General features: G+C 61.6%; 72 protein-coding genes (1 of these 72 running past the window's edge). 14 read left to right on the top strand and 58 right to left on the bottom strand.

All coding sequences use genetic code 11. The annotated features are described in order from the left end of the window. Positions 1-233: 3-keto-5-aminohexanoate cleavage protein (locus tag BW39_RS18890; protein WP_043823655.1), on the bottom strand; the 233-nt coding region annotated here is incomplete at its 3' end. 29 nt (positions 234-262) lie between these two features. Then, entirely contained in the window at positions 263-1,111 is an 849-nt protein-coding gene (locus BW39_RS18895; RefSeq protein WP_016454322.1) for a TauD/TfdA dioxygenase family protein, read from the bottom strand. Between the two features lie 162 nt (positions 1,112-1,273). Here BW39_RS18895 and BW39_RS18900 point away from each other — a divergent pair, with 162 nt between their 5' ends. From BW39_RS18900 to BW39_RS18925, 6 genes are all read left to right on the top strand, one after another. Then, entirely contained in the window at positions 1,274-2,281 is a 1,008-nt protein-coding gene (locus BW39_RS18900) for an AraC family transcriptional regulator (RefSeq protein ID WP_043823656.1), read from the top strand. Between the two features lie 233 nt (positions 2,282-2,514). Continuing rightward, positions 2,515-5,031, top strand: coding sequence for a nitrite reductase large subunit NirB (gene nirB / locus BW39_RS18905; protein WP_043823742.1), 2,517 nt, complete (start codon positions 2,515-2,517; stop codon positions 5,029-5,031). A gap of 37 nt (positions 5,032-5,068) precedes the next feature. Then, entirely contained in the window at positions 5,069-5,410 is a 342-nt protein-coding gene (nirD, locus tag BW39_RS18910; RefSeq protein ID WP_043823657.1) for a nitrite reductase small subunit NirD, read from the top strand. 129 nt (positions 5,411-5,539) lie between these two features. Further along, positions 5,540-7,144 carry a hypothetical protein gene (locus BW39_RS18915; RefSeq protein WP_052155376.1) on the top strand — a complete coding sequence of 535 codons (1,605 nt, stop codon included), beginning with the start codon at positions 5,540-5,542 and terminating at the stop codon, positions 7,142-7,144. 90 nt (positions 7,145-7,234) lie between these two features. Further along, positions 7,235-7,645 (top strand): GNAT family N-acetyltransferase, encoded by a 411-nt coding sequence (locus tag BW39_RS18920; RefSeq protein ID WP_043823658.1) that lies wholly within the window; start codon positions 7,235-7,237, stop codon positions 7,643-7,645. A 25-nt stretch (positions 7,646-7,670) separates the two neighbouring features. Then, on the top strand, positions 7,671-7,994 hold the full coding sequence (locus BW39_RS18925) for a hypothetical protein (RefSeq protein WP_043823659.1): 324 nt from the start codon (positions 7,671-7,673) through the stop codon (positions 7,992-7,994). 121 nt (positions 7,995-8,115) lie between these two features. Here BW39_RS18925 and BW39_RS18930 read toward each other — a convergent pair whose 3' ends face one another. From BW39_RS18930 to BW39_RS31540, 44 genes are all read right to left on the bottom strand, one after another. After that, the gene (locus BW39_RS18930) at positions 8,116-8,469 is read right to left on the bottom strand and encodes a hypothetical protein (protein WP_235264239.1); all 354 of its coding nucleotides are present in this window, start codon (positions 8,467-8,469) and stop codon (positions 8,116-8,118) included. A gap of 282 nt (positions 8,470-8,751) precedes the next feature. Continuing rightward, the gene (locus BW39_RS18935; RefSeq protein WP_043823745.1) at positions 8,752-9,261 is read right to left on the bottom strand and encodes a hypothetical protein; all 510 of its coding nucleotides are present in this window, start codon (positions 9,259-9,261) and stop codon (positions 8,752-8,754) included. After that, entirely contained in the window at positions 9,258-9,890 is a 633-nt protein-coding gene (locus tag BW39_RS18940) for a lysozyme (protein ID WP_043823662.1), read from the bottom strand. The genes BW39_RS18935 and BW39_RS18940 overlap by 4 nt, the downstream gene beginning before the upstream one ends. Continuing rightward, positions 9,887-10,216, bottom strand: coding sequence for a hypothetical protein (locus BW39_RS18945; RefSeq protein WP_043823664.1), 330 nt, complete (start codon positions 10,214-10,216; stop codon positions 9,887-9,889). Before BW39_RS18945 ends, BW39_RS18940 begins: the two co-directional genes overlap by 4 nt. A 72-nt stretch (positions 10,217-10,288) precedes the next feature. Continuing rightward, positions 10,289-11,116: a hypothetical protein gene (locus BW39_RS18950; protein WP_152547268.1), complete on the bottom strand. Its 828-nt coding sequence runs from the start codon at positions 11,114-11,116 to the stop codon at positions 10,289-10,291. Then, positions 11,113-11,763, bottom strand: a complete 651-nt coding sequence (locus BW39_RS29830) for a DUF2793 domain-containing protein (protein ID WP_052155377.1) — start codon at positions 11,761-11,763, stop codon at positions 11,113-11,115. The genes BW39_RS18950 and BW39_RS29830 overlap by 4 nt, the downstream gene beginning before the upstream one ends. After that, positions 11,760-14,918, bottom strand: a complete 3,159-nt coding sequence (locus BW39_RS18960) for a phage tail protein (RefSeq protein WP_043823668.1) — start codon at positions 14,916-14,918, stop codon at positions 11,760-11,762. Before BW39_RS18960 ends, BW39_RS29830 begins: the two co-directional genes overlap by 4 nt. Next, entirely contained in the window at positions 14,918-15,328 is a 411-nt protein-coding gene (locus BW39_RS18965; protein ID WP_043823669.1) for a C40 family peptidase, read from the bottom strand. The genes BW39_RS18960 and BW39_RS18965 overlap by 1 nt, the downstream gene beginning before the upstream one ends. Further along, the gene (locus BW39_RS29835) at positions 15,325-16,272 is read right to left on the bottom strand and encodes a DUF2163 domain-containing protein (protein ID WP_052155378.1); all 948 of its coding nucleotides are present in this window, start codon (positions 16,270-16,272) and stop codon (positions 15,325-15,327) included. Before BW39_RS29835 ends, BW39_RS18965 begins: the two co-directional genes overlap by 4 nt. Further along, positions 16,272-16,892: a DUF2460 domain-containing protein gene (locus BW39_RS29840; protein ID WP_081816247.1), complete on the bottom strand. Its 621-nt coding sequence runs from the start codon at positions 16,890-16,892 to the stop codon at positions 16,272-16,274. Before BW39_RS29840 ends, BW39_RS29835 begins: the two co-directional genes overlap by 1 nt. Then, complete coding sequence (locus BW39_RS18980) at positions 16,892-19,504, bottom strand: phage tail length tape measure family protein (RefSeq protein WP_043823671.1); 2,613 nt, start codon at positions 19,502-19,504, stop codon at positions 16,892-16,894. Before BW39_RS18980 ends, BW39_RS29840 begins: the two co-directional genes overlap by 1 nt. Before the next feature lie 39 nt (positions 19,505-19,543). Beyond that, positions 19,544-19,756, bottom strand: coding sequence for a hypothetical protein (locus tag BW39_RS18985; RefSeq protein WP_152547269.1), 213 nt, complete (start codon positions 19,754-19,756; stop codon positions 19,544-19,546). Positions 19,757-19,842: 86 nt separating this feature from the next. Then, a complete protein-coding gene (locus tag BW39_RS18990; protein WP_043823674.1) occupies positions 19,843-20,265 on the bottom strand; it encodes a phage tail assembly chaperone family protein, TAC in 423 nt (140 codons plus the stop codon). 3 nt (positions 20,266-20,268) lie between these two features. After that, a complete protein-coding gene (locus BW39_RS18995; protein WP_043823676.1) occupies positions 20,269-20,763 on the bottom strand; it encodes a phage tail tube protein in 495 nt (164 codons plus the stop codon). A gap of 94 nt (positions 20,764-20,857) precedes the next feature. Further along, positions 20,858-21,196, bottom strand: a complete 339-nt coding sequence (locus BW39_RS31165; protein ID WP_152547270.1) for a hypothetical protein — start codon at positions 21,194-21,196, stop codon at positions 20,858-20,860. A 381-nt stretch (positions 21,197-21,577) separates the two neighbouring features. Continuing rightward, a complete protein-coding gene (locus BW39_RS30475) occupies positions 21,578-21,955 on the bottom strand; it encodes a DUF3168 domain-containing protein (RefSeq protein ID WP_081816248.1) in 378 nt (125 codons plus the stop codon). Continuing rightward, the gene (locus BW39_RS19005; protein WP_043823677.1) at positions 21,952-22,428 is read right to left on the bottom strand and encodes an HK97-gp10 family putative phage morphogenesis protein; all 477 of its coding nucleotides are present in this window, start codon (positions 22,426-22,428) and stop codon (positions 21,952-21,954) included. Before BW39_RS19005 ends, BW39_RS30475 begins: the two co-directional genes overlap by 4 nt. After that, a complete protein-coding gene (locus BW39_RS19010; RefSeq protein ID WP_043823678.1) occupies positions 22,418-23,092 on the bottom strand; it encodes a hypothetical protein in 675 nt (224 codons plus the stop codon). Before BW39_RS19010 ends, BW39_RS19005 begins: the two co-directional genes overlap by 11 nt. Then, positions 23,089-23,616: a class I SAM-dependent methyltransferase gene (locus BW39_RS29845; RefSeq protein WP_081816249.1), complete on the bottom strand. Its 528-nt coding sequence runs from the start codon at positions 23,614-23,616 to the stop codon at positions 23,089-23,091. The genes BW39_RS19010 and BW39_RS29845 overlap by 4 nt, the downstream gene beginning before the upstream one ends. Continuing rightward, on the bottom strand, positions 23,586-24,350 hold the full coding sequence (locus tag BW39_RS19020; RefSeq protein WP_043823679.1) for a hypothetical protein: 765 nt from the start codon (positions 24,348-24,350) through the stop codon (positions 23,586-23,588). The genes BW39_RS29845 and BW39_RS19020 overlap by 31 nt, the downstream gene beginning before the upstream one ends. After that, the gene (locus tag BW39_RS19025; protein ID WP_161786999.1) at positions 24,332-25,171 is read right to left on the bottom strand and encodes a hypothetical protein; all 840 of its coding nucleotides are present in this window, start codon (positions 25,169-25,171) and stop codon (positions 24,332-24,334) included. The genes BW39_RS19020 and BW39_RS19025 overlap by 19 nt, the downstream gene beginning before the upstream one ends. Beyond that, on the bottom strand, positions 25,168-25,872 hold the full coding sequence (locus BW39_RS19030) for a hypothetical protein (protein WP_152547271.1): 705 nt from the start codon (positions 25,870-25,872) through the stop codon (positions 25,168-25,170). The genes BW39_RS19025 and BW39_RS19030 overlap by 4 nt, the downstream gene beginning before the upstream one ends. Next, complete coding sequence (locus BW39_RS19035; RefSeq protein ID WP_043823683.1) at positions 25,832-26,371, bottom strand: hypothetical protein; 540 nt, start codon at positions 26,369-26,371, stop codon at positions 25,832-25,834. Before BW39_RS19035 ends, BW39_RS19030 begins: the two co-directional genes overlap by 41 nt. Beyond that, a complete protein-coding gene (locus BW39_RS19040; protein WP_043823684.1) occupies positions 26,368-26,748 on the bottom strand; it encodes a phage head closure protein in 381 nt (126 codons plus the stop codon). The genes BW39_RS19035 and BW39_RS19040 overlap by 4 nt, the downstream gene beginning before the upstream one ends. After that, positions 26,748-27,110: a head-tail connector protein gene (locus BW39_RS19045; RefSeq protein ID WP_043823685.1), complete on the bottom strand. Its 363-nt coding sequence runs from the start codon at positions 27,108-27,110 to the stop codon at positions 26,748-26,750. Before BW39_RS19045 ends, BW39_RS19040 begins: the two co-directional genes overlap by 1 nt. Next, entirely contained in the window at positions 27,107-28,099 is a 993-nt protein-coding gene (locus BW39_RS30480) for a hypothetical protein (RefSeq protein ID WP_081816250.1), read from the bottom strand. The genes BW39_RS19045 and BW39_RS30480 overlap by 4 nt, the downstream gene beginning before the upstream one ends. Further along, positions 28,096-28,647, bottom strand: coding sequence for a hypothetical protein (locus tag BW39_RS19055; protein WP_043823686.1), 552 nt, complete (start codon positions 28,645-28,647; stop codon positions 28,096-28,098). Before BW39_RS19055 ends, BW39_RS30480 begins: the two co-directional genes overlap by 4 nt. Beyond that, positions 28,644-29,543, bottom strand: coding sequence for a hypothetical protein (locus BW39_RS31725; RefSeq protein WP_235264245.1), 900 nt, complete (start codon positions 29,541-29,543; stop codon positions 28,644-28,646). Before BW39_RS31725 ends, BW39_RS19055 begins: the two co-directional genes overlap by 4 nt. Positions 29,544-30,551: 1,008 nt before the next feature. Then, entirely contained in the window at positions 30,552-31,940 is a 1,389-nt protein-coding gene (locus tag BW39_RS19070; RefSeq protein WP_043823687.1) for a phage portal protein, read from the bottom strand. Beyond that, the gene (locus BW39_RS31730; RefSeq protein WP_043823688.1) at positions 31,933-32,151 is read right to left on the bottom strand and encodes a hypothetical protein; all 219 of its coding nucleotides are present in this window, start codon (positions 32,149-32,151) and stop codon (positions 31,933-31,935) included. The genes BW39_RS19070 and BW39_RS31730 overlap by 8 nt, the downstream gene beginning before the upstream one ends. After that, positions 32,148-32,462, bottom strand: coding sequence for a hypothetical protein (locus BW39_RS19080; RefSeq protein ID WP_043823689.1), 315 nt, complete (start codon positions 32,460-32,462; stop codon positions 32,148-32,150). The genes BW39_RS31730 and BW39_RS19080 overlap by 4 nt, the downstream gene beginning before the upstream one ends. Positions 32,463-32,525: 63 nt before the next feature. Next, positions 32,526-34,574 (bottom strand): phage major capsid protein, encoded by a 2,049-nt coding sequence (locus BW39_RS19085; protein ID WP_043823690.1) that lies wholly within the window; start codon positions 34,572-34,574, stop codon positions 32,526-32,528. A 7-nt stretch (positions 34,575-34,581) separates the two neighbouring features. Further along, the gene (locus BW39_RS19090) at positions 34,582-35,115 is read right to left on the bottom strand and encodes a hypothetical protein (RefSeq protein ID WP_043823691.1); all 534 of its coding nucleotides are present in this window, start codon (positions 35,113-35,115) and stop codon (positions 34,582-34,584) included. Between the two features lie 55 nt (positions 35,116-35,170). Next, the gene (locus BW39_RS19095; RefSeq protein ID WP_081816252.1) at positions 35,171-37,009 is read right to left on the bottom strand and encodes a terminase large subunit; all 1,839 of its coding nucleotides are present in this window, start codon (positions 37,007-37,009) and stop codon (positions 35,171-35,173) included. Continuing rightward, a complete protein-coding gene (locus BW39_RS30495; RefSeq protein ID WP_235264240.1) occupies positions 36,954-37,214 on the bottom strand; it encodes a hypothetical protein in 261 nt (86 codons plus the stop codon). Before BW39_RS30495 ends, BW39_RS19095 begins: the two co-directional genes overlap by 56 nt. A gap of 297 nt (positions 37,215-37,511) precedes the next feature. Further along, positions 37,512-37,802: an HNH endonuclease gene (locus BW39_RS30500; protein ID WP_043823692.1), complete on the bottom strand. Its 291-nt coding sequence runs from the start codon at positions 37,800-37,802 to the stop codon at positions 37,512-37,514. A gap of 312 nt (positions 37,803-38,114) precedes the next feature. Continuing rightward, positions 38,115-38,360, bottom strand: coding sequence for a hypothetical protein (locus BW39_RS19105; protein WP_043823693.1), 246 nt, complete (start codon positions 38,358-38,360; stop codon positions 38,115-38,117). 57 nt (positions 38,361-38,417) lie between these two features. After that, on the bottom strand, positions 38,418-38,609 hold the full coding sequence (locus BW39_RS19110) for a hypothetical protein (RefSeq protein WP_043823694.1): 192 nt from the start codon (positions 38,607-38,609) through the stop codon (positions 38,418-38,420). Further along, positions 38,606-38,899: a hypothetical protein gene (locus BW39_RS19115; RefSeq protein ID WP_043823695.1), complete on the bottom strand. Its 294-nt coding sequence runs from the start codon at positions 38,897-38,899 to the stop codon at positions 38,606-38,608. The genes BW39_RS19110 and BW39_RS19115 overlap by 4 nt, the downstream gene beginning before the upstream one ends. After that, positions 38,896-39,105, bottom strand: a complete 210-nt coding sequence (locus BW39_RS31535; protein WP_161787000.1) for a hypothetical protein — start codon at positions 39,103-39,105, stop codon at positions 38,896-38,898. The genes BW39_RS19115 and BW39_RS31535 overlap by 4 nt, the downstream gene beginning before the upstream one ends. Continuing rightward, entirely contained in the window at positions 39,102-39,299 is a 198-nt protein-coding gene (locus tag BW39_RS19120; RefSeq protein WP_043823696.1) for a hypothetical protein, read from the bottom strand. Before BW39_RS19120 ends, BW39_RS31535 begins: the two co-directional genes overlap by 4 nt. 469 nt (positions 39,300-39,768) lie before the next feature. After that, on the bottom strand, positions 39,769-40,416 hold the full coding sequence (locus BW39_RS19125) for a hypothetical protein (RefSeq protein ID WP_043823697.1): 648 nt from the start codon (positions 40,414-40,416) through the stop codon (positions 39,769-39,771). Positions 40,417-40,432: 16 nt separating this feature from the next. Further along, positions 40,433-41,017, bottom strand: a complete 585-nt coding sequence (locus BW39_RS19130) for a recombination protein NinG (protein WP_043823698.1) — start codon at positions 41,015-41,017, stop codon at positions 40,433-40,435. Positions 41,018-41,281: 264 nt separating this feature from the next. Next, positions 41,282-41,419 (bottom strand): hypothetical protein, encoded by a 138-nt coding sequence (locus BW39_RS31540; RefSeq protein WP_161787001.1) that lies wholly within the window; start codon positions 41,417-41,419, stop codon positions 41,282-41,284. 110 nt (positions 41,420-41,529) lie between these two features. Here BW39_RS31540 and BW39_RS19135 point away from each other — a divergent pair, with 110 nt between their 5' ends. Together BW39_RS19135 and BW39_RS19140 are read left to right on the top strand one after the other, a co-directional pair. Beyond that, the gene (locus BW39_RS19135; protein ID WP_043823699.1) at positions 41,530-41,847 is read left to right on the top strand and encodes a hypothetical protein; all 318 of its coding nucleotides are present in this window, start codon (positions 41,530-41,532) and stop codon (positions 41,845-41,847) included. 3 nt (positions 41,848-41,850) lie between these two features. Beyond that, positions 41,851-42,090 carry a hypothetical protein gene (locus BW39_RS19140; protein WP_043823700.1) on the top strand — a complete coding sequence of 80 codons (240 nt, stop codon included), beginning with the start codon at positions 41,851-41,853 and terminating at the stop codon, positions 42,088-42,090. A gap of 152 nt (positions 42,091-42,242) precedes the next feature. Here BW39_RS19140 and BW39_RS29870 read toward each other — a convergent pair whose 3' ends face one another. The 11 genes from BW39_RS29870 to BW39_RS19190 all read right to left on the bottom strand — a co-directional run bounded on the left by BW39_RS29870 (position 42,243) and on the right by BW39_RS19190 (position 47,718). Beyond that, a complete protein-coding gene (locus BW39_RS29870; RefSeq protein WP_052155385.1) occupies positions 42,243-42,746 on the bottom strand; it encodes an HAD domain-containing protein in 504 nt (167 codons plus the stop codon). After that, positions 42,746-43,159 (bottom strand): recombination protein NinB, encoded by a 414-nt coding sequence (locus tag BW39_RS19150; protein ID WP_052155386.1) that lies wholly within the window; start codon positions 43,157-43,159, stop codon positions 42,746-42,748. Before BW39_RS19150 ends, BW39_RS29870 begins: the two co-directional genes overlap by 1 nt. Beyond that, complete coding sequence (locus BW39_RS19155) at positions 43,156-43,419, bottom strand: DUF3310 domain-containing protein (RefSeq protein ID WP_043823701.1); 264 nt, start codon at positions 43,417-43,419, stop codon at positions 43,156-43,158. The genes BW39_RS19150 and BW39_RS19155 overlap by 4 nt, the downstream gene beginning before the upstream one ends. Continuing rightward, complete coding sequence (locus BW39_RS32030) at positions 43,416-43,625, bottom strand: hypothetical protein (RefSeq protein ID WP_235264241.1); 210 nt, start codon at positions 43,623-43,625, stop codon at positions 43,416-43,418. The genes BW39_RS19155 and BW39_RS32030 overlap by 4 nt, the downstream gene beginning before the upstream one ends. Before the next feature lie 185 nt (positions 43,626-43,810). After that, complete coding sequence (locus tag BW39_RS19165) at positions 43,811-44,218, bottom strand: hypothetical protein (protein WP_043823703.1); 408 nt, start codon at positions 44,216-44,218, stop codon at positions 43,811-43,813. Beyond that, complete coding sequence (locus tag BW39_RS19170; RefSeq protein WP_043823704.1) at positions 44,215-44,418, bottom strand: hypothetical protein; 204 nt, start codon at positions 44,416-44,418, stop codon at positions 44,215-44,217. The genes BW39_RS19165 and BW39_RS19170 overlap by 4 nt, the downstream gene beginning before the upstream one ends. Then, a complete protein-coding gene (locus BW39_RS19175; protein WP_043823705.1) occupies positions 44,415-44,663 on the bottom strand; it encodes a hypothetical protein in 249 nt (82 codons plus the stop codon). Before BW39_RS19175 ends, BW39_RS19170 begins: the two co-directional genes overlap by 4 nt. A gap of 8 nt (positions 44,664-44,671) precedes the next feature. Further along, entirely contained in the window at positions 44,672-46,036 is a 1,365-nt protein-coding gene (locus BW39_RS19180) for a replicative DNA helicase (RefSeq protein ID WP_043823706.1), read from the bottom strand. Beyond that, positions 46,029-46,919 (bottom strand): YdaU family protein, encoded by an 891-nt coding sequence (locus BW39_RS30505; RefSeq protein WP_081816254.1) that lies wholly within the window; start codon positions 46,917-46,919, stop codon positions 46,029-46,031. The genes BW39_RS19180 and BW39_RS30505 overlap by 8 nt, the downstream gene beginning before the upstream one ends. 170 nt (positions 46,920-47,089) lie before the next feature. Then, complete coding sequence (locus BW39_RS31545; protein WP_161787002.1) at positions 47,090-47,254, bottom strand: hypothetical protein; 165 nt, start codon at positions 47,252-47,254, stop codon at positions 47,090-47,092. A 5-nt stretch (positions 47,255-47,259) separates the two neighbouring features. Then, a complete protein-coding gene (locus BW39_RS19190; RefSeq protein ID WP_043823708.1) occupies positions 47,260-47,718 on the bottom strand; it encodes a phage regulatory CII family protein in 459 nt (152 codons plus the stop codon). A 62-nt stretch (positions 47,719-47,780) separates the two neighbouring features. On the opposite strand from BW39_RS19190, the gene BW39_RS31175 reads away from it, so the two are divergent. Further along, entirely contained in the window at positions 47,781-48,218 is a 438-nt protein-coding gene (locus BW39_RS31175) for a hypothetical protein (RefSeq protein ID WP_152547273.1), read from the top strand. 8 nt (positions 48,219-48,226) lie between these two features. Here BW39_RS31175 and BW39_RS19195 read toward each other — a convergent pair whose 3' ends face one another. After that, positions 48,227-48,490, bottom strand: a complete 264-nt coding sequence (locus BW39_RS19195; protein ID WP_052155388.1) for a transcriptional regulator — start codon at positions 48,488-48,490, stop codon at positions 48,227-48,229. 82 nt (positions 48,491-48,572) lie between these two features. On the opposite strand from BW39_RS19195, the gene BW39_RS19200 reads away from it, so the two are divergent. The 5 genes from BW39_RS19200 to BW39_RS31550 all read left to right on the top strand — a co-directional run. Then, complete coding sequence (locus BW39_RS19200; protein ID WP_235264242.1) at positions 48,573-49,223, top strand: LexA family protein; 651 nt, start codon at positions 48,573-48,575, stop codon at positions 49,221-49,223. Between the two features lie 22 nt (positions 49,224-49,245). Next, the gene (locus BW39_RS31180; protein WP_152547274.1) at positions 49,246-50,055 is read left to right on the top strand and encodes a hypothetical protein; all 810 of its coding nucleotides are present in this window, start codon (positions 49,246-49,248) and stop codon (positions 50,053-50,055) included. Positions 50,056-50,707: 652 nt separating this feature from the next. Then, the gene (locus BW39_RS19205) at positions 50,708-50,998 is read left to right on the top strand and encodes a hypothetical protein (RefSeq protein WP_043823709.1); all 291 of its coding nucleotides are present in this window, start codon (positions 50,708-50,710) and stop codon (positions 50,996-50,998) included. Between the two features lie 82 nt (positions 50,999-51,080). Beyond that, positions 51,081-51,374: a DUF7736 domain-containing protein gene (locus BW39_RS19210; protein WP_043823710.1), complete on the top strand. Its 294-nt coding sequence runs from the start codon at positions 51,081-51,083 to the stop codon at positions 51,372-51,374. Between the two features lie 45 nt (positions 51,375-51,419). Continuing rightward, on the top strand, positions 51,420-51,455 hold the start of the coding sequence (locus tag BW39_RS31550; protein WP_161787003.1) for a hypothetical protein. 168 nt of this gene lie beyond the right edge of the window; only the first 36 of its 204 coding nucleotides appear in the window; it begins with the start codon at positions 51,420-51,422; its stop codon lies off the right edge, out of view.

Below are 51,455 nucleotides of genomic sequence, written 5' to 3' on the forward strand. Positions count from 1 at the left end.
TCGTTGAACTTCGACAAACGCTTGCTGCCTTTGCCATCCAGCTCGCGCACATGCAGGTGCAGCACGGTGGCGCCGGCGTTGTAGCAGTCCACGGCCTTCTGGATCTGCTCGTCCATGGTCACGGCGATCTCGCCGGGAAAGTCCGAGGGCAGCCACGAGGGCGCATAGGGCGCGGCCGTGATGATCAGGGGCTGCTGGTTTTCGGGGAACAGGTGGCCGTCGAGAAAGTTCATGGCATGTCTCCTTGTGTCGTGATCGTGGTTCAGAAGGTCGGCGTGCCGACGATGCCCGCGCGCTCCATCTTCCGGTGGCTGGGCGGGTAGTCCATGGCCGCGTAGTGCTGGGTGGCGCGGTTGTCCCAGATCGCCACGCTGCCCGCCCGCCAGCGCCAGCGCACCTGGTACTCGGGAATGGCAGCCTGGCCGATCAGGTACTGCAGCAGGCCGGAGGCGCCCTGCGTGAAGTCCTGGCCCACGCGCACATTGGCGGGCGTATGGAAATTGGTGAAATGCGTGGTGAAGCCGTTCACGAACAGCACCTTCTCGCCGGTCTCGGGATGGGTGCGGACCACGGGATGCTCGGCATCGGGGTACTGGGCCTTGAGCGCCAGCCGCCTTTCGATGGGCATGGCCGCACCGAACGTGCATTCGATGCTGTGGCGCGCGCGCAGCGGCGCGATCAGCGCCTTGACGGCATCCGGCAGGCGTTCGTAGGCCAGCGCCATGTTGGCCCACAGGGTGTCGCCGCCCACGGGCGGGCATTCCACGCAGTGCAGCACGCAGCCCATGGGCGGCGCCTCGCGCCAGGTGGCGTCGCAGTGCCAGGAATTCTCGTAGCGGTCGTTGGGCTGCTCGGGCGTCCTGTAGATGCGTACCAGGCCCGGATGCTCGGGGTCGCTGCCGGCCACCGGATGGTCCTCCAGCTCGCCAAAGCGCCGCGCAAAGGCCACGTGCTCGGCGCGCGCCAGGCCCTGGTCACGCAGGAACAGCACCTTGTGGCGCAGCAGCGCCGCCCGGATCTCCGAGAAAAGCGCGTCGTCGCGCACCGCGTCGGCCAGCCGCACGCCGAGCAATTCGGCGCCGATGGCGCATGTCATGGGCTCTATGCGCATGCCTGTCTCCTGTCATTGTTGTGAAGGCCCGTGGCGGCACGGTCCGCCCGGCGTGGGGCCGGTCTCTGCAATGTAGGAAAACCCGGTTCCGCGGACTATGCAAGCCATGCCATCCTCTTTGCATTTCGTGCCACCAGGCCACGGACTGACAGGAGGGCAAGCATGGTCACCATGGTGCGCGCGGCGGCCTTGACCCATTTTTCGGACGTCATGCGCGAACTGGGCGGCGACCCCGACAAGGCACTGCGCCAGGCCGGCCTGCGGCCCGCGCTGCTGCGCGAGCAGGACCAGCTGATCGACGTGGCCATCGTCGCGCGCCTGCTGGAAAACGCGGCCCAGTCCACGGGCTGCGAGTCCCTGGGCCTGCGCATGGCCCGGCACCGCCAGCTGTCGAGCTTCGGCGCTGTGAGCCTGCTGCTGTTGCACCAGCCCACGCTGCGCCATGCGCTGGACACGCTGGTCGCGCACATGCACTTGGTCAACGAATCGCTGCTGATCCACCTGGAGGATGCAGGGGACATCGTCATCCTGCGCGAGGACTTCGTCCTGCACGGCGCCATGCGCCAGTCCGTGGAACTGGCCATGGGCGTGCTGTGGCGCATGTGCGAGGCATTGCTGCGCGAGCGCTGGCGGCCGCAGGGCGTCAGCTTCAGCCACGCGCCACCGGCCGACCTGTCCGAGCACCGCCGCATGTTCCGCTGCCGCATCACGTTCGGCGCCGAGTTCAACGGCATCGCCTGCCGCGCCGCCGACCTGGACGAGCCCAACCCGCTGGCGGACCCCGCGCTGGCGCGCTATGCGCTGCGGCTGGTGGAGGCCATGCCGGCCCACCGTGCCGCCTCCGTGGGCCATCAGGCGCGCAGGGTCATCTACCTGCTGCTGCCCTCGGGCAACGCCACCTGCGCAGGCGTGGCGCAGGGCATGGGGCGCAGCCTGCGCACGCTGCAGCGCGAACTGGACCGCGAAGGTCTGAGCTTCAGCGAGCTGCTGACCGAAGTGCGCCACGAACTGGCCCTGCGCTACCTGGACCATCCCCACTACAGCGTGGGCCAGATCGCGTCCATGCTCGGCTATGCCAGCCACAGCGCCTTCACGCGCTGGTTCGCTGCGCAATTCGGTTGCGCGCCCGAGGCCTGGCGCAGCCGCGCGCAGGGACTGCCTCGCGCCTGACGCACCGGGCGTTCCTGGCGCACTTGATCGCATTTGACGCACCACCACGGCGCACCCCGCCCCTGCACGGTGCAGCGGGCGCATTGCGGTGCACGCTGTCTGCGCACCAGACAGCGTGCACCACGGGCAGGCACCGCGCCGCGGTGCTGGCACGGCACTTGCATTGGCTGCCCTGACCCGCTGGCCCTGGCCTGCGGCCCGCAAAACACTGGATGCGCAACGCAGGACGCCAGATGAACATCGTTGTGATCGGCCACGGCATGGTGGGCCACAAATTTCTCGAGCAGCTGCATGCCCTGGGCGTGGCAGACGCGAACGTCACCGTGCTGTGCGAGGAGCCGCGCGCCGCCTACGACCGTGTTCACCTGTCGGAATTCTTCTCCGGCAAAAGCGCCGAGGACCTGAGCCTGGTGGAGCCCGGCTTCTTCGAGGCCAGCGGCTTCACGCTGCGCCTGGCGGCCAGGGCGGCAGCCGTGGAGCGGCGCGAGCGCACCGTGACCACGGCCGATGGCGAAGTCATCCCCTACGACAGGCTGGTGCTGGCCACAGGCTCGGCGCCCTTCGTGCCGCCCGTGCCGGGGCGCGACCGGCCGCACTGCTTTGTCTACCGCACCATCGAGGATCTGGAAGCCATGCAGGCATCGGCCGCGCGCTCCAGAACCGGCGTGGTGGTGGGCGGCGGCCTGCTGGGCCTGGAATGCGCCAAGGCCCTGCGCGACCTGGGCCTGGAGACCCATGTGGTCGAGTTCGCCCCGCGCCTGATGGCCGTGCAGGTGGACGACGGCGGCGGCCGCGTGCTGCGCAGCAAGATCGAGGACCTGGGCGTGCAGGTGCACACGGGCCGCAATACGCTGGAGATCACCGACGGCGCCACGGCACGCCACCGCATGGTGTTTGCCGACGGCACGCACCTGGAAACCGACATGATCGTCTTCTCCGCCGGCATCCGCCCGCGCGACGAGATCGCCCGCCAGTGCGCCCTGGCCATAGGCCCGCGCGGCGGCGTGGCCGTGGACGACCATTGCCGCACCAGCGACCGCAGCGTCTACGCCATTGGCGAATGCGCCTCCTGGCGCGAGCAGACCTTCGGCCTGGTGGCACCCGGCTACGACATGGCGCGCGTGGCGGCCCGCCACATTGCGGGCGAGGCCGAGGCCGCCTTCGGCGGGGCCGATCTCAGCACCAAGCTCAAGCTCATGGGCGTGGATGTGGCCAGCATCGGTGACGCCCAGGGCAAGACGCCGCGCAGCCGCAACTACCAGTTCATCGACGAGCGCAAGCAGGTCTACAAGAAGATCGTGGTCAGCGAGGACGGCCGCCAGCTGCTGGGCGCCGTGCTGGTGGGCAATGCCGATGAGTACGGCACGCTGCTGCAGATGACGCTCAACAGCATCGCCCTGCCCGAGGAGCCGGAGTTCCTCATCCTGCCTTCCAGCGACGGCAAGGCCAAGCCCGGCCTGGGCGTGGACGCCCTGCCCGACACGGCGCAAATCTGCTCGTGCAACAACGTCACCAAGGCGCAGATCTGCGCGGCCGTGGGCGAAGGCGCCTGCACCATGGCCGAGCTCAAGTCCTGCACCCAGGCCGGCGCCACCTGCGGCGGCTGCGTGCCCTTGGCCACCCAGGTCATGAAGGCCGAGATGGCCAGGCGCGGCATGGCCGTCAACAACCATGTCTGCGAGCATTTCCCGCACTCGCGCCAGGAGCTGTACCACCTGGTGCGCGTGGGCGGCATCAAGACCTTCGACGAGCTGCTGCACCGACACGGCAAGGGCCTGGGCTGCGATGTCTGCAAGCCGCTGGCGGCCAGCATCCTGGCCTCGTGCTGGAACGAGTTCGTGCTGCAGCCGCAGCTGGCCAGCCTGCAGGACAGCAACGACTACTACCTGGGCAACATCCAGAAGGACGGCAGCTACTCCGTGGTGCCGCGCATGCCCGGCGGCGAGGTCACGCCGGACGGCCTGATCGCCGTCGGCCAGGTGGCCAAGAAATACGGCCTGTACACCAAGCTCACGGGCGGCGCCCGCGTGGACCTGTTCGGCGCCCGCGTGGAGCAGCTGCCGCTGATCTGGGAGGAGCTGATCGCGGCCGGCTTCGAGTCCGGCCATGCCTACGGCAAGTCGCTGCGCACCGTCAAAAGCTGCGTGGGCTCCACCTGGTGCCGCTACGGCGTGGACGACAGCGTGGGCCTGGCCGTGCAGCTGGAAAACCGCTACAAGGGCCTGCGCGCGCCGCACAAGATCAAGTTCGGCGTCTCGGGCTGCACGCGCGAATGCGCCGAGGCCCAGGGCAAGGACGTGGGCGTGATCGCCACCGACAAGGGTTGGAACCTCTACGTCTGCGGCAACGGCGGCATGAAGCCGCGCCATGCCGAGCTGATCGCCTCCGACCTGTCCAAGGACAGGCTGCTGCAGCTCATCGACCGCTTCCTGATGTTCTACGTGCGCACGGCCGACCGGCTGCAGCGCACCAGCACCTGGCGCGAAAACCTGGAAGGCGGCCTGGACTACCTCAAGAACGTGGTGGTCAACGACAGCCTGGGCCTGGGCGCCGAACTGGAGGCCCAGATGCAGCATGTGGTGGACACCTACCAGTGCGAGTGGAAGACCGCCGTCACCACGCCCGAAGTGCGCCAGCGCTTTCGCAGCTTCATCAACAGCGACCAGCCCGACGAGCACATCGTCTTCGTGCAGGAGCGCGGCCAGATCCGCCCGGCGCGCAGCGAAGAGCGCAGCGAGGCCCTGGTCTGATCCAGGCCCGCACCCACACCACCGACAAGGCACCGCCATGACACACCCCGCCCAAGAACAGTGGATGCCCGTCTGCGCCACCCGCGACATCGTCCCCGACACGGGGGTCTGCGCCCTGGTCGAAGGCCGGCATGTGGCGGTCTTTCGCCTTGGCGAAGACCGCTTCTACGCCATAGACAACGTGGACCCGCGCTGCGGCGCCAGCGTGCTCGCGCGCGGCCTGGTCGGCAGCCTGGGCGAGCGCGTCGTCGTCGCCTCGCCCATCTACAAGCACCACTTCGACCTGGCCACCGGCGAATGCCTGGAAGCGCCCGAGCACTCTGTGCGCGCCCATGCGGTGCGCAATGAGAATGGGCAGTTGCTGGTCGCGCTGCACTGAGGTCTCGGTCAGATCAGCATGGGGAGGGGTTCCCCACGTCCCGTGATGGCGCGGTAGAGCCATCTGCCTTGCATTCCACCTTTGCCGGTCGGGCATCATTGCCGCCTCGACAAATGCATGAGGGTGGATATGAACGCAGGGAATCCGGACGCCGCAGCCCACAACGCGGGCGACGAACACAGCTACGCAGATTTTCTCCACGGCCTGCAGGCCCGATTCGAGGCCAGACTCAAGGAGGGCGGCGACCAGGTCTTCGACACCACGGCCACCGGCCTGTTCGACGACTATCTGGCCGCCCTGCCTGCCGAACTGCGCCAGCGCCATACCTGCAGCTGCTGCCAGAATTTCGTGCGCCGCTTTGGCGGCCTGGTCACCCTTGCGGCCGACGGCCGCCAGACGCCGCTGCTGTGGGGCGATGATGCGCCCGGCATCCACCGTGCCGGTGTGGCGGCCATGGCCGCCGCCGTGCGCCGCGCCACCGTGCGTGGCGTCTTCCTCGCCACCCCTGCCGTGTGGGGCCGGCCCCAGGCGGGCGGGCATCCGCACATGCACGTCACGGTGCCGCAGGCGCTGCAATTCAAGCGCACGCTGCTGACCGCAGGCCAGAAGATGGCGGAAAGGCGCGAAGACTTCAGCACCATGGAGCGCGCCCTTGGCGACTTCCACAGCGACCATGTGGCCACCGCCTTGCAGCTGCTGCGCTCCGACCAGCTCTACAGCGCCGAACGGGTGCTGGGCCAGGCCGAGTTCCTGCACCAGTTGCACACGGACCGCGCCCAGGCCAGGAGCCCGCAGGCAGCCGACAACATTCTTTGGCGCGCCATTGCCTCGGCGCCGGCCGGCTTCTGCCATCCGCGCAGTTCCATGATCGGCACGCTGCTGGAGGACATCGCGGCGGGCAAGAGCTACGCCGACGTCTCGCGCGCGTTCGCCGCAAAAATGCACCCGCTGCGCTACCAGCGCCCGCAGGCGGCACCCACCGCCGGCGGCATTGCGCAGGCAGAGAAAGTGTTCGAGCAGCTGGGCCTGGCACCTGCCCTGCCGCGCCGGATGGCCCGATTCGAGGAAGTGCCCAAGACCTGGACGCCGCGCAGACGCGAGCCCGCCCCACGCACGGGCAACGGTCTTTTTGCGCATGTTCTGCCCAAAGGCGCCGCACAGCCCAAGTCAGGCATGGCCACGCCCGCCATCACCATGACGCTGCAGAAATTCGTGCGCACCATCATCCCCACGGCCGAGCAGATCGAGGTACAGATCCGCGCCACGGCCAACCCCTTCATCGGCATCACCACGGCGGTGAACGAAGACGCGCCGCGCCTGTTCCAGTGGGACCATCCGTTCTCCTGGTATGTGTGGAGCGGCGGCTCCCCCGCGGCCCAGTTCGGCCTGAGTGAAGGCTGGGTCAGCGTGGCGGGCATCACCCGGCTGCCGGCCCGCTGGGACGATGACGGCGAACGCTTCAAGCACCAGGGCGACGGCATCATCTTGCTGCTGGACGGCGCGCGCGAAACCCGCAACGTGGGTGCCGCGCTGTTCCCCAGCCTGCTGCGCGCCGAGCTGCACGGCGTGCGCGCCACGGTGGAGGCGCACTCCAACGCAGTCACCATGGCCGGCCTGGCCGAAGGCTCTGCCGTGGGCATTGACCTGCGCGACCAGGGCAATGCCTATCCCGCATCGCTGCGAGTCGTCTCGAATGGATGGACCCAGGCCTACACGATCGATCGCTGGAACTGAGCGCGGCGATCTGCCCTCCCTCTCGGCAGACGCCTGCCTATGATGGCGCTCTGCCGATCCTCCGATATGCCCCTGGAGCCCTCACCATCCATGAACTACCGCATTGAAGACCACGTCCCCGCCGTCCAGGACTACATCCAGATCCGGCTGGCTGCCGGCCTGAGCCGCAAGTCGCCCGAGGCGGCCGCCATCGGCCTGAAAAACGGCCTGTTCAGCGTGGTCGTCTATGCCGATGCAACACCGGTTGGCATAGGCCGCGTGATCGGAGACGGTGGGTGCTTCTTCGAAATCGTGGACATCGCTGTCATCCCCGAGCACCAGAAAAAGGGCCTGGGCCACCTCATCATGCAGCGCCTGATGCAGTACATCCACGGCAATGCCCTGCCCACGGCCTATGTCAGCCTCATGGCCGACCACGGCACGCCGGAGTTCTATCGCCGCTATGGGTTCGAACCCTCCCTGCTGCCCAAAAAGGCGGGCATGTCCTTGCGCATTGTTTGACTACAGAGGCCCGATCTAGACAGAGATGAACAACAAACTGAGAGCAGCGACAGTGATCGCCGCAGCGTTTTTGGCCGTGGCCTTCCTTGTGCCTGCGCCGAAAAGTGTGCCGCTCACCGAGCGCTATCCCGGTCCGTGGAAAACTGATTTCAGCCGAGACATCGCCATCGCGCTGGGCAAGAACCAAGCTATCGGCTGCGTGCAATTCCAATACCGGGAGAGCCGCCTGGACCCAGGCGAGTACCTTGTGTACTGCAATGATCGGGGCATGTGGAGGTCCTACCTGGTCTGGATCCCGTCGCAGAAGATCACCGGGCCGCACATGATTGATGCATCGATTCCGCCGTGATCGAAGAATCCGCACTGCCATGCAAGATGGCGCTGCATTGAGTTCAGCCACGTCCCCTGCCGGCGGCGCGGCACCATGAAATCCGCCCGACAGGGCGCCTGCCCGTGCCCGCCCTGCGGGCTCAGGCGTAGAAGGACAGCAACGCCAGGCACACGATGACCACGATGGCCGCCGTGATGAGCATCACCCTGAAGCCGCCGTCGCTGCTGCGCAGCAACCGCAACTCCAGCAGGGCCGCACCCACCCGGGTCATCCAGAAACAAAGCAGTTCCACCATGGGCGCAGCATAAGCGGCCCGGCAGATCAGGTGCGGGGCGTGGAAAATGCCGGCGAGCGCCTTGGCATCGCAGGCCATCGAGATGTCGTGAAGCCCGTTACCCACAGGGAGGTTTATGGAACAGATTCGGGAACAGTCAGCTGGCAGCAGGCCAGCCACAAAGAGGAAAAGAATCCTCATGGTCTGCACCGGCAACATGCCCCCACATTTCCACTATCCACAGAATAATTTACTTTAAAATCAACAACTTGCGCAGATTTGACAACAGGATATTTTTCCTGTGGATAGTGGAAATATCGGGAAATAAAATCAATCACTTAGCAATCAGTTAGGGAACACGTTGCGACGATTTAAACCCGCAGCAGTGATTCGAGTCGAAACGACAAAAGCCCCTCGGCAGCCATGAAGGCGCCGAGGGGCTTTTTGCATTTGGGTTGCCGGCCGGCGCCGGCTCCTTCCGGCCGCTGCCGGCCCGATCCGTCAGCGTGCCATCTTGGGCCAGGCATCCCGCATCAGCGCGGCGTCAGCGGCGTGGCCATCAGCCGCTCGCGCGATGTCTGCACCGCGCTCTGCCATGCGTCCACCTCGCTCTGCCAGCTCTTGGAGTACGGCTGTGCAGGTTGAGGCGTACTGAGCGACGGCGGGCTGGGCAGCTCCAGCGATGCGCTCGGGGAGGCCTGCAAAGTCGCCCCGCATGCCTGCAGTAGCAGTGCGCAGCTCGCGCAGGCTGCGGTCCATATCCTGCTGCGCGGCCGCGTTGCGCTGCCCCGTTGCTTGGAAGGTTGCGAGTGCATCAGTCAGACCTTTCTGGAATCCGGCCATGTCCTTGACGGCCTGTTGCGTGCTAACCAGTGCTGCGCTGGTCTGCTGGTGCTGCAACTGCTCGATCTGCAAACCGTAGCGTTGGCCTTGTACCCACCAGGCGCCAGCCGCTCCGATGGCCAGGGCCGCACCGGCGGCGGCCAGATGGGTGTAGAGCGCGGGGATCATGAGCCGGACCTCCATTCAAGGCAAATTTCGGCGTTGCTGTCGCCGCGCAACTTCAGGCCCGGCAGCACGGTAGACACGCCACCCACCGTGCCACGGTTCCAGCGCGTGTTCTCGCGACAGGCGCCGGCCAAGTCGCCGGCATTGGCCTTGCGCAGCAGCGTGCTGCTGGCCAGGGCAGCGGCTCCCTTGTTGTGCACAAAGTCCAGAAACTGCCCCTGAACGAACGGGTCATAGCTGGCCCAGCGTGTGAACAGGCGCCGCGCCTCTTGCTCAGCCGCAAGGTAGCGCCCGCGCTCCAGGTAGTAGCAGTCAGAGGGGGTGTAGTAGCGCCCGGCAACCACGTCCGGGCCGGTGATGCCGTTGCACACCGTGAGCGGCTGCCCGCGCCCCAGCTTGTCGATATAGGGCGTGCCGATGTGCTTGCCCGAGGACTCGTAGAACTGGCCCAGCACCATGACCACCTTGACCGCGTTGCTGGTGCTCGGATCTGCCGCCACGGTCTGCACATACTGGTCGCGCAGAGCCTCGTCGCCGGCCTGCTGCGCCACGTAGGCGCCAGTGCCGCCCAGGCCAGCCAGGATGGCCAGGGCCGCAAGCCGGCTAGTCAGGAATGCTGGGATCTTGCTCATAGCGCCCCCAGGTCCGTATCCGGCTCATGCGAGTGCCGGTAGCGAGCCATGCCGTTGAGCTTTGCGCGGTCTTCCTCGCGCTGCAGCTGACGCTTGTAGTCGCGGCGCCACTTCCAGATCAGGTACATGTACTGCAGCACAACAAGGCCTATTGAGGCAACAACAAGCCACTCACTCATGGAAAGTTGCGCGAGCCGGAATCCTCCCCCAGCTGACACACTCGGAGCGGTAAAGATCGCTGCCCCCACAAGATCCTGTTTCTGCTGTGCACTGAGACTCTGGTGCACGCCAATCAGTGCCAGAAGTGCAAGAACCCATTTTTTCATTCGCCATCCTCCAGGCTGTTTTTTGCTAAAAATAAAACCCGCCGAAGCGGGTTGGTGTGGCGGTCGCCTTGGTCAGGGCGGCGCAGATTTGTAGGGGTGCCCCACCGGAAGATTGCCCTCCAGCCCGTATCGCCAGGCAGCCCAACCGGCGAGCTTGTCGCGCTCGTCCGTTGATGGCAGGCCGTTGCCGCACTGCAGGATGGCTGCACATTCCACGTCTGCGAAAACCACGGGTGGCGAACCCACGAAGGCTCCTATGCCTGCAGGGTAGTACGCCACCGTGTCCGAGCTGGTGCCAGTTGTGCCGAATGATGTGCTGGTCACATCTGTCTCGCCGTCGATGTCAATCTCCGCAGTCGCTGCAGACCAGTTGGCTTGCACATACAAGATGCGCCAGTCCGTACCCATGTCAATGGTCGAAGTGAGCAGCGCACCAGCGGCCCCATCAGATCTCTCGCTGTAAAGGTACGGCTTGTTGCCGATGATGCCGAGCGTAAGCCGGCCGCCGCCGGCCGCATTGCCAGGCGCGTTTGAGACGATGTTGCGGTTTTCCCCGCCCGCATCGATTGCCTGCTTGCGCACAACAGCGAAGATCCAGCCTGAGCTGCGAGCGCGGAACGCATTGAGCAGAGCCGTGTCTCCGCTACCAAGGTAATCGTCAACGCCGTCATGCTTCAGCGTGCGCAGCCCGTTGAGCCCGGTGGAGATGATCTGAGGCCGGCGCGAGGAATCGGCTTGCCCATATCCCCCGCTGGCCGTGCCCTTGCTTGCCCACAAGCTCGCATAGCCAGACACATTGGTAACAGCTGTGCTGTCATCCAGCCAGATCGACGGCGGAATCGCCATGCGCCCTGGATTCCAAAAAAGCGGGCCGCCCGAGGCGGTGATTCCGGGGATCACGTTGTCACTCCCATCACATCAAACGCATCGGAGGCCACGCGCTTGACCGTGACTGTGCCCTGCGGCGGCACCACGAGCGTTCCGCCGTACGGCGCATTGAGAGTGACGCCAGAGCCTGGGGTGAGGGTCAGATCTCCGGCACCGGCATTGCGCACATGCCACTCCCCGTCCGCGGGCAGGGCCTCCGTGGACTCTGGTCGGAAAGTGCACGTCTTTGCGGTCGTAGCTGTGAAGCGCAGGTAGCTGCCGACCTCCGCTGCAGTGATGTCGTGCGAAGTGCCCGACACCGTTGCAGTCGGCGCACCTGCAGCGCTGCCGCCCAGGTCATTCCAGGCCGACCCGTCCCATTGTTGCTGCGAGCCAAGCATGTTGACGACCACGCCGGACACCGGGGCGTATGCCAGCCAGGTTCCGCCCCGGAAGATCGCAAGATCACCCTCCGTAAACGTGGACCACATCGCCCCCGTGGCGCCGCTGGGGATGATGTAGATCGCGCCATCAGCAGGACTTGCCGGCTGCGCGGTTGTGGTCTTGCTGATGACGCGGCCCGCAAGGATCTCGCTGCGCAGCGAGTTGTCGTTGGCCGGGATGCTCGCCTGATTGGTGCCAGCCGCCCAGACGGCAAAGGGCAGTATTGGATCGCTCATGCTGTGATGTTCCTTGTAGTTGCCGGCCCGGGGCCGGTGATGCGGTTGAGCGCGGCCACTGTGATCGTGATCGGCAGAGTCATGGCCGACACATCGCGCGTGATCGCGGTGTCCGTCGTGTCAAATTCCAGGGTCGTCGCACCATCGCTGATAGATACCCGGAAGCCCTGGAAGTTGAGCGATGCCAACGGCGAGACATCGGAGCCAAAGCGATGCCGTGGCGCCCACGACGCTGAGAGCGTCCCAGCATCAACAGCAGCCGCAAGCGATGCCACAGGCCACTCCAATTGGGCGCGGCCCGCATAGAGCATGTCTTGCGCTTCCGCGCTCTCGACGCTGCCGCCAAAACTTGGCGCCCGGTGCGTGAGCACACTCTGCAGCCAGGCGGACTGCGCAGACACGCGGCTCACATCGTCAAGCAGCACAACCTGCGCCCCCACCGAATGCTCGCCAGAGGGCGTGTTGAGCTGGCCACGGTGCAGCGTGCTCAAGCGCCAGCGCCTGCCACTGATGTGCTCTGCATCGCGATACTGGGCCACCTCCCACGACCCATCCGCAAACTTGATCCCCAAAGCACCCCCGCGCGCGAGAAACGCCGCATCTGTGATGTCATCGAAGCTGTCGCCATCACGCACCAGGTCCACCACGACGGAATTCGTGCGGTCGGTGTACCAGGGCGATGCCGCAGGAAGGGCCTCCACAAGCTGGCCCAGCGTCGCCGGGAAATTGATGTCGAGCGCGTTTGCATAGGATGCACCGCCATCGAGGCTGCGCTGCAGCTGAGCGCCCCGCCATGCCGGCCGGTCGCCGGTCACGGCAGCGTAGTAGTAGAGCGCGTCGTCATCGTCACGCAGGGCAGGCACGTCCAGCACTGCAAGCACTGTCTCACCGACCACGCTGGAGACGGGAGGCGTCGGGTCTGGCAGCGGGACATAGCCCGTGGTCGATGCGTATGCGCTCCTGCGGTCCACATGCGTCGTGATCTGCATGATGCCGCCGGACATTTCGATGTTGTCGATCCGCAGGCGGCGAGAGGTGCCGCGCAGGTTGAGTGCAATGCAGTCCGATGGCACAAGGCGCAGCCAGCTGTCTGGCAGCGAGAACTTGACCTCTCCGTTTGCTTCTGCGCGGCTGACTTTGTGCAGGATCGCCGCTATTTCTGCCGCCCTGGCCGGCGTCAGCACGACTGGCACCTGCAGCGCAGATTCCCCCGTGACCCGAACGTCGGGCGAAGAGCTGTCGCTTGTGGCCTGTGCGGCCTCGTAGTTGACAGCTGCAGACTGGTAGGTGAGATGGTACTTGCGCGGATACTCGATCTGCGCCTGGCGCTCGCTTTCGTCGGGCTCTTCGACAAGATCGTCCAGAGTGATCGTGGCCACTGTCGGCTTGCCGCGCTTGGGGTAGCGCATCTTGCCGCCCCACTCAGCGCGGTCAAAAAAGTACGGCACGCGCAGAGTCCCGATAGCATCGGCGCCCGAGTAGCCAGCGCTTGCCAGCACCAGGCCGTCCACGCTGTCCGTCAATTCGGAAACGTCGTAGGCGGACGCAGGGATATCGCAGCGCGCGTGGATGTCGGCAACGATGTTTGACAGCAGATCTCCACCACCGATGGTGCCCTGGTCTTGGATCTTGTAGACGCGCAGACCGTACTGCACATAGATCACATCGTCGCCAAAAACAATGCGGCTCACATTGTCCTGCGGACCTGCCAACGTGGTGCTGTAGAGCAGCGCTAGAGTCGAGTGCCGGAACACGCGGAACAGAGCGACAGAAGCACTCTGAAATGTCAGCGTCGCAAACAAATCACGCGGCTCGTCCACGCCGAATGCGAAGGTATTGCTGCCCGAGGCAAGGCCTGGCGGAATCGGCTCCAGGCCTTCAAACACAAGGCCGGATGAGTACCTACTGATCTGGGTTGCATCCGTCAACTTGCGGATCTTCCCGCCGCGGCTCAGGTGGATGGACATGTCGCCGAAGACACCAGGCTCATGCACATACGCGGCAGCAACAACTGGCACATCGCGCGTGCCGTCTGCGAACGTGAATTTGCAGAGGATGTGGCCATTGTCGGAGGGGTCGATGAAATCAGGCCGCTTCGAGCAGATGTACCAATCGCTGCCGCTGATCCAGATGTTTCCGCCCTTGCGGACCGGCGCCAACTCGCCCTCTTCCCCCATCCACCCAAGCTTTTCCCCAGGCCACGGGACGTAGTAGCCGGTCAGATATCCAGATTTGAAGATGTTGAGCGCATTGCCGTTTGCGCCGTAGCAAATTGCGACTCCAGAATCAGTGGCGGCAAGCACAAACATGCGCTTGTCAAACCAGCCGTCCCCGGCATTAGTCCAGGAGTTGATCTGGGGCTTGGTGAAATCACCCTCGCGCCATGTCGTGACATCGTATGAGCCGCCTTCAATGACCTGGTCCTGAGTCCCAAATCCCATGTCCCGGTGTGTGATCGCATAGGGATAGCCACTGCCGGAAAGATTGAGGTAGGTATTGCGAGACTCCAGCGTCAGTCCAGAAACATCTGGATCTCCTGCGGGCGTCGCGCTTTGCGTCACCACGAACTCATACTGCGGCACCGACCCGCGCCGGTCCGTCACGTCATCATCGATGAACACGATGTATGCGCTGCCCCGGTGTGCAGGCACCTCACCCACGCCGCGGATTGCCTCAAGGTCCGGATCTGGCAGCTGGTCTTCGTCGCCAAGGTAAATCCGGCAGCCGGCCAGGAACTTGGCATTGTCGTCGCCAAAATTCGACCCAGGCCTGATGTCATAGACAATTTTCCCGTCCTTCTTGGCCATCAGAACGGCCGCGATGGGACCTTCGCAAATACGTACTGCATATGTGCGCAACAGGGCTTCGGTCTCAACTGACGGACCGCCCTTGCCCTGGCTCTGCTTGTTCTTGATCCTGCGCGTCTTCCCCGCATCGATCACGTTTCCGGCAACCATTGCCGTGCCATACACGATGGCGCGCGGCGCACCTTCCTGCGTTGTCTGGGCCGCGCCTTCTTCAATGCTGGGGCCGCGAACGGTCTGGGGAAACAGGTTGCCAATCAGATTGCCCGCCAGAAAGCCATAGCTCGCGCCAATGCCGGGAATCGCCGCGCCGATTGCCAAGCCGATGAAGGGTAGAGCGAGTCGCGCCATTACACAGGCCTCCGATACACACAAACGATCCGCGCGCGCCAGTCATCAGACAGCCGGTGCTCAACGACGCAGCCGTGCATGCTGTCAGCGTGGATCATGGTCAATTCGTCCGCATAGGGCGCCTGAGCGATCAGGGCGACATGGTGCGGGTCTTTGTCAAAGCGCATGACGACGACATCGCCAGGCTGTGGGCCGTCATCAACGGGATCGCCCAGAGCCGCGCGCAGCCCTTCCATCAGCCCGTTCTTGAAGGGCTCGCGGCCGTAGGCACGCACGTCTGGAAGTTCGATACCGAGGTCGCGGTATGCGATCCAGCCCAGGCCGGCGCAATCCAGGCCCGTTGCGCTGCGCCCGCGATGCCGGAATGGCACGCCCACGTACTTGCGGGCAGAGTCAACGAGCGCGTTCATATGCTGGCCCCTGGGGCGTTGATCTGGCCGGTGTCACCCACCGGGATATAGGGCTCGCCACGGTAGTGCAGCACCCAGTCGGCACCCCACCATTGCTTGCAGCCGTTATCTCCGTCTTTCCACTTCGTGCAGTCGGGCCTGATCTCGAAGGTGTCGCCAACCTCTACGGGGAACATGGATGGAAACGTGAGCGTGGCCACGCGCGCCAGGAACTCTTCGACCTCGTAGGTTCGGCCGGCGTTCGACCCCGTGATCCAGCGCAGCATGGCGGGCTTGAAGAAGCCATCGGCATAGACCAAATCGGTCTCGAAACTGATGGTGTTTTCCTCGCCCACGGACACCACCGCGCCGGCAGTCCAGAACGGCTCAGCATCGAAGCCGCAGGGGAAGCGCTGCGTCGTCACCGCGCCAGGTGTGCCCAGCGGCTGGCTGCCGAAGATGGCCCTGCAGCGCAGGGAGTCCTTTTCGACAATCGTCTGCTTGAGCCTTTTTGTCAGGCCCAACATCTCGAAGGTGAAAGACATGCCCTGGGACACACGGACTTGGCCCAGCTCACCTCGCGCAAGCTCCACGAACTGCGTGACGTCCTCAAAGTTGAGGAGGTAGCTGGTCCACCGCGCATAGTCGTAGGCGCCAGCAACAAGGTCGCGCTCTGAGACCGGCACGTCGAACTCCGGCACAAGGCTTGTGCCCTCGGCGTTGTCCACGGCCATGTCCGAGCTGCTCACGCGCGCGCTGGAGTCCAACCCAATGGCGGCGCGGTAGGTCATCAAACCTGAGCCGTTGCTGTCACCATCCAACTCGGCGATCAAGTCTCGGTCCAGCGTTGTCAAGCCGAATGGCGCATAGCCTGGCGCCACAGGCTCGATGCGTACACAAAGGCATACGGTAGTGGCGTCTTGGTCCAGATGCTGCTGAAGGGCAATGGGTATCACTCTGGGCATCAGGTCCCCTCCGGCTCAGGCGGCGGCACTTCCAACAGCGTGATGCTGCCGTTGATGTAGCGCCGGTCTCCGCCGTCGCTGTTGTCGATCGAGAAAGGCAGGTAGTCCTGGTCGAAGCGCACCCATATATCGAACTCACCGGACCAGCGCAGCACTGCGCCATCGGCCGGCGCAGATGCGAATGTCACGATGCCGCGCAGCAGGTCAATGGTCGGCGAGGATGCCGCGCCATCGACCGTCACGGATGCACCGCCAAGAATGGCAAAGCACTCGCGGTCGTAGCTGATGCCGTCAATGGTGGAGACCTTGCCCAGTTGGAACACCGTGGCCACGCCATCCCCGAAGCCGAACACGTCATTGGCCGCCGTGTAGTCCAACTCGTCGCGGAAGCGGAAGCAGTTCAGCCGGCCCTTGCAGACCATGTGCATCTGCTTCACGTTCCGATACGCGTCGCGCGAGATGTTGTTGAACGGCGCCTCGTACTTGTGGCGGGCTTGCGCCCAATCAGCATTTCGCCGCTCACGCCCGCTGGCTAAGTCAACGATCCGAGTGTTGAACTCAGGGCCGCCCTGCCAGCCAAAGCCAGGGCATGGCTGAAGGTATGCGTCAAGGTATGCCATCAGCTCAGCCTCGCTACTGCAGTGTTTGTGCGGCGCCTGGTCTCATTCGCGATCTGATCCGGCGTGCGACGGTCAATCCGACCTTGGTGGTTGAAGTTGATGACTTGGTTGAAGCCGCCGCCCATGCCGCCCCGAATCGGGTCCACGCGACCGCCACCAGACGACATCAGGAAGGTGCGCCCACCCTGGGTGAAAAGCTCGTTTTCGTTCTCGTTCACTTCGTAGAACTTGCCGGCCTGGACGGGGCCGCCGTTGGCGCGGAAGCCTCCAAAGAGTCCGCCGAGGAAATCGAAGAAGCCACCCCCTGATGGCTTGCCGCCACCACCCCCGCCGAACAGACTGGAGAACAATCCGCCTATTCCTCCAGACCCGCTTGAGCCTCCAAACAAAGATTCCATCAAGTCCTTCCCAAGCTGTTTAGAGATCAATGAAGTCATCTCTCGGAATATAGAATTCCCGAAATCTTCAAATGCTTCCTTTGCACTTTTTGATCCAGTTATCAGGTCATTGAAAAGATCCCCTGCGGCATCGTTAACCACTGTATTTATACGAGACGCAACAGGATCTATTACAGAATTTAGCTGCTCAAGTTGGAATTGAAGCCTCTCGAAAGATTGTCTCTGCTCATCGTTGAGACCTGACAGCTGCTGAATTTGAAGGTACTTATTTATCTCTTCCTGAAGAAGTGCGATTTTTGCCCTTCTTGCCTCCCCAGTCTTCTGCAGTGCTTCAAGCTCTCCTATAGCACCATTCTCTCTATCTAGAGCTATTCTTTGCTCCATCAAAGAAAGGTCAGCAGTGATGACAGAGAAATCTTTCGTCAGCTTATTTAGGTTTGCCTGAGCAATAGTGCTTTCTCTCAGCGCATCAAGCGCCTTTATTCCTTCTTGGCTATTGTTGTTAGTGAAAAGATCCCTCATCTTTTCATTCGCCATGTCGAAGTTGATCGCGGCAGCCTCGGCGGTCTGGCCGCGCAACTCCAGCAGCTGGGCGTTCACCTTCTTCAGGGAATCTTCCAGGTCTTTATTAGACTGCTCCTGCTTGATGTCAAGCTCGATCTGGGCAAGGCCAGAGTCCTGCAGCAGCTTCCTGCGCTTGTCCAAAAGATCGTTGATCTTCCCTTCGGCTTCGGCGCGGTCAGTCTTCTTGGATGCGTTGGCTTGGTAGTCCCGCAAAGCCTTGATCTGTGCGTCATAGGCCTTGACCTGGGCCTCCGTGGACTCGTCAATGATCGCGCGCTGGGCGTCGTAGTAGTCCTTGATAGAAATGAGACCCTGGCTGTTGTAGAGGTCCAGCATGCGGTTGCGATCCGCCATCAGTCCGGTCTGGGCCGTGATGATTCTCTGGAACTCCTTGAGCTCGTTTTCAAGAAGCTTCTTGGTGTCGTCATCGCTGCCTGTTTTCTTTACAGCGACTCTTCCAGGCTTCGGTAAAGTTCCGGTTTGCGCGGGGGTTGATGGCGCGTTGAGCTCCATCTGGATGATCCCGGCGCGCGTCTTTTGCAACTCAATAAGCTGCTTCCTTGCAGAATCTGCTCGCTGCTGCAGGTCATCTATGCCGTCGTAACCTGAACCTGCCGAAAATTTTCTCGGCCGCGCTATTTCCTTATCAAGCGCGATGATCTCCTGCTTCAGGCCGGATATCTGACCATCGAGTTGCTCTATAGGGTTGTCAGGTCCGTTTATCGCACGACCTATCGCCTCGCCTGCAAATTTCCCAAAGTTTATGAAGGCAGTAGTACCCTCTGCCAGCAGGCGAATGATGTTCGCCAGCCCGGTGAGAAACGTTGCAAAAGCCTGCTTTGTCTCACTGGAGCCAAGAACGTCCGTCAGATCGTTGATGGCCTTGGTAGTGCCTTCCAGGCTGCCATCGTCGCCTGTCATGAGCGAGTTGAGTTGGTTTTGCAGGCCGGCGATGGCGCCGCCGAAGGTGTTACGCGCGGCCTCCGCAGCACCCCCATAGGAGGACTTCAGCGAGTCAAGAATGATCTTCTGGGCCTCTGCCGTGCGGCCAGTGTCCTGCAGGCTGGCTACCAGCTTTTTCTGGTCTTCGGTGAAGCGGAAGCCTTGCTTGGAGAGCGCGGTCAAACCCTCGGCAGGAACGTCCAGTGCCTTGCCAACAGTCTCGGCCGCTTGCTCCACTGTCATGCCCAGGCGAGTAGCCATATCAATGGCCGCTTGCAGCGCCTCGGGGAACTCTTCGCCGACGACATTGGTGTAGCTCAACAGGCGCGTCTGGGCACGATTGATGTCGCCTTCGCTGAAGATGCTCTTGCCAGCGATGGCAGAGGCCATTTCGTTCAGCTGCTGGGCCGAGTACCCCGCCGCCTGGCCGGTGGACTTTATGACGGCCGCCAGCTGCGCCTGCTCATTCTGAGCGTTGCGCGACTCATCGATGAACTTCGCGAAGATGCTGCCAATGCCGATGGCAGCAATGGCGCCGCCGATGGCCTTGCCGACAGCATCCCATTCCTTTTGGATCTGCTTCGCCTTTGCGGCGATGGCTTTTGCCTTCTTGTCGGCCTCGCGCTCGGCTTGCGTCAGGCCGGCCGTGAAGCCGCCGATCTTCGCAATCAGGTCGAGCGTAAGTGTGCCCAGGCTGCGTGATGCCATAGTGCGTTACCCATGAAAAAGCCACCCGGAGGTGGCTGGTCAACTTGCCTTGGGCCTGGCCCGCTTGCTGTGCTTGTTCTCGCGCACCTCATAGGGCACGCCGAGCTTTTTGGCGATTGCCTCAAGCTCCGCTGCGGGCTCTTGGATGTCGTGGAACCTGATGAACTTTGAGAAAGGCGGCATCTCTTCCGGCTTGCCTCCAAGCACCTGCGCCAGCATCCGAATCAACCCATGCATGCGGTAGTCGGACATGGCGAACAGGTACTCCAGGCGCATGCCAAGGTCCAGCGGACCGCGCAACTGGCGGTAGGCAGACCAGACACCAACCTCGTTGACGCTCAGGCGCCCTCTGGCTTCTGCGAGGGAGTCGCCGCCGATTCCTCCTCGGACGAGTTCGCAGAGGAACTCGTCGGCGGCTGTGAGTTTTTTGGCTCAACCGAGTTCAAGCGGTTGAATGCGCTCACCAGGGCGAAGCCCAGGCGCGGATCGAGCCGGCGCGCGTTTTCGGCGCCCAACGGCACCAGCGCGCCGGCCTCGTCCTCGACCAGCACCACGCGGCCGATGAACGCAGCCTTGCGGTCCTGGTTCTCGTCGGATTGCATGTCCATGGCCGTGCCGAAGTCGAGCTGCGCAAAGTGCACCTCGAACTCGAACTCATCGCCTGCGCGATTCGTCCACTTCACGGCTTCCGCCACCGGCTCGTTCGAGCGGATCGCGCCAGCGGCTTTCAGGGCCGCCAGTCCTTTCAGCTTTTCTGCCATGGATTACGCGACCTTCGGGATGAGGATCTGAGATCCGCTGATCTGGATGCCGATGGCAGAGGTCACCACAGCATTCAACGCGAAGCTGAACGGGAAGGACGAGAGGTAGCCACCGAACAAAATCCACGAGCGTTCGTCAGGAAGGATGAAGTCCCCGTCGCTATCCACTCCGGTCGGCGGCATAGTGATAGTCCCATCAGGATTTGCGGGACCATCCGAGATGCCAATAGCCCACTTCAGCGTATCGCCTCGCTGCTTCAACGCATACAGGCGCTGGTGGACCGGATTGCTCGGGTCGAAGTTGATGGTGAATGTTCCGGTGCCAGGGGTTCCTAGCCCGGCCACATATTCACGGTCGGCGCTGTTCAGGCAGGTGGTTTCGATCTGGTCTCGGGTGCTGTCGATGCCCTCCAGAGACGTGACGCATCCCACATCCATAACAGCATTGCTGTCTGGGTCAATAAAGAAAAGATCCGTACCTTGCGTCTTCGTTGCCATGATGGGCCTTTCGTAAAAAAAGCCGCATGAGCGGCCTGGGTTAGAAATAAGGAAAGGCCGCTTCAGCGGCCCTTTGGTATTGGATTGTGTACTTTTACAGCAATGTCAGAATCTTGCTGCTTTTTGCTAAATTTTCTTTAGCCCACAACGGACGAAGGTTTGACAAGTCCCATGCGGCCTTAAGTTCTGGATCAAGCTCAGATTCGATGCAGAAGCTGGACAGAGGGATAATGTGATCAATGTGCCAATCACCGAAATTATCCCAACTCATTCCGTGAGTGAACTGTAGCTCAAGGTGATGCTTAAGATCATCTATGGTGTAACCCAAAAGATCGAATGTTTTTCTGCTCTTTCTTCCCATCACCATCTGCCGAATTCTCTCCCTAATAGTGCGTTGTATTCGAACATCCGGACGACTTGTGTAAAGTCTCATGTTCTCTGCGTGCCGTCCAGAGTTATTTTTCCGCCATATCCTTGTCAGCTCCGATTGACGTCCTGGATTTTTTTCTAGCCATATTTTTCTATTTGCCTCGGCCCTCTCAGGGTTTCGAAGCACCCAGTTACGAGAACTAGCGGCAGATGATTCTGGGTTTCTTTGCCTATATTCCCTATTTGACTTATTGTTGCATGATTTGCAACGCTTTTTCAGACCATCCTTCTCGGATCGGTTCTTCGGGAAATTTTCTGTTGGCTTGAACTCTTTGCAGGTGCAGCAGCGCTTTAAAATCACATCAGCCAATTTACGGACCTTTCGTAGGTTGGTTAGGGCCTGTGTTGTGTTCGTAGCACTTCACGGGCTCGTCTATTTTGCACCCTATCTGCTCACCCACCAGTCGCACTGGAATCGGGAGACGTAGTTTTTGGTGTCTGGGTCTCGGCTCTCTCCGAGCCATGCTGTGACATGTGCGTGGCCCTCAATGGCCGTGGCCAGAGCGTTCGCAATGCTTCGGGTCACTGCAGAGCCCTGCGATGGATTCGCATAGACCTCGATCTGCAGCGTGAAGCTGTCCACGTCAGGTCGGTCGCTGATGTAGTTCTCTGGGGTGCCAGATACCTGACGCCAGACTGCGTAGGGATAGGCCACATCCTGCGGCGCCATTCCGAACAAGTAAAAGCGCAGAGGGCCTGATCCAGACTTCAGGATCGCCTGAACAGGCGGCACATTGACGGCAGCGAAGATAGGCGGCGTCATGTTGCTCCACCCTGCTTCTTGATGATCTTGTCGAGTTGCAAATCGAGCTGGGCCACAAAGGTGTCTGTGGCCTTGCTGATGTTTTGTTCAAGGGCCGGCTGCAGAAATGGCTCGGCGCGCATCTTTTCCGTTCCAAGCTCGACAAGGTGCCAATGTGGGGTGTTGCCCTTGGCCCCAGTGTCCGGGTTGCCCTTTGGAATCCGACCCTTCTCAGTCCCGACACCGACGCTGATCTTCAGATCCCCGGTCTGCTTGAAATACCTCGACCGGAAGCGCTGCGTCACGTTGTCCGCGATCCTGCGCCCAGTCTGTGCATCGTCAATAGAGAGGGCGTTTTGCTTAGCCGCGTTGGCAACCACACGCGCCGCAGATCCCAGTGCCGATCGTCCCGGCTTCTTACGAAGTTCCACAGGGATGGAGCGCATCTTTTCCAGAATGGGGTCCAGGCCAAGGATGGAGAACTCAACGACCATCTTGCATCCCCCTGCTGATCGCCTTGTGCTCCCCGAACCAGTCGATGGAGCGGCGTGCGTTGCGATAGTGGCGGAACGTGGGGATGCCGGCAGTCCAGTGGAGGATCTTTGCTTCGGCATCGTCCTGGCCTTCGTCCACCATCACGTTCCACTCGGCTGGCAGCTCCCCGATGTCGGCATCATCCAGGCCCGCGAACGTCAGCAGTTCCAGTGCCGACGCTTTTGCGAGAGCGGCCGGCGTGGTGTGCCACCAGGCAGGATTACTGCAGTTGAAGAGCATCACGCTGGCCCAGTTCTTCCGGTCATAGTTGGACTGGTAGCACTCCATATCGGTGCCGATGTACTTGCGGGCATGTTGGCTCTGGTAGGCGGGATGCTTGACGACTTGCACCGCCTTCGACTCATCGAATTCAGCATCCAGCTCGGCCACATCGCCAAGGCAGATCATGTCGCAGGCGTCCATGAAGATCGCCCGACCTGTGTAGCCCATGAGGTGCGGCACCAAGAAGCGCGAGACCGTGAAATTGTTGGTGCCCTCTGGCAGTCCCATGGCGGACAGTGGCACGATGGACACCGGCTGGCTGGCGCGCTTGAGAACGCTGGAAACGAAGGTATGAAAACCTACCGATTCGCGCGGGTCGAACCCGCAGAACAGCGTGATCATGGCTTCACCGCCTCCAGCCGGAAGTCGCGGATGTTGCGGCCTGCAGGATGGAACTGTGTGACGTGCTCTTTGATCTTCCTGAACCCCGCCACCTCGACCTTCGGCGCCAGCGTGCTGAAGGTATACGACCACCGATGCAGCATGAAGGGGTCCTCCAGACGGTCATCGCCGAACAGGCCCCACAGCCCCAGTTGGTCAGGGTGCTTACCAGTCTTGGTCCGGCCGCTGATGATGTTCTGGCAGCACTTGATCAGGTCGGGCAACTCCAGCACCAGCTTTCCGCCCGGGGCCAGTAGACGATGCCACTCCTTCAGCGTCGCATCCAGCTCCCACGGGAGCAAGTGCTCCACTAGGTGGATAGCCATCACTTCGGATGCGCATCCATCAGGCAGCGGGATACTGTTCGCATTGGCCACGATGTCCGCAGCCGTGCGCTCTGCAACCGCGTCCACCCCGAGATAGCCAGGCAGCTTGCGCCCGCCGCAACCGATGTTCAGCTTAATCTGCCCAGCAGGTATTTCCATGCTTCACTCGCTTCATCAGGGCGCCAGTTCCACCAGGCCAGAGACCTGAGAAATTGGCGCCGTTCGTGTTCTGTCGGGTCAGGGTTGTTCTGGTAGAGCGCGAGAGCCGCCCCGTCTTCGCAGCGCACCGGCACGCCGGCAATGCAGGCATCCACTGCGACATTCGAATGCCGGCAGACCACTAAAGAGATGCCCTGCAACGCTTTTTCAATTGGCCCCGTTGAGGTCTTGACGCCTCCGATGGCATCACGCTCTTTCTTCGGCCGGAACAGCACTGCATGCCCTTCAGCGCGCAGCTTCTGGATGGTCTTGCGCTCCCAGTCACCGTGTCTCAGGCCCAGGGCCTTCGAACTCTTCAGGCCCAGGCCGACTACCAGCACTGGACCCTTTCTCGCGTCCTGGCGCAGCTGGATGCCCTGGGAATCCCAGCGCTCGGCCGGCTCGCTCCTGATCCATGCTTGGGGATGGTCATGGTCGATGCTGACGCGCATGGCGCCTTGCTCCCGCCCCCAGTACCCCAGATCCCAACCGATGCAATGGCCGCCCTTGCGCAAGTGCTCCATCCACCATTTGCGCCGCACCAGATGACCCATGCCGTAGGTCATCAGCAGATCCGAATCTCCCCGGTAGACCGTGCCGACCGTGATCGGGATGGGTGCCGCAGCGATCATCGCCTCCAGCATCCTGGCGCCCATTGCGCACATGCTCGGGTCGGTCAGGATCTCAGCGCGCACAGCACCTCTTCATATCGTTTCGCGGCTTTCTCGAGGGGAAGCGCGGCGCGCAGGAATCTGCTCTGCACCTCTGCGCGCGTTTCTCTAGGCGCTAGCCAGTCCAAGGACATCCTCAGTTGCTCCACATTGGTGGCCCAGTACTCAGCGCCGCATGCCGTTTCCGTGTAGCCATCTTCAGGCGCTCCAATGAATGGAGTTCCTGAGCCGTGGGCGTTGGCTAGCTTCACATTCGACTTCCATCTGGCCTGTGGGTAGCCGTTCCAGCCGTCTCCGCGCAGCGCCAGCACCACATCCACATCTGCCAGCCGCTGCGGGTTGGCCACAAAGCGCGCGCCGATGCGCCGGCACTCGGCCTCAATGGCTGGCCGCCAGCTCTGGATGAATTTCTCACTACCCTCATAGCCGATCACCTCTATCCGCTCACGGATGGGGCTGACCTCAATTCCGGGCCGGTGGTGGTGGTAGATCACCTCGCCATGCCCGGCATCCTCTTGCATCCGCGCGTTCGGCCAGATCACCAGATCAGGCTTGAGCCGTGCAACCTCAGCTCGCAGCCAGCGCAAAGACTGCTGCCGATCCCAGCCAGAACACCCGGGCTGCGGATAGGCGTCCACGCAGTCCCACGCCCACGGCTTGCCGCTTCTGCGGATCGTCGCCAGAAGTTGATCAGGGATGCGCTTCACGGCCACAATCACATCCGCCTCAGCGCACTGTTCCAGTGTCGCTATTGGCGCGGCCACCGCACCCAGGGCCTGCGCCATCTGCACGCCGCGTATTTGCCAGCTGCCCGATGTTCCCTTTCCAGTGAACAGAATCCTCACAGCAGCCTTTCAAACGGCACGCCGGCCGCTACTTCTTCCAATGTCCATTGCGCCCAGGCCATCCGCCGGAGCATCTCCAGCCGGCCGGCGTCCGTGTTGTCCTGAGTGCCGATCCAGTCTGGCATTTCAGAGACCACCGGGATACCCAACATCAGCGCCTGCACAGCGGCTCCGCTACCCCAGGTCACAACGCGCCCGCAGTGCGCCAGATCCTCACTCAGCGGCTTTGCGATGCCTCGCCCAGGGTGTCGCCGCACGCGGCCCGGAAACCGCGCCTGAGCGCCGATCAACCAATCTCTCGGCATAGCCGTAGGCGCGCTCCCGATGCCGCGCTGAGGCAGCAGGACTGTTTCGCCTCCAGTTCGCCATGGCTGCAGCTCAACGCCCAGGCCATCCCATCGCTCCGCGCCACCCACCGGAAACATCCCCGCAGTGTTGTGCCTGTCGCGCGCCAGGGATAGCCAGCGCTTTCCTGCAAGGCCGTTGCCCCACGCCGCGTTCTCGGCCACCAAAACCTGACCATATCTGCCGGCAAGCTGGTCAACCTGACCAACCCTGTTCCAAGTCACGAGCAAATCGCGCCTGCCTGGGTCGGGGCTGATGCCATGCCGAACCGTGAACCCATGCCGTTCCAACCCCAGGCGAAACGCCTCGATACGCTCATGTATTGAGTACCGAAGATTGAGCCAGGCAGTCTTCAAGGTCGCCAAACGGGTATGCCAGCAAATGTGAGCCGGGCGTGCAGTTGATGATCTCCACCCCTGCCGGCCGGTAGGCTCGAAACTGGCGCTTGAAAACCTCCATCCGTTCCGCTGTCGTCGTCTTCAGCGGCTTTGGATGGAGTCCAAAAAAATGCTGCCCCGGCGCGCGCATATCGAACCCGCACAGCAGGACTCGCTTTGCACCCATGTGCACCGCAGCCATGATCCCCAGAAGCCCAGAGTTCGTGCTGCTGGCCACCGCCAAGCGCTCCACACCTTCAATCTTCTGGTGCTCCGGCGCAGCTGTGAATTTCCGCCCTGGCAGCGCTTTCGCTTCCGGGTGCTGGCCCCACCATGCCGCGTCGGTCGAAACCACTGCATCAGCCCACGGTGCCAGCCTGTAGGCGTCGCTCACTGCGACCACAAGGCCACGACCCCACACCGAACCAGCCAGCGCCTGAGACATGCTCGGGCCGGTTGCCAGGACAACCCAGGTCATTGGCCCTCGCCAACTCCGCGCGAGCAAGGGATCGTCATGTACTCCAGGCCAGATGCCTTGTCTTCAAGGAACGCGGCTGGGTTGTAGATCACATCTGCCCGTCCGTTGCGCACATGCACCAGCCTCATTGATGGCAGGAGGTCATCACGCTGGCGGATCGTGATTCGCGCCGTGACCTGCGACTGCGTTGCGGCCGACTGGATGAACTCACGCGCGGATAGCGGTTCAACCGCAGCCCAGACCGTCGCGACCTCGCTCCAGGTCATCAGCACCTCGCCAGTTTCCTGGTTCTGGATCACCTCGCCAGAGCTGTCGCGCTGCTCGGTGTACGCCTCGATGCGGACTCGGTGCCGCAGCTTTCCTGATTCGAGCGCCATCAGGCCACCGTTGGCTTTCTCAGGCTGTACAGCAGCGCTGTGGCTCCCTGTGGGAGTGCATACCCATAGCCCCACTGCGTAGGCACGGCGTGCTCTTGCGATCCGTCGCGCTCGCGGTACATGTAGGCCACCGTGATCAGCACTGCATTGCGGATGCGCTGCATGGCGCGCGTTTTCACGCCGATCAGATCGCCCTGGCTGTCTTCCAGCGGGTCGCCGGCAGAATCCAGAGGCAGGAACGAGCCCAGGTAATCGATCACAGCCGCGCTCGCGCCTTCGATCTTCATCTCCAGATCAGCGTCATCCGCGTCGGTGTCGCTGCGGATGTGGTCGCGCGCCTGCGCCAGCGTGACGAGCATCATTCTTTAATCCTCACTGGCGCGGTCTTGTCGATGCCGTTGCGGCCGTCTTTTCCGTCGCGACCGCCCTTGATAGCCAGCCTCCAAATCGGTCCTGCAGTCGGTTCGGAATCAGTGTCCTGATTGGCGATCCAGAAGTTACGCGCCCATGTCACTCCATCGCCCTTCAGGTATGAATCACCCTTCCTGTAAATCCCCTTGTCAACAACGAAAGGGATGTGGAATGTCTTCTCGACCACAGTGCTGGAACTTGTCTTTATGCCCAGTCCGAAGTGCCTCGGGTCAGCGGGGTCCTGCATGATTTCGATGGCAGAAACACCTTCCACGATGCACTCCCAGCCCTTCATGCCGCTGGTGACCTCGAAGCTGCGCCAGAGGCCGCCTAGATGCTTTGCATAGGTGCCGCGTGGGTAGGACTTTGCAGGGTCAATGGCTGGGTTGATCTCCAGTTGGAGAGCATCACGGCCCGGATCGCCCTTCAGGCCATCTCGGCCATCACGCCCGGGCTCTCCATCCTTTCCTGGCGCGCCGTCTTTGCCATCTTTCCCATCAACGCCATCACGACCATCAGCACCTTCTCGACCAGCAGGCCCTTCAGGCCCGCGCTCGCCGTCTTTCCCAGGCGCTCCATCTTGCCCGTCGCGCCCCGGAAGGCCATCGGCACCGTCTTTCCCAGGTGCTCCATCAAGGCCATTGGCGCCATCTTCCCCGCGTTCGCCATCTTTGCCTGGCGCTCCATCAACTCCATCGCGGCCATCGGCACCCTTCTCTCCGGGCGCCCCATCTTTGCCATCTGCGCCAGGAGCACCATCCTTGCCGTCTATGCCATCGCGCCCAGGGGCTCCATCCGCACCATTACGGCCGGGCAATCCATCTGCACCATCCTTCCCATCCACACCATCGCGTGGCTTCGCATCTTCGAGAGCCTTTAGCCGAGCGGAAAAGGGCCGCAAGACCTCCAGAATTGCGTCTGTGACGGCTTTGATGTTCATGCGTCTTCCTCAAATGAAGGCCATCCGGCCGTCACGTCAATTTTTGAAAGTTCCTCAGCATCCTCAGCCTGAGCGTCAATCTGGTCTTCAATGCGCTGGCGGGTGCCAGTGAGTTCGCCATGGATCTGCCGATACTTCGCATCTTTCGCGAGGATGCGCTGGGCCAGCACCAGGCGGTCCAGCCCGCGTGCCAGCGCTGCGGCATCGATCCAGGGCGTTGCGGCTGCGGGGTCGGCCTCCAGCGCCCTCGCCTCTTCCGTCTGCACCGGCCACGATTCCCGCTCGCTCAGTGGGTAGCCTGCGGCGATCACCTGGATGCGCCTGCGGTACTCTGCGGCCAGGGCTTGGCGCAGGCCTGCCGCGATCTCGGCAGCAGGCCGCAGCTCGGCAGGTAGCGGTACACCGCCGGCCGCCAACCAAGCGCGGTATTCGACAGCATCGGGGTTCGGCGGTAGTCCGAGCAGATCGTCAGCAAGCGGGATCGTGGCGCGCACGCCGTCGCGCCAGCGGTAAACGAAGCCCTCGCCAGTGAGTTGATAAGCCGTCATGCGTATTGACCTCCGGTGAGCTTTGTCCCATCCGTGCTCCCGGGCAAATAGCTCTCGCCTGCGCTTGCGACGTAAATAGATGCGTTCAGCAGCGCAAGATACCGCGAGCCAGTAGCGGCGCCGCTGAATGTGATCGCGGCGATTTCTATGCTGCTGCCGCTGCCTCCGCAATAGACAAAGTTGCCACTGAATGCGGGCGCACCGGTCAGCGTCACTGTGATCCCCGGCTGGAAAATCAATAATCCCTGCCCCGACACAACGGCCATATACGGCATGCCGCTCGTGACGGTCATCGACGCATTTACATAGCACTTTGCACCACGGGTCACGTCAAAAATCCGTGCAGAAATTGATCCGTAGCGCATGGGCCCCACAGCCACTGTCGCGCCCTCAGTGATCGTAAGACCTCGTGCTCCCGTCAATGTGAAGCCAGAGATTACATACCGCAGCCCGCCACCAGATGCCGTCACGGCTGAACCAGCACCTCCAGCAATAGTGCAGTTTGTCAGCGTGGCCGCGTCCCCGATCACATTGACGGTGCCGGTGCCGACTTGTGATTTAAAAACCACTGCGGCATAAGAGCCAGGGGCGACTGCAATGGTCACGTCATAAATCGACAAATCCAGTGAGGCGGCAATATCAACTGCCTTTTGTATTGTGAGAAACGCCCCGCCTGCCGTATTGCTCAGCCCGGTGTTGCTGTCGCTGCCATCGGCGCGGACGTAGTAGGTACGCGCGGCGGTGAGCTTCTCTCTGAACTGCCCCTGGAAGTACGACAGCAGAGCCGCTTTCAGGTTGGCCCATGTCAGTTTCTTGAGCCCAAAAGATGCGGCGCTGTCTACCAGTGCAAGTTCGTCTGCATCCGCCGGGACCGGCTTAGATGTGGCTGCGTGCACCACATCTGCGACATCTGCTGCACCGCCTGTGGCGCCTGTCGGCCCGGTTGGACCAGTTGCGCCAGTATCTCCGGTTGGCCCTGTAGGTCCGGTAGCACCTTGAGGCCCAGTCTCTCCTTGGGGACCAGTTGGCCCTTGAGGTCCAGTGGGCCCATCAGCTCCTGCTGGCCCCGTTGCGCCGGTCGGCCCGGTGGCGCCTGTTGCTCCAGCTTCCCCCTTCGCGCCACGCTGACTCCAGACAACAGGACTGACGCTTTCCAGCATCCACTCCGTCTTGTCGCTGGATTGGTAGGCGTACTTGCGCACGTCTACAGCCGAAACTGAAAGCACCAGCCTGGCTGCCTCATCGGCCACAACCCAGTTGTGAGGCGCATGGATCTCTCCAGGCGGAATTACGGAGTGTTCAATCGTCATCCCTGCACCACATATTCACCGTTGACCGTTACCGGCACGCCATTCACGGTCACAGCATCAGCAGGAACAGGCCCTGAGCCGCCCAGCTTGATCTTGACCTTCATGAGCTTGTTTCCTCTGAGGATGAGCATCGTGTCGCCATCCTCGACTGTGTCTGCTTCTGGGATGCGGCTTGGGAATCCAGATCCACCACCCGGACTAATGGCAGTGCCAGGAGGCCCCTTGAGATCAACCCATTGGCCCCAGCCATAAGGCTGTTCAAATCGGAGCTTTGTGCCGTCCCATTGATGCTCTGGCATCGGGCCGACTTCGCCGCGCTGCCCTTCTGGGCCAGTAGGGCCACGCGGACCGGTTGCGCCCCTCAGGCCATCTTTCCCAGCAGGCCCTGGCAATCCCTGAGCGCCCGTCGCGCCAGTTGGCCCTGTTTCCCCTGTCGCGCCTCGGTCTCCGGTCTGGCCTGCAGGCCCCATGGCCCCAGGCTCTCCCTGGACTCCTTGAGTCCCAGTGTTTCCAGTTGGCCCTCTCGGTCCCGGAGGTCCCGGCGGCCCTATCGGGCCCTGTTCTCCCGGCGCTCCATCGCGGCCATCGCGCCCATCACGCGGCGAGGCCATCTTCCAGGGCCTTCACGAGTTGTGCGGTCATGGCACGAGTTTGGTCTTCAGCCGATGGCTGGCCATCTTGTGCCGGCTGCTCGCTGGCTTGCGACGCAGGAGGTGTTTCGCCCTGGGCGGACGGGATCTTGTTGTCCTTCACCTCGCTGATGGGCAGATCCTGCAGCTGCATATAGACCGTGTCTCCGCCGTCAATGGGCGGGAGATTCAGTTTCTTTCGGCCGTCGTTGATGGTGTACGCCTTGGCTTGGATGCCTTCCCCGATGGTCTCCATTTGGGTCTTGCTGTCCATCCGCATCAGGCCGTCCAGGTCAAGATCCACGCCGCGCGTGACGCCGTCCAGGCCCAGGCCGTCATCCAGACAGGCCTCCATCTCTTCGATGGGAGTCTGCAGGCAACTGGAGTAGTAGGCGCGGTCCAGGGCTTCGACGTTGTTGTAGCTGGGCGTCTGGCCCACGCCGACCTTGTAGGCTGGCACGTGGAAAACCGAGCAAACGCGCTCGTCGGACCAGTTCAGGATCTGGATCAGTTGGGAGTCCACGGCGTTCGTGGCGAGGGGCTCGAACTTCATGCCATCGCCGATCACGGCAACACGCCCAGCATTCAGACCGGAGTAGTTCTCCTGCCACTGAGCCTTGATGCTCGCGGCGTTCTCTGGACTGATGTTGCCAGGCGCCACCAAGATTCCGCCTGGGTTTGCGTTGTTGCCGAAGAACGCAGCGGTGTTCTTCTGGATCCTCAGATTGATGCCGGCCGCGATAGCTGCTGCGTACAGTGGCGAGATGCCGCACAGCGGGTGATATAGGCAGTTCATCCGGTCGTGGATGATCTCGCTTGCCGGCACCGTGATGCTGGCCTCAGGAACGCCTGCCAGATTGTCCTGGCTCAGTTGGTAGAACACCGACCCGTCATCGGACACCATGGGCATTACGCGGCACGGGTCCAGCACGTACAGCCGAACCACCATGCCACGGTGGTCGCGCTCCTTCAGCGCATAGGTGTTGCCAAAGCGCAGCTTCGACATCATCCACCACTGCTTGAACTGGATGTGGTTCTGGTAGCGGTTCGGTTTGCGCAGCGGCAGCCAGTAGGGCGATGTGGTTTCGACCTCCGACCAGATGCCGTTCTTGTCCTTATCTACCAATCGCGCGCGCAGCTTGCCGATGTCGTTGGCGATCAACGTGATGCAGGCGTAGACGATGGGCGAGCACAGCACGTCCTTCGTCTTCAGCTCATCATTGCGCTGCCATGCGCCCGTGTAGGGCTCGCTTACCCAAGGAAACCAGCCGCGACCACTGCCCGGCACCGACGACAGCACGCTTTTGCTGCGCGCCGATGCGCCCAGAGCGCGGAGCAGTGAAACTTCAGCCATTCAGGCCCCTCTTGATGTATGCCGATGCGCCGAGCAGGCCAATGCCGCCAGCCATCAGAGCCCAGCCCACGCCGAATTGCACATGTACGCCGGCCACGATTGCACCGATTCCAGCCAAGCCCATGGCGATGTGCCAGAGCACGGCATTGGCCGCCATGTCGCGTGCCACACCAAGCAACTGAGACAGGATCGACAGCAGGCGATCAATCATTGCGCAGCTGCCTCGCGCAGCGCCGCGCGCACCTTGTCAGCGCCAGCCGCGTGGTGCACGGTGACGCCGCGCTCCTTGGCGATGGCATGCAACTCTTCTTTGCTGAGCGCGTCCAGGCCATCGCTAGCATCAGCCGGCACCGCTGGCTCTGGAGCCTGAGCCGCCTGGCTCTGCGGGACTTCCACCACATCTGCGCGCAGGTCGCGGGTCATGTACGTGCCGCGCCGCATCTTGCTCAGCACCTTGGCGTAGCGTTCGTTCATGACTTCCTCGCGCCCGCTCTTGTGGTGTGTGAAGGTGACTTTGGCCATGGGCTCTCCTGTGAATCTTGAGAAAGGAGCCCCTTCCGGAGCCCCTTCCGCCAGACGGCTGGCTTAGGCGCCAGCGCCCCAGTTGACGCCGGTCAGGTAGGCCACGCCAGATGCGCGGCGGCGCGCCCAGTTGATATAACGCTCCGCACGGAAGGCCGTGCTATTCGTTTGGAACATCGAAACCATGGTGGTCGGCGTCCCAGTCGCGCTGTTGTTGGTGGGGTTGTCCAACATTTGCAGCGAGGCCTCTTGCGAAGCGTCGATGGTGACTTGGCCATCGTCAGCCAGCCAGACATCCGACGCATTCATCAGCACCACGATGCCGCCACCGCTGTCTGCAGGCAGATAGTCGGAGACGATCACGGGCACGCCCATGAAAGTTCCGCCGTTCATCGTGATGCCAGGGAACTCGGATTGGCCCAGAGGGTTTTGAAGCAGGCTCAGAGCCAGAGCCGTGGTGCTGTCCATGATGTAGACGGCGTTACGAGGCGCATTGCGGGCGGCGATGAACGGAGCCCACAGCGCCTGCACATCACGGCGGATTGCTTCTGCATCAGTGCCAGAAGAAACGATTGCAGTAGCTCCGTTCGTGATGGAAGCAGGAGAGATGTTCGCAACCGCAGTCTTCGCGGGGTCCACGAAGTCCACATCGATTCGCTCAATCACGGCGCCAGCCAAGGCATCGCGCACCAGTCGCTCCGCACTTGGGCTGCTGAAACGGATCAGCTCATTCGTCAGCACAGAGATCGCAGCGACCTTTGCCCAGCGCAGTTCGGTGCTTGTGAAATCAAATGCAGTCAACGGCTTCGGTGCGCCTTCGCCAACCCATTGGGCCGCGCCCCCGCTGGTCTGGCCAGCGATGCGAACATTGAATGGGATGCGATTCAAAGAAGGGATGGATCCGACACCAAACTGGCCGATGATGGTGCGTGCCCGCGTGTATTCCACGAAGTCTCCAGCGAAGTTTTGGTACTCAACCAGAGGTGCAGCCCATGTGGTGTCCAGAGTAGTGCCAGCTTCTACGACAGCCTTCATCAGCACATCCAGCTTGTGGCCATGCGCTTCCAATTCCAAGGCTTTCACCACGCGCTCGTTTTCGCTGTAGTGCATCTTTGCCAATTGCAGCGCCATCTGAGGGTTTCCCTTGGCGGCGATGCGGCACATTGCGAAACGGGTGAACTCGATTCCCTTTTCGAGCTTCTGTGTGTTCTTCACGCTCACGGGTCCGCCACGCGACGCAGCAGCGGCTTCGTCGCTAGTGCCGACCACCGGACGCGCAGTCGCCACGGCCGTCTTCTGCATGCTTTCCAGGCGCTTCAGGTGAGCCGTGATGCTCGCCACTTCGGCTTCATGGCCGTCGAATTCTTCCGACTGGGCAGCATCCAGAGTGGTGCCGGCATCAGCCGCGACATTCATCAGGTCTTCCATGGACTTCTGCAGGGCAGAGATTTTTGCCTTTGCGGCTTCGATTTGTTCAGCGATGTTCATGCTGTCCTTCCCTTTCTTTCGGGCATAAATAAACCCGCCAGAGGCGGGCTGCTTTGGTGTTCCCGAAACGCCGGGAGGTGGTGCGGATTTCTCCGCAGGTCCGACGCCGCTTTGCGCTTTGCTGCCAGACGAGGCGCGCAACGCGGTGTCGAGAGATTTGATGGAGGTGATGGAGGCCTCGGCATTGGCCGGCACGGTCACTGCGGACAGTTCGTGCCAGTTCCACTTCAGGAAGCGGATGCCGTCTTCCATGAAGGAGTACTCCAGGGGCGAGAAGCCAATGGACAGGCCACGCACCAGTCCGGTCTTGATCGACAGCCAGGCCTCCGAAAGCCGTGCAATCAGCTGGCTCGGCATGTCGTCGGTGGGCTTGACCAGCGTGGCGCGGATCTCGATTCCCTTGTCCGTGACGCGCGCGGCCACCACGTTGCCGATCGGCTGCGAATGGTCGTGCTGCCACAGGAGGGGGATGGGCAGCTTGAACTCGGCGCCGCCGGGCTCCACGATGTCGCCCATGCGGTCAGTCCCGGGCGTGCTGGCAATGCCAGTGATCTCGCGCTTGTCCTCATCGACGGCCTTGACGACCATCGTGGAGTAGACGCGGTTGATATTTTTAGGATCCATTTGCCACCTACATAGAGAGCGTGTGGAAGGGGGCACGCACGCCAGCGCTATGGGAGCCAGCTGCACTTAGTGCTAGAAGCACCCGATCTCCCGGCTGCATCTCTGGCGTTGCGAAGAAAACGCCTTGGGCGTAACTCTCACCGCATCCGCATGCGTCATAGCCGCATTCGTTCTCAGCAACTTGGTAATCACTAAAGATGCGGAAAAGTCGCCCCTGATATCCGACCAAAAATTCCCCACCGATCTCGCCTTCCATGTTTTTTGTGGCGAAACCTTGGTCCTTGAAGGCCTGACGTATTCCAGCGATGAACTCAGTCACCATGAAAGCCATGACATCTTTGGATGGATGGCGCTGAGGCGGCGTGAAGGCGTATTGAAGGATCTGCCCCATGCGGAACGAGGTAGTGAATCCAATAACGAATTCACCCAAAGCGAAAACCTTTGGAGCCTTGCGCACGATCAGATCCAAACCTGCGACACCAGCGGAGTCTCCGCCTATGTAGACCTTCCCCTCATGGACAAGACCAGCAATACACGTCATGCAATCTCCAATGCAAAAACCCGCACGAGGCGGGTTCAGTGGTTGTTTTTGGCTATCAGACGAAGAAGACGCTGTACTCGGGAGACTTCACGACAGCAGTGTTTGCAGCGCCGAACGCCATGCACAGGGCCACCGCCGCGTCGATCTTGTTGATCGATCTGGTCTTGGCCAGCCAATGGTTGCCCCATTTGTCCTCTTCTGTGACGGCGGACATCATTGCGGAGATCAGTACAGGGTTACGTCTCAGGCGAATCCGCCCTTCCAGCAGTGCATCCTCCAGCAGCCGGAGCGAGCCGGGCATCCACAGGCCCTCGGCCTTCTCGCCTTTCACTTCGGCATGCTTCTTCATCGCCTCGCTTGGCTGACCCTTCTTGGTTCCGCCCTGCGGGTGTTCCAGAAACTCCAGCACCAGCCCGATGTTGTCGACCTCTTCCTCGAATCTCTTGAATGCATAGCGGTCGTATGCGACCACATGCACGTCATATAGCGCGGCATCCTCAGCCAGCGCCTGGGCTACATGCCTGTAGTTGATGTTCTCACCCTGAGGCGCGTGGATGAACCCCTGATCCCGCCACACCGTGTACGGGATCTTGTCGCGCAGCTCGCGCGCTAGGATCGTGTCACCTGGCGTCCAGGCCTCGATCCATGCATCAAATAGCGGCTTACCGTCTTCCCTCACGCCCGTCTGCACCACAGAAGCCTTGGCCGTAATGTCCCGGTTTTGAGACAGATCCAGGCCCGTCGAAACCTTCTTTCCCTTGTGCTCGATCTCCGGATCGAAGTCAGCAAGCGCCGGCTCCAACGTGGACCGAGTCATCCAGGCCGTCTCGGCATCTGTCCACACGCAGAAGTGCAGCCGCAAGATGCCGTTCAACTGCCCAGGGATTGCCTTCGCCTGAGCCACCACATCGGCAAGGTACTGCTCCGTGATCGTCACACCCAGCAGCGGGTTCGCCTTGGGCCAACACGATGGGTCGCGCAACGGGTCGTCTCCCTGGTCCAAGGAGCACACGAAGCTGAAAGTAGTGTCATCAATCACGTCGCCCACATAGGACGGGTCGTTTACTGCCTCCGTATGCCCAGCCGCCACCTTAACGGCATGCTCATGCTCTTCCCAACAAACGGTGTTTCTGTCACTGCCACTGTTCGTGATCATGAACAGCAAGGGTTGCCGGCGAAACTTGAAGCCGCGCTCCAGCATCTCGATGCTCTTGCGGTCCGGCAACTCATGAACCTCATCGGCCAGCACGAAGTGAGGCCGCGGCCCCGATCCCGTCTTTCCCGTGTCTCGTGATACTGGACGGAAAAAGCTCCCATTTGGATGGAACGCGATGTTGTACTCGCGACCCTCTCCGCCAGAGAATTCAAGCCGCTTCTTCAGGCTATTCGACGCCTTCACCATCTTGACAGCGTCAGCGAAAAGAATGCCAGCCTGCTCCTTCTTCGCCGCTGCCGCGTACACCTGCGCGCCTGCCTCTCGGTCGGCGGTCAATCCATACAGTCCGATGCCACCAGCTAGAGGACTCTTCCCGTTCCCTTTGCCCTGCTCAATGAATGCACGGCGAAAGCGCCGGGTTCCGTCCGCCCTCTTCCAGCCAAAGAGCGAGCCAATGATGAACGCTTGACTCGGATGAAGACGAAACTCCTTTCCCTCGAACTGCCCCTCCGAGAGCTTCAGCTGCCCCTCGAAGAAGCGAAATGCGTAGTCGGCCGCGTCGTGGTCGAAACTCAGGCCGCGCTCATGACCCTTCTCCAGATCGTCCAGGTGCCGCCTGCACGCGTTGCGGACATGCGGCCCTGCGACGATCTCTCCAGCCACAACGGCCAGCGCATAAGCCTTAGTGCGGTCGGCCGAAGAACTCGTCGGCAGGATCATCTTCTTCTTCGCCGCCATGGTTCACCTTACTGACATCGACCGGAGTAGCACCCAACTTCGACAGTATTGATGCCAGCGCGCCAGAAGCAGCCACCCCCAAATCACCCTCGTCCATGCGAGCAATCCACGAGCATGCCAGTCGCACCATGATGCGATCCGAACTTGTCAGCCACGGCATCTCGTACTGAATCTCTGCCCATGCCGCCTTCTGTTCGACGGTCATGGTTGCGTAGGGATCGCCCAACGCTCTGCTTGATTTTGGCGCCTTCCGGTCTTTGAACCTGGCCGCATTCTTTGCTGCGGCTCCAGACACCTCAGCCTTGGCTTTTGGCGTTCTTGGTCTTGGCATCTGCCCTATATCCTGAATTGTGGATGCGAGTAATTAGGAGGGGGCGCGGTGTCCTGGCCGGTCGCCCCTTGGTTCGCCGGATACCCCCCGTGCCACCCATGAAACGTCTCTATTTTGCAACGTTTCACTTATTAAACGTATGATTTTCGCAACATTTCCACATTGTGGAAATTACCGCACAGGCCAGCCATCCACACCGATTGGCACGGTCTCTTGCCTTCCCAAATCCTTGTTGGTCTTGGCCTCATGGCATGGCAGGCACAGCACCTGCATGTTGTGATCCTTGTCCTCGCCACCCTTGTGTAGAGCAACGATGTGATCAGCTTGGAAACCATCGGGCCAATCAGTGAGCCGGCCGCAGCCTGCACAGCAAGGGTCAGCCGACCACAGCCTGAGTCTCCGCGCCTGGGCTCTTCGCCCTCTCAGTCTTCCGTCTGTGTTGTCGTACTTGGCTGAGGCCATCTCAGTTCACCAGCTTCTCTGCTCTCTGCATCCTCTATGGCAGAAGGGCCTAAGGCGTCTCTGGGGCATCCTTTACCTCTTGCTTGCTCTGCTCCAGCACGTCTCTTCCCTTTGGCTCCAGCCATGCCCACCATGGACCTAGTCCACACTCCAAGTAGCCGCGGCTGATGGCTCTCTCAATCGCTCGGTAGCACACCTTCTCTGGCTGTCCAGTCATCTGCATGAGATAGCTGCCAGTGCTTGTATGGGCTGCCCTGCATTTGCGGCTGCCTGACAGCACTGCAGGTCAGAAATGTCTTTCGTGGCCATGCTCTACAGAGGTTTCCCATTCAGTCCCTTGGTGGGCGGCAGGTCGTCGCCCATCTCTCCATCCTGGGCCATGGCCTGGACGAGGGATTCATTGCTCTGAGCGAAACGGTTGATGGCTGCCGTCTGCTGGGCCAAGGCCGTGATCAGTTGCTCCATCCCTGGTGGAATCGGCAGCGGATAGATGCGAGGAGGTCCTGCCTCGTATTCCTTGCGAATCGCCTGCACCAACTGCTGCTCTTGCTCGCTCATATGCAATCCTTGTCATCTTGGCCAGCCAGGCGCGGCGCTTGGCGCAGCTTCCGCAGCTCACTTGCGCTCCCTGACCACATCCATGCAGACCTTGTCCATGTTGGTCCAGCCTTCCAGAGCGCATCGAGCCGCAATGGGGTCCGCGCCATCTTTGATGGCCTGAGCAATCTGGGAGTTTCGGTGCATCACGCAGCCTGCTGGCGATAGGCAGACCAAGGCCGCCAGGATCATGCCGACGACGTCTTTCATGGCCTATCCATCCCAACGGGTTTCAGCGCATATGCACGGGCCTTGCGGCGCCAATCGTCCAAGCCAAACGCAAAGGCGTCTGCGATACCCCATCCACAGGCTGGGCCGTGTTGGCTGCTCCTGCTATCACTCCAGTAGAAGACGCTGATGGAGATATGCCCGCACATGCTCTTGTAGACCTCTGCGATCTTGATCTTCTGGCCGTTGTTGCCAGAGATGTAGACCTGTCCGACCTCTGGCATGGGGATCTGCTCAATCCCCAGAATGCGGAGAAGCCAGTTTCCGGTCATGGATACACGCCAGCTTCGTCATCTATGTCAATGACAACCTTGCTCAGATGCCATGTAGGCTCCTTCTCTGAGATGGTCTGTGAGCTGCCCCAATCCACATACACCGATGCCTTCATGCCAGTTTTGGCATGGAACGTCTTCAGTGCCTCGTGCACCAGTTGAGCTGCAGTTCGAGCGTGCTCCTGGATCTCTTGCCTGGGCGTCATGCAGCCTCCTCGACAACTTCATCCAGCCACTGCCACAGCGCATCGGCGCCAGCCGCGGCGACTTCCTCGACGGGCAGCACGTCAGCTGCCTCTGCTGCAAGGCAGCCACCGGAACGGTGAAGCTGCTCCCACTTCTGCAGGGCCTGGGCCAGTTGGGCTTTGGTGATGGTGCGACGTTGGGCAGGCGCTTTCATTGGGCTTCCTTCTTGATGAGGCCGAGTTCCGCCAGAAGCTCAGGCGATCCACTCAGGACTCAGCGGGCATGGAGGGGGTTGGCGGGGGCCCTGCGTAAATGAGAAAGCCCCGACTGCGTGAGCAATCGAGGCTTCGGTTTGGGCTATGCCCAGGAGCACCCTGTCTTTGGCCGGACTCATTGACGGCTACTCGCGGCGGCTCAAGCATGGCCGTGGTCCGCATTACGCTTTCGCTCTTCGCCATCACAGGGGTTGACTGAGATGAGTAGGCAAGGCATTTGCCCCTCACCCCGAATGCCATTCGTTCATTCAACCTTCGTGATGGCCCTGATTTCTCAGGGCGAGTTTCTCCATCGACATCTACCGCAGTCGCTACAGGCTTTGCGCCAGGCTGTTGCTACGGGCATTCGGCAGAGAGTCGCCGCGCGACAACCTTAGCAGGCAGTGCAATCGGCGAGTGCAGTTTAAATCAATGGCGGGTTGCACGCAAGCGTTTGGAGATAGAGAGGCGTGCGCGGCATACACAGTCGTCAATGAAATTGGCCGTCCGCCGGCCGATATCGCCGTGTGGGATGCGGGCATGGCCTGTGCCGCCGCAGGGCTTGCATGTCTTGTTGCTCAGCCGCGCCGTGCCCGGGACGATCTCGAACTTGCGGCCATCACAGGATCTGCAGGCCTGCTGCAGCCACCAGATGACGACTGCGTTAGCCGTGGCGTGGGCGTCTTCCTCTCCCCACTTCTTGAGCTGATCCTCGACTTGCTGGACCACGGCTGGCAGCGTCTTGAGCTTAGAGCGCATCAGCAGCTGTTGTGTGATGTTGTGCTCGTTGCACTGCTCCTCGGCGAACTTCTTGGCCTTCGCCTCTTTCTCGCCGCCCTTTTCTGCTGGCGCGCGGTAGAAGTCTTGCCACTTCATCAGCCTGGGGTGCTCTGCGCCGTCGTACTCGGTGTGCAGACGCAGCAGCGCGCTACCGATGCGGGACTCGCACCAACCGGCCGCAGCCAGAACATCGGAGTCGGATCGCGGCGCACCCTCGCGCGTGTCGCACTTCAGATCCGAGGAAGAGACAGCCGTGGCATAGGCTTCGGCGATGGTGCGGTGCTGGTTCTCGATCATGCGTGGCTCTCTTTCTTCAGTTGCAGCGTTTTTCGATGCGGCGCAGGCGCTTGCCCATCACTCGCTTGAATTTCTTGAGGTACTCGACGTCGTGCTTGACGAGCTGGTTCTGGGTGTAGAGCCAGTCCACCTTCTCATCGCCGATGCGGGCGCGGATGCGCGGTAGGTACTCAGCCAAGTTGCCGCTCAGATGCTTGTTGCAGATGGAGCAGCTCTTGTGGATGTTCCAGAGATGGAACCGGACTGCTGACGCGGCGCCCACGGAACGCAGGTGCGATGCGTGCCACTGGCCATCCCATTCGGGGCCGCGGTCACATGAGCAGCAGCCCAAGTGCTTGTCGCGCAGACGGACGATCTTGTTGATGATGTCCTGGCACTCGGACAGCCACTTGGCGCGCGGCTTGACGGCCTCCTTGCGCCGGCGAATCTCGGCCTTCGCTACCCGGGCGGCCATGCGCGCTGCCTTGGCCTGGGCCCGTTCTTCCTTTTCGCGCTTGGCGATGGCGTATGGCTCAGCGCATTCGGCGTGGACGATCTGGCTGGGGCGCTCAGGGGTTAGCTTGGCGCGGCAGTGGGCGCAGCGTGTGCGGCGGAATCCCATCAGAGCCTACACTTTCTGCGGAACTCTTCGACCTGGCGGCGACTAGCCCGGATGCCAGCCCAGAGGCTGATGAACCACCAGCCTAGAGCGAGCACCAGCAGGATGGCGGGAGAGCAGATGAGCAGAAATGCAGCCATCACTTTCCCCTCCAGGCGAAGATGGCCGCTGTGACTAAGGCACCAGTGGCCCAAGCCAATGCCAGACCAGAAGACAAGTGAGGCGCTGCGGCGATGGCTGAAGCTAGATACCAGAAATCGCTGCGGCTCATTCCTCGCCCTCCTTCATGCACAGAATCCAGAAGCCAGGGACGGTGGCCAGCGTGCACACGGCCAATGCCCATTGCTTGCTCACGCAGGCGGCCAGGATGATGAATGCAGTGCAGATGCAGTACGCTGTTTTCATTCTTTCCACCATGCTTTATTGTACGGCAAATAATTGTTGACGGGCTGCATTTTATGCCGTACATTAATACCCATGGGCAGCGCGGCGCGGTCCTCAACCAAGGAAGCAAAATGAACTCCATCACCGTCACCAGCAAGACCGGCAAGCAGATCACCCTCGCCATTGATGACAAGTGCTGCAGCATTACCGCTACCGCTGGCCATATCAGCTTTGGCGCAGAGCAGACTGCCGCAGGCTTCAAGAGCCGTTTTGCTGCCGACATTGGCGGCGGAAAGCGCGCCACTATCGATGTGGCCTGCGAAGGTGCGGAGCTGGCAAAGGTGCAAGCCCTGTTCGCCGAATTGCGCGATGGAATCGCCCGCCGCAATGCATCGCAGGCCGAGTGCGACAGCCGCCGCGCTGGCGTCCTCAACATGATGGGAGCCTGAGCTATGAAGACGACGACAGAAGCGATACGCGAGCACGGTGCCCAGGCCGTGTATGACGCAGCAAACCGACACATGGCCGGCGACAAGGCGCAAGGCCTTTGCACTGTCGGCCTCAGTGCCAAGACCATGGGTGATGTGTATGCCATCCAATCGCAGGCCTATGCAGAGCTTGGGGACGCTGCAAAGGTCATAGACTACGCAAGGGCGCAAGCCGATCTGAGCAGGATCAAGACCGATGAATGACAAACCACCAGCGCGGCGCGGCCGGCCGCCAGTTGCCGACACGAAGCGCTTGACCGAGCGCGCGGAGATACGTCTGACCCAGGCGCAGCGAGAGAAGTTCGAGGCCCTAGGCGGCGCGGAATGGGTGCGCGGCTTGATAGACAAGGCAAGGGTCACTGCACGCCCTCCCACGCCAACTTGACCTCGCGCCAGTTGCGTTGGCGAACCTCACCAGAGAACGGCGACTCACCGAAGATCTGACACAGGCGCGAGAAGTCGGCCCAGGTCATGCCATCGTGGCCGCTGGTCTTGACGAAGTGCGGAGCCTGGCTGTCCAGCATGTCCGGGTCGTCGTCCAGAATGGCGTAGTTGGTCACTTCGACGTGGTTGTCCAGCCAGTGCTGGATTTCTGCGCCGCGTGGGCCAGCCATGCTTGGCGTGCGATCGATGATCGGCAGGTCGAATGCCTTGGCCACGTCCTTGTGGTCGTGGGTCAGCCGCCAGGCGCTGGAGAGCACCACTTGGATGCCAGACGAGTCGCACAGGCGCTGCAGCAGCTTGATGGCCACCCAGTCGAATGCCTCGGTGTGCATCAGTTCATGTGGATAGCCGCCATGGGCCACGCATGTGCGGGTGCTGTTGAGCACGCCGTCAATGTCGAGAAACAGAACCCGCATCACTTCCCCTCCCACAGGTCATAGAACGTCACGCCTAGCTCGGAGGCGGCGTAGGCCTCCACCCGGGTGCAGAACTCGGAGAACTCGGCCGTGGTCAGGTCGGCGCTGCTTTTGCCCACGACTTCGCCGTTTGGCAGCTCCACCACACCGATGAACAGGCGCTTGAACATCTCGTGCCAGGTCTCGGCGTCGTACTGCTTGCCGTTGACGACTGCCTGCGCCGCCACCTGGGCCAGCACGCCCTGCCCCCAGTACCGCTTGTTCTGGGCCTTGGTGCGCTTGCGGCGCGTGACGGTCAGCACCCAGCGGCCAGAGCCCTGCAGCACGTCCTTGAGGAACGGGAACAGCTGGCCCTTGATGGCGACCCAGGCCTGCTGCCGGCTGAACAGCTCGATTTCTAGGCGGTCAGTCATGCCTGAGCCCCCTTCCCCGCCCGCACCATGTCGGCCAGCTCGTCAGCAGGCTTGATGCCGTACTGCAGCTCCAGTGCCAGCTGGGCGTAGTGGATGACCTTCTTCAGGTCCTCGGCGCCGTTCTTGGCCTTGTGCCGGGTGGCGTACTTCACGATGTTGCCCTGGAAGAAATCAAGGCCGTTGGCGTGGATGTACTGGATGGGCTGGATGGTGCAGTCCTTGTAGTGGGTGCCGCCTGCTTGAGTGTTCAGTGCGCTCATGCTTGCTCCTTCGGCGCCTGAGCAGCAGCACAGCGCAGGATGGCGAGCCGCATGCGGTCCGCGCGCAGCGACTCGTCCGGCACGTCTTCGAGGTACTGCTGCTCCGATGAATCGCCGTCCGTCCACACGCTGGCGCAGACCCAAGGGTGGCGGTCGTGGGGGTCGTTGTGCTCTACGCTGATGCGCAGCTCGGCCATCAAGTCCATGGATTGCTCCTTGGAGGACCGAGGGCTCCACGCAGGCATGCACTTCGATCGGTCCCATGGCTGGAGCGCCCCTGTGGCATTGAGATGGACCCAGCCTGTGCAGTCGTCGGGCCATTCTTCGTGCGCTTCGAGGATGCGAAGACCCACAGCCCGCGCTGCCGCCTCGGTCATTTCGCGTTCTGTGCTCATGCTGCGCCTCCGTTCTTGGCTGCTGCCTGGGTTGCGATGGCTGCGTCAATTGCCTGTTGCGCGGTATCGAAGCGGCAGCGCATCAGGAATTCATCATCCCGAGCGCTGGGGGATGGCTCAGATTCCCATTCGCCTTCGAGGTTGAGTACCTCTCCGAATTCGCGCACCGCCCACTTAAAGCCCCCGCGAGACTGCGCAACGCGCTCAATGCGTGCAGATCCCACGGCATAGGCAGACACCTCAGCCCCTGCCGGCTCCCCCTCCAGCTTCTCCCGCAGGGCCTTGTTCTCTGCGTCTAGTCCAAGCAGCACGGCGGCGATCCGCACATCCCCTTGGCGGCGCGGTCCCTTCTCCAGCATCTCCGCCAGCCTCAGCGCTTCGCTCTGTGTCTCTGTCTTGCTCATTGCCCCACTCCTTTGTTGATCCACTCGGCCCGCTTGGTGGCCTGCTCTTGAGTTACTGCCTTGTGCTGCTCGCAGGCCGGCGCGGTTGCGCTGTACGTGTGGCCCTTGGCTCGCTTCATGCACTGCGCGAAGCCGAGCCGGCGCATGCCGGCGTCCGTTTTCTTGGGCTGCCAGTGCTGGCAGGAGATGCAGGTGGTCATGCGGGCTCCTGGCATATGTCCGCGCGCTTCGCGCCGCTGCGGCGCTCGCAGAGGACGGGCCGCAGCCGGCACGCGGCTGCATCGCACTCCTCGCGCGTGCCGATAGCGATGGGCACGTAGTCCATGCGGCGGTTTTCCGCGCAGGCCCGGCGGTTCTCGGTCAACATGTCCATCACAGGCTCGATGTGCATGGCGCATTGGCTCTGGCTCCAGAGGAGCGCATAGGGATGGTTCGTTTGGCTCATGGGATCTCCTAGAAGTTGGCGGCGCGGGCGCGGCCGGTGGGCTCTGCAACTGGGCGACGGACGGGGAGAGGCTTGAGCCAATCGCCCATCTGCTGGTACTTGCCGATGAACTCCATGGGCACCACGCCCTGGGGGCCGTTGCGGTGGGCAACAATCTCCAGCTCGGCGTAGCCCTCGAACTCGGCGGTGCGCTTGCTCTGCGGATGAGCCCAGTCGGTGAATAGCAACGCAATCTGGTCAGCTGCTGCCTCGATAGCGCCGGAGTCGCGCAAGTGGCTCATCGTTGGTCGGCCGTAGTGCTCGTCGGCCTTGCGGCTCATTTGGCTCAGCACCACAACGCAGATGCCCAAGTCCAGTGCGAAGGATTTGATGCCGTTGACGATCACGTCCAGTTCGCGGTTGCGGTTCTCCTCGCCTGCGCCCTCCATCAGCTGCAGGAAGTCCACAAACAGCACGTCCAGGCCACGCTCGCGGCGCACCTTCAATGCCTTGCGGCGGATGTCCATCAGGGACAGGCTGCACTGGTCGTCATGGCTCAGGCGCAGATTCCCCAGGCGGCGCGCGGCGTCACCAACGGCATCCCACATGGCTGTGTCGGTCTCGCTCGCGGCCAGGATCCGGGAGATGTCGAACGAACCTGCTGCGGCCGTGTGCCGGTGCATCAGCTGGTTCACGGGCATTTCCTGGCTCAGGTACAGCACGCTGTTGTCACGGGCCATGTTCCGGGCCATAGCCAGGGCCAGCGCGGTCTTGCCGTGCTTTGGCCGGGCGCCGATCACCATCACTTCGCCGCGGCGCATGCCGCCGTTCAGCAGCTTGTCCAGTCCCCCGATGCCGGTGGCGATGGCGGGGTTCTTCCCCTCCGACAGGTCTTGCAGCAGCGCGATGTACTTCTCCAGCGACTCATGGATGTACTGGGGATCGCGCTTGGCTTTCACCGTCGCCAGCTTGGCCAGCATCATCTGGGCCTTGTCGATCTGCTCCGCCGCCGTGTTGCCCGGCGTCATGGCCAAGTCCACGATGTCGCGGCCGGCATCCATCAACTGGCGCAGGCGGTACTGGCCCACGATCTCCTCGACGTACCGACGCATGCTCGATGGGCTTGGCGTGTACTGGGCGAGGTCCGTCACGTCCGCCAGTTCGATATCCAGATCCTGGCGCCGCAGCTGCTCGAAGACGGAGATCGGGTCGGTCGGCGCTCCGGTGGTCGCCAAGTTCTTGATGGCGCGGAACACGTCGCGGTGCATGGGGGCGTAGAAAGCCGCGTCATCCAGCTCGGGGAGAGCCGTCCACGCCTGCGGGTCAAGCAGCAAGCCACCCAACAGCGCGCGTTCCGTCTCGTAGCTCACGGGGGTTGCCAGCTGCTCACGCATGGGACACCTCCGCCTGGTGGTAGGCGCCTTCCAGCACCTTGCTGAACTTCTCCAGCTGCATCAGGAACCCGATGTTGCAGCCCGTCCACTTGCCGTCACGGCCGGTCAGGAAGTCGGACTTTGCGACGTGCTCAAAGTACTTGCGGAACCACTCCACGCCCTCGGCGGCGTTGGTGGCCAGGCGCTGTCCGGAACGAGGGCCGCGCTCATGGGTCGCCGTCAGCACCCAGGCCCAGCGTTGGCGCATCGGCGCGGCACGCTTGCCCGCCTTGAACAGCGAGCGGCGCGGCGCTGGCAGTGTGGGCAGCAGTTCCTCATAGGCGTCCAGCAGGGCATCGATGGGGCAACTCGGCACGCCAGCAGCTTTGGCCTTGCCTTCATCGGTGAACAGCTCGTCCATCGACTTGCCCGGCGACGAAGTTGCCAAAGAAGCTTTAGCTTCTTCTTTATCTGGTGTTGGTGTTGGTGTTGGTAGCTCAGCATCCGTTGAGCGTTCGTTGAGCGTTCGTTCATCGCTCGTTTCTTCACCGCTCTTCTTATCGGAAACGTTCGCTCCAGCCTTCGCTTGACGAGCGCGCACCGATGCTTCTGCGGACGCTTTAGCCTTCGACTGCTTCTCCTTCATCTTGGAGATCTCGTCGTTGCAACGAGCGTGCAGCCATCCGTCATCCGTCAGGGTGAAGAACTCGTTCAGCACTCGCTCAACGTCCGCTGCATTGGCCTTCATGCGGATCTTGCGCGCGACATCAGCAGCATCAGGCGGGAGTGGTCCCTCGTTCAAGTAGTAGGCGTCGAGCAGACGGCGATATGCGCAGTCCTCGATGGGATCGAGGTGCGCTGTATGGGCGATGTAGTCGCCGATATGGAAGGGGTAGTAGTTCATCGCCCCTCCCTGCTTGCATCACGTTGCATTCGATTCCTCTTGTGCGCTGGCCGTGTGGGCCATAAAATGCGCATGTCTTTTCGTGAACCGTCTGAATCCCGGGTGCAACCGAGACCAGACACAAAGATCGCCTGCCGCCTAACAGCCGCAGGCTTTTTTGTTTGCCCTCCTCATATCGATGCCTTGCGCATTGCGTGGCGGCGGTCGCTCTCGGCGCGGCTGACTGCCTGGCCGACGACGCGGATGTATTGACCAGCTGTGTGATTGACCGGGCGCTGATGCCTTGTGCCGGCCATCACGGAGCGATTGGGGATGTGGAATGCGGTGGGCTTCATGGCGATCACTCCGCGCGGCCTTCGTTGTCCTTGGCGTGGCGCGCGTTGACAGCGGCACGAAGGGAAGTCAGCTTCTCGATGGCCTGCTGGATTTCGCGGTCCACGCGGCGGCGGTCGTTGTCCGACATGTGCTGATCGGAAAGGGACATGGCGACCTCAGAAACCACATCAGCCATTTCCTTGGAGCTGTCAGCAGCCAGCATGTGCAGGCAAGCAGATGCGACCGTGGTCGGCGAGACGCACGCAGCATCCACGGCGCTCTTGAAGCCCGAGCAGTCAATGCCCTGCTCGCTCAGCATCTCCACGATCTGCTGGGTGTCGCTCAGGCCAAGCTTGTGCGTGCTGGAGGTGTTGGCCAGTTCCTTGCGCAGCACCTCGTCGGACTTGCACAGCCTCAGCGCCACGGCGGGACGGCCTCCGGGGTACTGGTTGACTGCTGTGCGCAATGCATCGATCCACATCATTTGTCTGTTCTCCGGTCTAGTTGGACGTTGCCCTTAGGGCTTGGGGATAGGAAACTCGCTAGATGCAACCAAAAACAACACAAGAACTTCAAAAGCAGTTCATGAGCGAGCACGCTGCTGAGTTCCGTCACTTCGCTCGGCTTCTGCTGACGACTTCGGCCGGCATGCTTGCTTTGATGGCTGGCCTTGCCAGCCAGAGACAACCAGGTGTTGCGTGGCCAGATCTCGCTGAAACTGCGTTTCAGGCAGGCTGGGCGTTGCTTGCAGTGAGCCTGCTGAGTGGACTTGCTGTGCAGTGGCTTGAGGCGATGCGCCTGCTAGATGACGCGGAGTTCCTAAAGCAACTAGAAATTCAGGAGGAAGCTCAAGGAACTCGATGGGACGAGCCCAGGCTTTTTCGTCGCTTGCCGCAAAGACGACTTGCCTGGTATTTCCGCGTGCAGACCGGATGCTTCCTCGGATCAGTCGTCGCACTGACAGCAGCGCTGCTCTGGCGATAGCACCAGGACTACGCATGGCTGCTCTCCTTGGCCTTCCGGCGCTTTAGCTCAGGCCAGATTTCTTCCCAGTCATCCGGTCGCAGCTTGGTTCGCGAGATGCCCAGGAGCTTCTCGACCTTCACGCAGTGCTTTTCGCCGAGGGGGTTGGGGCTGTTCAGCCACTTGTGGACAAGGGCCTGAGAGTGGCCCATGAGACGCCCAAACGCTGACTGCGATCCAGCGATGGAGATGGCCTCACGGAGGGCTGCAGCAGATGGGTTCTTGTCATGCATAGACCCATTTTATAACCCAGGTTATGAAAGTCAATAACCCCGGTTCTTTGACCGTCAACAACCGTGGTTATAGGATTGAAGAATGTCAGTGAGTACTTTTGCAGAGCGCGTTCGCGCGCTCAGGGAGATGCGTGGCTGGTCTCAAGCCCAGCTTGGCGAAGCCGCAGGCATCTCTCAGGTTTCGATAGCCAAAATTGAGAAGGGCGGCGCTACAAAGCACACGGGCAAGATTGCTAGAGCGCTAGGTGTGACCGCCGAGGAGCTTGAAGGTGTTAAACCAACCCATCAGGGACAGTCAGGCAAAGTCCATCCAGACCTAAGGCGCCAGGATCTTGTGCCTCTGATTTCATCAGTTCAGGCCGGGAACTGGTCGGAGATCTTGGATAACTTCCAGCCAGGCGATGCTGAAGACTGGCTGCCATGCCCAGTTCGCCACGGCCCCAGCACTTTCTGCCTCCATGTGGAAGGCCAGAGCATGAGCAATCCTGGCATGCGGCCAACCTATGAGCCTGGGGACATTATCTTTGTTGACCCTGGGCGAAGTGCTCAGCCAGGCGATAGGGTTGTCGTTCGGCTTGAGGATCAGCGCCAAGCGACATTCAAGCAGTACCTCGAAGAAGATGGTCGAAAGTTCTTGAGGGCCTTGAACCCAGATTGGAAACCGAAGATCATTGAGATTGACGGAGAGGCAACGATCTGCGGTGTTGTCATCGGGAAGTGGGTGCCAGAGTAGCGACCATTAATTAGGAGTGGGGATGAATCTGATCACGAGAGCCGGCGCGGTGCTGGCCGCGCTTGTTTTGGCAGCATGTGCTGCGCCAAGCCCCAAGACGAGCGCCGAGGTTGCGGCGGCGATCAAAGTTCAAGACTCCGAGTTTGACAGCTCCAGGACATATCTCGGTCCTTACGTCTCAGAGACCTCTGGCGTAGGCCTATTCAAAGATCACTTCTCCTGGCGCATCCGCGCCTTTCAGGACAAGAAGACTGGAGACGTCAGAAGGCAGCTGTACCTCAACACGTCCAACATCTTTGGCTGGCGCTTCTACCGTACCGCAAGCTTCTCCGGCGGAGATATCGTCCCAGCTGACAGGATATCTTCTGAGCCATCTTGCTCAAGGACTGGATGTACCTACTATGAGACGGTGGGTGCCATCATCAGCCAGGAGAAATGGGTTTCCGCAAGAGACGGGGTCCTGCAAGTCCGCTTCAACGCGCAGTCTGGAAACGACATCATTGCTTCAATCAGCCCTGAGTACAGGGCTGCAATCGACCAAGCCATGAGCGTGCAACTTCCTCGGCGAGATGCGCCAACCTCTGAACGCGTACCAACAAGCAGCCAGCCTTCTTTGCCGACAGCGCCTGCGCTGGCAACCCAAGGCAAGCCCAAGGTTGGGCGCTATTCGAGCGCTGTGGAGGGTCTCGTCAACAGGCAGTCCTGTAGTGCCACACCCGTCGCGAACCTGAGTTCCTCAGGACCCGGTTACGAGAACTACTCTGTCGCATGTTCCAGCGGAGACACCCTGATGTTCCGATGCGAATTCGGCAACTGCAGGCAGCTACGGTAGCCGCCAACCGCCACAAGTCAGGCCCACGCAACAGGTGGGCTTTTTTTTGCGCCCACGAATAACCACGGTTATTGACACACTGATAACCCTGGTTATAAACTACATCCCAGACGCAGCAACAAACGCGAAACGACCTCGGCAAGCGATACGGAGCCGGGAAGCCCGACAGGAAGCAGAGGGCAGGTCGAGCCTCAAGGGGCGTGCGTGTTGCGGCGGCGGGTGTCACGGGATCGGCCGGGCGCTGACTGGTCTTTAACAACAGAGGGCTACAGAGAGATGCGGCGGCGTGAATGGACACGTCTGATGAGGGACTGACGTTCGGGCTTCAGCTTTTGCTGGTCGAAATACCTCTGGGGAACCTTTACAGGCCCAAAAACAGAACGAGCAGGTATCGAGCCCTGCCCGCATCTCTCTGTAGCTCTCAAGGAAGGATGAACAGGCCGCAAGGCCCTGCCCCTGTGATCTGTCGGCAGAAGCAAAAGACAGGTGGCGCGAGAACCAACACTCGCGAGCCGGGCCCAGCTGGGGCTAGATCAAAAACGCGTGCTGGAGCCGGGAAACCGGGAGATGCCAGCCGTCCACCCTGAACGACATCAGGGGAAAGACCAAAGCGCATTCGCCGAGTGCGCTTCGTTTTTTCTAAGGAGTAGCAATGCTAGATCACGGAGTACTGAATGTTCCGCTGTCCAAGCGCGGGAACATCGACAGCCAGATTGACCGCTACAAGCGTGAGAAGGCGATCTCGGAACGCAACGAACTCGATGCGCGGAAGTCCGAGTTCGACGCAAAAAAGACCAAGGCTTTGGCCATGGTTGCCCAGCTATCTGACCAGCGCGCTCAGGAGCTAATGACGAAGCACAAGATGACCCGAAAGCAGCTTGATGCGGAACTCAAGTTCATCGCCAGAACGAAGCCCGCTGCATTACTGCGGCGCGGCATCTAACCGCCCGCCCCTGGCGCACAGGGGTAGAACCAAAGGCGCCACGGCCCTTCGCGGCGCCTTTGGTTTTTCAACAGGAGCAGCAATGGACATTCAGAGACTGCGCAACCTGACCACGGGGCGCCTGCATACGGAGATGACTCACATCTACCAAGACATTGAGTTCTTCACGGGAGAGGGCGGTTTCATGACGCACATGCTTTCCAACGCAATGAAGGCGCTCAAGCCTCATCTCCAAGAAGTGTTCAAAGAGGAGCGCCTCTGGGACGGCGCGTATGAACCTTCGCACCAAGGTCAAGTCAAGGCCTTGCCAATGACGCCGGATCAGATTCAGAAGTTCTGGGAGCGTTATGAGGCGCTGCCTTCTGGCTGGCAATGACCCCCTCCCCCGGCTCGTAGCCGGGGCACACCAAGGAGATGAGAGATGCCGTATTTCAGCGTCAAAGCGTACGCACACATG

The sequence above is a fragment of the Delftia sp. RIT313 genome (genome assembly GCF_000632165.1).
Lineage (GTDB): Bacteria > Pseudomonadota > Gammaproteobacteria > Burkholderiales > Burkholderiaceae_C > Comamonas > Comamonas acidovorans.

Bases quoted from the DNA above. Each gene is read 5' to 3' on its own strand.
- BW39_RS18895 (WP_016454322.1), bottom strand. From the start codon at position 1,111: ATGCGCATAGAGCCCATGACATGCGCCATCGGCGCCGAATTGCTCGGC.
- BW39_RS18900 (WP_043823656.1), top strand. From the start codon at position 1,274: ATGGTCACCATGGTGCGCGCGGCGGCCTTGACCCATTTTTCGGACGTC.
- nirB (WP_043823742.1), top strand. From the start codon at position 2,515: ATGAACATCGTTGTGATCGGCCACGGCATGGTGGGCCACAAATTTCTC.
- nirD (WP_043823657.1), top strand. From the start codon at position 5,069: ATGACACACCCCGCCCAAGAACAGTGGATGCCCGTCTGCGCCACCCGC.
- BW39_RS18915 (WP_052155376.1), top strand. From the start codon at position 5,540: ATGAACGCAGGGAATCCGGACGCCGCAGCCCACAACGCGGGCGACGAA.
- BW39_RS18920 (WP_043823658.1), top strand. From the start codon at position 7,235: ATGAACTACCGCATTGAAGACCACGTCCCCGCCGTCCAGGACTACATC.
- BW39_RS18925 (WP_043823659.1), top strand. From the start codon at position 7,671: ATGAACAACAAACTGAGAGCAGCGACAGTGATCGCCGCAGCGTTTTTG.
- BW39_RS18930 (WP_235264239.1), bottom strand. From the start codon at position 8,469: ATGTTGCCGGTGCAGACCATGAGGATTCTTTTCCTCTTTGTGGCTGGC.
- BW39_RS18935 (WP_043823745.1), bottom strand. From the start codon at position 9,261: ATGATCCCCGCGCTCTACACCCATCTGGCCGCCGCCGGTGCGGCCCTG.
- BW39_RS18940 (WP_043823662.1), bottom strand. From the start codon at position 9,890: ATGAGCAAGATCCCAGCATTCCTGACTAGCCGGCTTGCGGCCCTGGCC.
- BW39_RS18945 (WP_043823664.1), bottom strand. From the start codon at position 10,216: ATGAAAAAATGGGTTCTTGCACTTCTGGCACTGATTGGCGTGCACCAG.
- BW39_RS29830 (WP_052155377.1), bottom strand. From the start codon at position 11,763: ATGAGCGATCCAATACTGCCCTTTGCCGTCTGGGCGGCTGGCACCAAT.
- BW39_RS18960 (WP_043823668.1), bottom strand. From the start codon at position 14,918: ATGGCGCGACTCGCTCTACCCTTCATCGGCTTGGCAATCGGCGCGGCG.
- BW39_RS18965 (WP_043823669.1), bottom strand. From the start codon at position 15,328: ATGAACGCGCTCGTTGACTCTGCCCGCAAGTACGTGGGCGTGCCATTC.
- BW39_RS29835 (WP_052155378.1), bottom strand. From the start codon at position 16,272: ATGCCCAGAGTGATACCCATTGCCCTTCAGCAGCATCTGGACCAAGAC.
- BW39_RS29840 (WP_081816247.1), bottom strand. From the start codon at position 16,892: ATGGCATACCTTGACGCATACCTTCAGCCATGCCCTGGCTTTGGCTGG.
- BW39_RS18980 (WP_043823671.1), bottom strand. From the start codon at position 19,504: ATGGCATCACGCAGCCTGGGCACACTTACGCTCGACCTGATTGCGAAG.
- BW39_RS18985 (WP_152547269.1), bottom strand. From the start codon at position 19,756: ATGTCCGACTACCGCATGCATGGGTTGATTCGGATGCTGGCGCAGGTG.
- BW39_RS18990 (WP_043823674.1), bottom strand. From the start codon at position 20,265: ATGGCAGAAAAGCTGAAAGGACTGGCGGCCCTGAAAGCCGCTGGCGCG.
- BW39_RS18995 (WP_043823676.1), bottom strand. From the start codon at position 20,763: ATGGCAACGAAGACGCAAGGTACGGATCTTTTCTTTATTGACCCAGAC.
- BW39_RS31165 (WP_152547270.1), bottom strand. From the start codon at position 21,196: ATGAGACTTTACACAAGTCGTCCGGATGTTCGAATACAACGCACTATT.
- BW39_RS30475 (WP_081816248.1), bottom strand. From the start codon at position 21,955: ATGACGCCGCCTATCTTCGCTGCCGTCAATGTGCCGCCTGTTCAGGCG.
- BW39_RS19005 (WP_043823677.1), bottom strand. From the start codon at position 22,428: ATGGTCGTTGAGTTCTCCATCCTTGGCCTGGACCCCATTCTGGAAAAG.
- BW39_RS19010 (WP_043823678.1), bottom strand. From the start codon at position 23,092: ATGATCACGCTGTTCTGCGGGTTCGACCCGCGCGAATCGGTAGGTTTT.
- BW39_RS29845 (WP_081816249.1), bottom strand. From the start codon at position 23,616: ATGGAAATACCTGCTGGGCAGATTAAGCTGAACATCGGTTGCGGCGGG.
- BW39_RS19035 (WP_043823683.1), bottom strand. From the start codon at position 26,371: ATGACCTGGGTTGTCCTGGCAACCGGCCCGAGCATGTCTCAGGCGCTG.
- BW39_RS19040 (WP_043823684.1), bottom strand. From the start codon at position 26,748: ATGGCGCTCGAATCAGGAAAGCTGCGGCACCGAGTCCGCATCGAGGCG.
- BW39_RS19045 (WP_043823685.1), bottom strand. From the start codon at position 27,110: ATGATGCTCGTCACGCTGGCGCAGGCGCGCGACCACATCCGCAGCGAC.
- BW39_RS30480 (WP_081816250.1), bottom strand. From the start codon at position 28,099: ATGAACATCAAAGCCGTCACAGACGCAATTCTGGAGGTCTTGCGGCCC.
- BW39_RS19055 (WP_043823686.1), bottom strand. From the start codon at position 28,647: ATGACGGCTTATCAACTCACTGGCGAGGGCTTCGTTTACCGCTGGCGC.
- BW39_RS19070 (WP_043823687.1), bottom strand. From the start codon at position 31,940: ATGGCTGAAGTTTCACTGCTCCGCGCTCTGGGCGCATCGGCGCGCAGC.
- BW39_RS31730 (WP_043823688.1), bottom strand. From the start codon at position 32,151: ATGATTGATCGCCTGCTGTCGATCCTGTCTCAGTTGCTTGGTGTGGCA.
- BW39_RS19080 (WP_043823689.1), bottom strand. From the start codon at position 32,462: ATGGCCAAAGTCACCTTCACACACCACAAGAGCGGGCGCGAGGAAGTC.
- BW39_RS19085 (WP_043823690.1), bottom strand. From the start codon at position 34,574: ATGGATCCTAAAAATATCAACCGCGTCTACTCCACGATGGTCGTCAAG.
- BW39_RS19090 (WP_043823691.1), bottom strand. From the start codon at position 35,115: ATGACGTGTATTGCTGGTCTTGTCCATGAGGGGAAGGTCTACATAGGC.
- BW39_RS19095 (WP_081816252.1), bottom strand. From the start codon at position 37,009: ATGGCGGCGAAGAAGAAGATGATCCTGCCGACGAGTTCTTCGGCCGAC.
- BW39_RS30495 (WP_235264240.1), bottom strand. From the start codon at position 37,214: ATGACCGTCGAACAGAAGGCGGCATGGGCAGAGATTCAGTACGAGATG.
- BW39_RS30500 (WP_043823692.1), bottom strand. From the start codon at position 37,802: ATGGCCTCAGCCAAGTACGACAACACAGACGGAAGACTGAGAGGGCGA.
- BW39_RS19105 (WP_043823693.1), bottom strand. From the start codon at position 38,360: ATGAGCGAGCAAGAGCAGCAGTTGGTGCAGGCGATTCGCAAGGAATAC.
- BW39_RS19110 (WP_043823694.1), bottom strand. From the start codon at position 38,609: ATGAAAGACGTCGTCGGCATGATCCTGGCGGCCTTGGTCTGCCTATCG.
- BW39_RS19115 (WP_043823695.1), bottom strand. From the start codon at position 38,899: ATGACCGGAAACTGGCTTCTCCGCATTCTGGGGATTGAGCAGATCCCC.
- BW39_RS31535 (WP_161787000.1), bottom strand. From the start codon at position 39,105: ATGACGCCCAGGCAAGAGATCCAGGAGCACGCTCGAACTGCAGCTCAA.
- BW39_RS19120 (WP_043823696.1), bottom strand. From the start codon at position 39,299: ATGAAAGCGCCTGCCCAACGTCGCACCATCACCAAAGCCCAACTGGCC.
- BW39_RS19125 (WP_043823697.1), bottom strand. From the start codon at position 40,416: ATGATCGAGAACCAGCACCGCACCATCGCCGAAGCCTATGCCACGGCT.
- BW39_RS19130 (WP_043823698.1), bottom strand. From the start codon at position 41,017: ATGGGATTCCGCCGCACACGCTGCGCCCACTGCCGCGCCAAGCTAACC.
- BW39_RS31540 (WP_161787001.1), bottom strand. From the start codon at position 41,419: ATGAAAACAGCGTACTGCATCTGCACTGCATTCATCATCCTGGCCGCC.
- BW39_RS19135 (WP_043823699.1), top strand. From the start codon at position 41,530: ATGAACTCCATCACCGTCACCAGCAAGACCGGCAAGCAGATCACCCTC.
- BW39_RS19140 (WP_043823700.1), top strand. From the start codon at position 41,851: ATGAAGACGACGACAGAAGCGATACGCGAGCACGGTGCCCAGGCCGTG.
- BW39_RS29870 (WP_052155385.1), bottom strand. From the start codon at position 42,746: ATGCGGGTTCTGTTTCTCGACATTGACGGCGTGCTCAACAGCACCCGC.
- BW39_RS19150 (WP_052155386.1), bottom strand. From the start codon at position 43,159: ATGACTGACCGCCTAGAAATCGAGCTGTTCAGCCGGCAGCAGGCCTGG.
- BW39_RS19155 (WP_043823701.1), bottom strand. From the start codon at position 43,419: ATGAGCGCACTGAACACTCAAGCAGGCGGCACCCACTACAAGGACTGC.
- BW39_RS32030 (WP_235264241.1), bottom strand. From the start codon at position 43,625: ATGGACTTGATGGCCGAGCTGCGCATCAGCGTAGAGCACAACGACCCC.
- BW39_RS19165 (WP_043823703.1), bottom strand. From the start codon at position 44,218: ATGAGCAAGACAGAGACACAGAGCGAAGCGCTGAGGCTGGCGGAGATG.
- BW39_RS19170 (WP_043823704.1), bottom strand. From the start codon at position 44,418: ATGACCACCTGCATCTCCTGCCAGCACTGGCAGCCCAAGAAAACGGAC.
- BW39_RS19175 (WP_043823705.1), bottom strand. From the start codon at position 44,663: ATGAGCCAAACGAACCATCCCTATGCGCTCCTCTGGAGCCAGAGCCAA.
- BW39_RS19180 (WP_043823706.1), bottom strand. From the start codon at position 46,036: ATGCGTGAGCAGCTGGCAACCCCCGTGAGCTACGAGACGGAACGCGCG.
- BW39_RS30505 (WP_081816254.1), bottom strand. From the start codon at position 46,919: ATGAACTACTACCCCTTCCATATCGGCGACTACATCGCCCATACAGCG.
- BW39_RS31545 (WP_161787002.1), bottom strand. From the start codon at position 47,254: ATGAAGCCCACCGCATTCCACATCCCCAATCGCTCCGTGATGGCCGGC.
- BW39_RS19190 (WP_043823708.1), bottom strand. From the start codon at position 47,718: ATGATGTGGATCGATGCATTGCGCACAGCAGTCAACCAGTACCCCGGA.
- BW39_RS31175 (WP_152547273.1), top strand. From the start codon at position 47,781: ATGCAACCAAAAACAACACAAGAACTTCAAAAGCAGTTCATGAGCGAG.
- BW39_RS19195 (WP_052155388.1), bottom strand. From the start codon at position 48,490: ATGCATGACAAGAACCCATCTGCTGCAGCCCTCCGTGAGGCCATCTCC.
- BW39_RS19200 (WP_235264242.1), top strand. From the start codon at position 48,573: ATGTCAGTGAGTACTTTTGCAGAGCGCGTTCGCGCGCTCAGGGAGATG.
- BW39_RS31180 (WP_152547274.1), top strand. From the start codon at position 49,246: ATGAATCTGATCACGAGAGCCGGCGCGGTGCTGGCCGCGCTTGTTTTG.
- BW39_RS19205 (WP_043823709.1), top strand. From the start codon at position 50,708: ATGCTAGATCACGGAGTACTGAATGTTCCGCTGTCCAAGCGCGGGAAC.
- BW39_RS19210 (WP_043823710.1), top strand. From the start codon at position 51,081: ATGGACATTCAGAGACTGCGCAACCTGACCACGGGGCGCCTGCATACG.